Here is a 48,864-nt window from a genome sequence, read left to right as displayed (position 1 = left end):
GTTAATCCCGATCTCGCCGATCACATAGACCGGCTGCCCGGCACCGACCTGCACGTCACCGATCGCGACGGGAGCCGGCGCACCGGCGGGGACAGAGTTCGAAACGGTAGCTTCGGTAGTCATGGGCTGCACTCTTTCTGTTGTTGCTGTGGCTTGTTCGTGGCGGCCGCCTTCGTCGGCGGCACCGCTGCGTGCGGCGAGGATGAGTTCGCAGACCTCGCGGACCGCGCCTTCGCCGCCATGGCGCTGCAGCACAGTCCGTGCCGCAGCCTTGACCTCGGCGCGGGCATCGCCCACAGCCACCGGCCAACCAACGACGCCCATGGCGGGCAGGTCGTTGACGTCGTTGCCCACGTAGGCAACCCGATCGGGATTTAGCCGGTGGGCGGCCATCCAGGTTTGGACGGCCCCGGCTTTGTCTGCGACGTCCTGGAGGACGTCGACGCCGAGCTTCCGCGCCCGGGCGCTGACCACCGCGTTGCGTTCGGTGGACAGAATCAGTTGGGGGATTCCGGTGCGGCGCAGCCGGGAAATTCCCATGCCGTCTTCGCGGCTTACCCGGACGAATTCCTCGCCCTCGGCATTCACGAAGGCATGGTCGTCGGTGTGGACGCCGTCGAAGTCCATCACCAGGGCATCCACATCGAGGCCGCCGGTCCGGGGCGCGGTGGTCTGGTCGGCCAGCGCGCGGACCACGGCCAGGTCCTCCAGCGAGTCGATTTCAACCGCGTGCTCGGCGGGCACTTCCTGCAGCTTCAGCCGGCCGAAGAAGCGGTGCTTGCGGGCCAGGAAACCCTCGGTGCTCATCGCGTAGAACGCGCCGGTTTCGCGGTACTGGGGTGTGCGGTCCTGCCGGCGGGGACGCACCTCGGCGCTGTGCCCGACGGCGGTGACGGCACCGCCGTCGTCGTGCATCCAGTGGAACGCGTGGCTTTCGGTGACGGAGAAGGTGACGTCGGCGCGGCGCTCCAGCACGTCCAGCACGGCATCGTTCAGGTGTGCCGGATCGATGAAGGGGGAGGTGCACTGCAGCAGAACCGTGACCGCCGGCGGCTGGGGGAGCGACGCGAGGACGTGAAGCACGGCAGATTCGCTGCTGGCGGTGTCACCGGAGAGGTCCGCCGGCCGCATCACCACGCGGGCGCCGCAGCGTTCGGCTTCGGCGGCGATGTCCGGATGATCGGTGCTGACGACGACGTCGGTCACCGCCGGCGCGGCCAGCGCGCTGTCGACGGCGCGGGCCACCAGGCTGCGGCCCGCCACGGGCTTCAGGTTCTTGAATGGGATCCCTTTGGAGCCGCCGCGGGCCGGGATGACGACCAGGACTTCCTGGGGGTCGGTGTAACTCATTGAAGCCACGGTAGGAAGGGCCGGTAACGCCCGGGGGTGGCCAAGGTTACGGGAAGGCGAGCAGCAGCGGACGTTTAACCCAACCCGCCCCACGGCTGCCTGTCTGTGGCCGATAGTGCAGCCGACAGTACGCTTGGAGCATGCCCGGGCCCCGCTCTTCGCGCCGCAGACCACTGCGGATTGTGGTGCCCAGCCGCAACGACCCGTTCCTCAAGCAGTTCACCGAACTGGTGGGCGGACCGCTGGGCCGGCACAGCGCGCCGGGCCTGGTCTCGCCTGGTTTCTTCACCGTGGAGCGTGTGCTGATCATCCTGACCACGTTCGCCGCGCTGCTCTCGGTCCTGGTCAAGACGCCGTGCCGACTGGACGGTTGGGCGCTGCCGGACTACTTCTACATGGGTTGTTACTCGGACTGGCCGGTGCTGTTCGAAACCCGCGGACTGGCCGACGGCGTCATGCCCTTCGTCAGCGCGGGAAGTTCATTTGAATACCCGGTCCTGCTGGGGCTGCTGGCCGGGGCGACAGCGTGGCTGGTTCCGGGCGAAGGTGTCTCGCCTGGACGGGCACTGGCCTATTTCGACATCAACGCCACCTTGGCGGCCGTGGCCTGGCTGGTCACGGTGCTTGCCACGGCGCGCATGAGCCACCGGCGGCCCTGGGATGCCGCCATGGTGGCGCTGGCACCGGCCATCGTGTTGGCCGGGACGGTCAACTGGGACCTGTGGGCTGCCATGCTGGCGGCATTGGCGATGCTTGCGTTCGCCAGGCACCGTCCGGTTTGGGCCGGTGTGTTCATTGGCCTCGGGGCGGCGCTCAAGTTGTATCCGGTGCTGATCCTCGGAGCCATCCTGCTGCTGGCAATCCGGACCGGCCGGTACCGCCCGCTGACCGCGTCCGCAGCTGCCGCGGCTGCGGTGTGGCTGGCCACCAACCTGCCGTTCATGCTGCGCGACTTCGGCAGTTGGTTCCACTTCCTGGACTACAGCCGTCAGCGTGAGGCCGGCTACTCGTCCATCTGGTACGCCTACAACCTGACCGCGCAGCGGCAGCAGTTGCCGGTCTTCAGCCCGGAGTTCATCAACACCGCATCCTTCCTGCTGTTCGCGGCAGCCTGCGCCGGGATCGCGGTGTTGGCACTGACCGCGCCGCGCCGTCCGCGGATGGCATCGCTGGTTTTCCTGGTGGTGGCCGCGTTTGTGCTCACCAATAAGGTGTACTCGCCGCAGTTCGTGGTCTGGCTGGTACCGCTGGTGGCGCTGGCCCATCCGCGCTGGCGCGACTTCCTGATCTGGCAGTTCTTCGAAGTCATGCACTGGTGGGCCATTTGGATGCACTTGGGCCAGGTCACCAGCGGCGGGGAGGCAACGCGGAACCTGGACGCGCCTTACTACGTACTGGCGGTCTTGGCGCATATAGCCGCAACGGTATACATCATGGCGAAAGTGGTAAGGGCGATCTGGCTGCCTGAGCACGATCCGGTCCGGCGCGTGGATACCGATGATCCGCAAGGCGGCGAGTTCGACGGCGCCGTCGACAGGTTCGTGCTCCCGGTGTTCGACAGCGTGACGCTTGGGAGTTGCCGCTTCTCCGCGAAGCCCGGCCGCTTCCCGGCGGAGCCCGGCCGCTTCTCGGCGGAGCCCGGCCGCTTCTCGGCGGAGCCCGGCCGCTTCTCGGCGGAGCCCGGCCGCTTCCCGGCGGAGCCCGGGCACTTCCCCGCGGGATCCGGCCACCGCCCCGCGGGACGAGTCGAATCCGCGGACGGCGAAGGGGGCGTCGCCCCTGAATATTCTGACACCGGCATAGACCCCCTCCGACCGTCGTCGCGATGGCCGGGCATTGCCAGCGGGGACACGCAAGGCACAAGGTTGAACGGACAGCCGGAAGGGGAAGATGAGTCGTGACGGACGTAGCGGTAGTCGGCGCCGGGCCGAATGGTTTGGCGGCGGCCGTGATCATGGCGCGGGCCGGCTTGGATGTCACGGTCTTCGAGGCGGCGGCCACACCTGGTGGCGGCGCGCGGACGCTGGAACTGATCAAGCCCGGATACTGGCATGACGTGTGCTCTGCAGTGCATCCGATGGCCGCAGCCTCGCCCTTCTTCAGGGACTTCGGGCTGGACCAGCGGCTCGAGCTGCTGGTGCCCGAGGTTTCCTACGGCCAGGTGATCGACGGAGCCGCCGCGGCTATCGCCTACCGCGACTTGGACCGGACCGTCGATGGATTGGGTGCCGACGGCGCCGCCTACCGGCAGCTGATGCGGCCGCTGGTCGACCGGGCTGATGCCCTGTTGGAATTCACGATGGACCAGCTGTTGCAGATACCGGCCAACCCGGTCACGGCCTTTCGGTATGGGATCAGGACCCTGGAGCAGGGCTCTCCGGCGTGGAACCTGCGCTTCAAGGAACAGTTCGCACCGGCCCTTCTGACTGGTGTTTCCGCGCACACACCCGGCGGCGTTCGGCGACTCTCTGCGGCCGGAGCGGGGCTGATGCTCGGAGCGCTGGCGCATGCCGTGGGATTCCCCCTGCCCGTCGGAGGGTCTCAGGCCATCATCGACGCCATGGTTCAAGACCTGCGGGCACACGGCGGCGGCCTTGAGACCGATCATAGGGTGACCTCGCTGGCCCAGCTGACCGATGCTAAAGCCGTCATGCTGGATATCGCGCCGACCGACTTGCTGGGGCTGGCTGGCGGCCGGCTCCCTGCTGCTTATGCGCACGCGCTGCGGCGGTACCGTTACGGACCCGGCGCCGCCAAAGTCGACTACATCCTCTCCGGCCCGGTCCCGTGGGCGCATCCGGAGCTGCGCCGGGCCGGCACCGTGCATCTGGGCGGCACACGCGACCAGATTGCGGCGTCCGAACGGGCCATCGCCCGCGGCCGGCACTCCGAGGATCCGGTGATCCTGGCGGCACAACCAGCTGAGTTTGATCCATCCCGCGCCCCCGCCGGAGGCCACGTTCTCTGGGCCTACTGCCATGTTCCGCGCGGATCCAGGCGCGACATGGAGCGGGTGATCACCGCAGCGCTGGAACGGGCCGCCCCGGGCTTCAGCGACCTCGTGGTGGACTCCAGGAGCATGTCCGCGGCCGATTACGAGGTGTACAACCCCAACTATGTGGGCGGCGACTTCGGCACTGGCGCGGTGACCATGGCGCAGCTTGCGGCGCGCCCGATCCTGAGCCCCAAGCCATGGCAGACCCCGCTGCACGGCGTCTATCTCTGCTCCGCCGGAACACCTCCTGGCCCCGGCGTGCATGGGATGGCTGGTTACCGGGCCGCAGAGCTGGTGTTGAAAGAGCAATTCGGATTGGCTGTACCCTCCCTGAGTCCTTAAGGCTGTACGCCCGGAAGTGCTAAAGCTCCGAGGCCCCGAGGCCTTGGGCCCCCAAGCCCTCAGGTCGTGGATCCACGGGCCCATGATCCGTGGACCCGCGAGCCCTTGAGCCGCGAATCCGCTAACCCATGAACCTGTGGGCTGTGGCCCGCATGGCAGATCGAAGGCAAGATGGGTCCCATGGATCCTGTAGCGGCCCTGAATGAAATCGCCTTTTGGCTGGAGCGCGAACTGGCGCCCACTTTCAAAGTGCAGGCGTTCCGGAGGGCGGCCGCCGTGGCCGCCGAATTGGAACCTGACGAACTGGCCGAACGGGCCCGCAGCGGGCGACTGAAGAACATGAAGGGGATCGGGGCCAGCACCTTCGAGGTTATTCGGCAGGCGGTCGACGGTGAAGTGCCAGCTTATCTGGTGAAGGTCCGGGAACGCTCGGCGGAGCCGCTGGCCGAGGGCGGCCGCGAGCTTCACCAGGCGCTGCGCGGCGACCTCCACTGCCACAGCGACTGGTCCGATGGCGGGTCGCCGCCCCAGGCTATGTTCGACGCCGCTCACTGGCTGGGCCGCGACTACCTGGCCCTGACGGACCATTCGCCCAACCTCACGATCGCCAACGGTCTGAGCGAGGAGAGGCTGGCACGGCAGCTCGAGCTGGTTGCGGAGGCCAACGCCGCGTCCGATGGCTTGCGGGTGTTGACTGGCATCGAAACGGACATTCTGGAGAGCGGCGAGCTGGATCAGACTCCCGAAATGCTTGACCAGCTGGACGTGGTTGTCGCTAGCGTGCATTCCAAGCTCAGGTCCGACCGCGGCACAATGACCCGCAGAATGCTTGGCGCCATCAACAACCCGCGCACCAATGTGCTGGGCCACTGCACCGGACGGCTGGTCACAGGGGGACGGGGAACCCGCCCGCAATCGGAGTTCGACGCCGAGCGCGTCTTTGCCGCCTGTGCCGAGAACGCCGTCGCCGTCGAAATCAACTCCCGGCCGGAGCGGCAGGACCCACCGGATGAACTGATCCAGCTGGCGCTCGACGCCGGCTGCCTCTTCAGTATCGACAGCGACGCCCACGCGCCCGGTCAGCTGGATTTCCTCCACTACGGTGCCGAACGTGCTGCAAAAAACGGCGTCCCCGCCGAAAGGATCATCACCACATGGCCGGTCGAGCGCCTTCTGGAGTGGTGCAGCCAAGGGAGGTAAAGCCGTCCTCATCGGTTCTAGGTAGCGCAGGTTCAGGCTATGGATCGGCTGTCTCTTTCGGGTGATATCCATCGGCTTTTGCGGTGATTCGTATCGATTCGGCAGCGTCGTTCGGGGTTGGGAAGAGGGGCGAATTGTCACGCTGCCCAGAGCGCACGCGAATCCACGTCTCATTTTCGGGCGGCCCTTTTGCGGCATTGCACCGGGCACCATCGGAGGCCGACGCTATTGGGGGGTGCGGAGTGGTTGGGGTGGGATGTGGGTTTGCCAGTAGGCGTTGCGCAGGGGTTGGCGGTCGGGGTCGATGTAGTCGGGTGGGGTGAACCAGGGGATGCCGTCGCGGACGGTGATGTTCCAGTTGCCCTGTTCGATCAGGTCGTGGTGGAGGCCGCAGAGGCAGACGCCGTTGTTGACCTCGGTGCGGCCGCCGGCCCACCAGGGCACGATGTGGTGGGCTTCGGTCCAGAACGCGGGCATGGTGCAGCCCGGGAAGGCGCAGCCTTTGTCGCGGATGAGCAGTGCCCGGCGGATCGCGCGGTTGAAGAACCGTTGTGACCGGCCCAGGTCCAGGACTTCGCCTTTGGTGCCGAGGATCGCGGGGATGATCTCGGCGTCGCAGGCCATCCGGCGCACGGTTTTGGCCGAGACCGGGCCGTTGAATACTGCGTTGCCGCCGCCGGTGAGCAGTCCGGCGAGCTGTTCGTAGCCGGCGGTGACCATCACCTGGGTGCGGTGCCCGCCCGAGTCCGGGAGCCGGCCGGTGTTCAACGCGATCCGGCACGCACCGACCAGCCCGGCCAGCAGCTTCTGCGCCCGGGTGAAGTCATCCAGTCCTTCCAAGACGGCCGGATCCACCGCGCCGCCAGGCGACTCTGCTTCTGCACGGGCGACACCTTCCTCCCCTGTGGGAGTGGACGGTGCGTTGTCGCGCGGGCCTTCGGCTGTGTTGGTTTCCCCGGTTCCGCTCTCGTCCGGGGTGGTGGCGGCGGTTTCGATGGCGTCGGACTGGATGCGGGGGTTCGCGGCGCTGTTCATCACGGTGGCGAGGGCTTCGTATTGGTCGTCGGTGGTGTTGATGACGAACTGGTGCAGTCCGCGCCGGCGGCCGCGGTAGAACATGCCCTGCCGGGCCCGCAGTTCCTCCTCCGAGGGTTCGGCGCCGTCCTGGTCGACCGCTGTTTCCCAGGTCTTGGCGACCATCGCCAGCGTGTCCGTGTCGGTCTCGGCGGCCTGCCGGACCAGCGACGCTTCCATCGCTCCCAGCGTCCCGGGGTCGGGCGCGGCGTGGCCGGCCCGGCCGAGCGAATCGGTGACTAGGGCCGCGGCGTGACCGCTGATTTCGCCGGCGGCCATCGCCTCCGCCAGCACGGGCAGGGCCGGGGTGCCGGGTTCGCCGTCGAACCGCACCGGCGCGGTCACCGCTTTGCCGACCCGCAGCCGGCGGCGGGCTTCGATGATGCTGATCCCCAGCCTCGAGCGCAGGTATTCGGCGTTGTTCCGGAACTCGGTCTTCCGCCGCCTCCTTTGTTTCGGACCCGCACCGCCCGGCGCCGCGATGTCTGGCCCCGCGGGGTCAAGACCACCCGGCCCGTCACCGGGACCACCGCCGGCGCTGTTTCCGGAGCCGGCACTGATCGCAGCGGCCGGGTCCGCCCACCCCGCCGCACCGGCGCGGTCACCGCTTTGCCGACCCGCATCCGGCGAGTCTGCAAGGGGGCCGGTGTTGGCTGCGGTTTCCCCGTTCGCGGCGATGTCCGCCCGCTCCACCGCGTGGGCGCCGGCGGTCTGCAGGAACTCCACGACCTTCGAAACGTCCTCGACCGCTGCTACCGTGTTGGCCAGTTCCCGGGTGCTCAGCGACCCGGATTCGACGGTGAAACGGGCGGCGATATCCTGCAGCAGCGCACGCACGCCGGCGAGGGATTCCTCCAACTCCCCGGTCCGGTCCAACGGTGCAAGCGCCATACCACAATTTTATTCGTACACACTTTCGACCCGCCATCAAAACAACCCAATGTGTAGGGATAGTGAGATTGGATTGGGCACACGAAACGTAGCGCTGAAACGAAAACCTGTCCCGGGCGCTGACTCAGGCGATGCCGCACTCGGTGCGCGGCGTTGGCTCGGTGCGCCGGCGTTGGCCCAGGGTGCGACGCTGACGCAGGGGCGGCGCCTAGACTCAGGCGCGCAGCGCCGAAGAAACGCCGTTCCGAAGCCTGCAGGCGCCAGGCAACACACCGGGCATGAGGCCGTATAGGACCACCCCGCCCGGCGATAGCAATGGAGGCCGATCAACGAACCCACGAACGCGCCTACCGGGTCACCTCCGGCACCTGCGCCACTACCGCCCCGGGGGTGCTTCGCGGTTCCGAGAGCCGGCCGTCGCGCATGGTTGCCACGGCATCGGTGAGCGGAATGAATTCGGTGTCGTGGGTGACCATGACTGTCGCGACGTCGAATTCCCGCGTCACTTGGACCAACAACCGGACAACCGCCTCGGAGCGCTCGTGGTCCAGCGCCGCCGTCGGCTCATCGACCAGCAATACCCGTGGATTGCCCATCAGTGCCCGCGCGATGTTGACCCGCTGACGCTGCCCGCCGGAAAGCTGGTGCGGACGGCGGTGGGCAGCGTCCGCAAGTCCCACGACGTCCAGTAGCTCCAAACCGCGGGACCGGGAGTCCCGTGGTTTCTCTGCGCGCAGGTGCGCGCCGATCTGGAGTTGTTCCAATGCCGTGAGCGAGGCCAGCAGGTTGGGCTGCTGGAAGACAATCCCCACCTTCTGCCGGCGCAGTTCGGCCGACTCCTTCAGTCTCAAGGCCGTGGCATCCACGCCGTCCACCAGTACGACGCCGGACGTGGGCCGGATGAGCGTGGCGGCGACCGCCAAGAGGGACGACTTGCCGGAACCGGACGGTCCCGCCAAGGACGTGAGGGTGCCGGCCGGAACCTGCAGGTTGACCTGGTCCAGTGCCTTAGTGGTGCCCTCGCCGTCAGGGTAATCAAGGGTGACGTTGAGAAGACTGAGTGCGTGTGCCATGGGAATTGTTCCTTCGGGAGTCGTTGCGAGGAGGTCAGGAGACGGAAGCGGTCAGAAGACGGCCAAGTATCGGGGCCGGACCGGAAGCGTCAGCTGCCGCCGAGTGCCGTCAATGGGTCCACCCGCGTCACCCGTCGGACCGCGAGCACGGCACCGGCCATGCCGAGGACCACGATTCCGGCGATGGGCAGCAGGGTGCTGGCCGGGGTCAGCAGGAAGGGCGCGGCCTGGGAGGCGAAGACCCCGCCCAGAATTCCGATGCCTCCGCCAGCCGCCGCGCCGCAGGCCAACACCACCAGGGCCTGTGTCAACGCGTCGCGGAGCAGGTAGGCGTCCGAGCTGCCCATGGCTTTGAGCACGGCAATGTCGCGAGTGCGCTGGATGGTCCACACAGTCAGGAAGGCGACGATGACCAGCGCGGAAATCCCGTACAGGAAGCCCTGCATCAGCATCAGCGATCCGTTCTCGCTCTTGTAGGAGCCCAGCGCTTGGAAGGCCCCGCTGACGGAGGTGGCGGTGGTGCCGGCAGCCTCATTGGCGGCAGTCGCTGCCGGTCCGGACAGATCGCCGTCGGACAGTTGAGCGGCAATAGCGGTGGCGATCGGACCATCGTCGGCACCGCCGTCGTTAATGTGGCTGACCTGCTGCCACTTGCCCAGCGACGTCCATACCACCGGCGTGTGGGAGTACCACTGGTCGTCGACGACGTCGGTGACCTCCAGATCCCGCCCGGCCAGTTGCACGGTATCGCCCACTTCAGCGCCCAGATCGTCGGCCGCCGTCCGGCTCAGTACCAGGGAAGTAGCGGTCACGGGGGAAGGGGCCAGCGCGCTGCCGGGCTCGACGCCGAACACCGCCACATTCGTGCTGCCGGCCGCACTCAGCCGGGTCTGGCTGACTCCGAAGGCTTCCGCACGTTCAACGCCGGAGGCCTGCTGCCAGGTGTGCAGCTGCTCGCGGCTGATCTGCGACTCGGTGAAGGAGGCGGCGGGGCTATTGCCGCTGGCAGAGCCGAACACGACGGCGTTGCTGCCGGCGGCACCGAGCTGCCGGATGGCGGACACGGATTGGTTCCCCAGCCCGGCGGTGAGCCCGGACAGCATCACCAGCAGCAAAGTAATCAGGGCCACCACGACGCCCATAAGGAGGAAACGGCCCTTTGCGAACCGGATATCCCGAAGTGCCAGGAACACGATGAACCCTACTTTCATTGCTTGGCTGCCCCGATCTGCGGGCTGGTTCCAGCGTCCCGCGGCGGGCGTGCGCGCACATCAGGCGGCTGGTTGATCCGCGGCACGCGATCGGTTGATCTGCCGGTCAACCGATCGGTTGATGCCCGCGCAATTGAACCTCGGTACGCTGAGGACCATGCCTGCCCAGTCCCGTCCGCACGATCGCACCGGAGCAGCGCGGAACGGGAACGTCACGGCCACATCGGAGGCGCCGACGCCGGCGGAGGGCCCCGAGGCTGCGGAGGGCCCCAAGGATGCGGTCCCCGCCAGCCAATTGGTACTCCGCATCCTGCGCGTGGGCCTGCATGTGGGCTTTGCTGGCCTGCTCGCCCTGGCCATCGCGGCGATGTTGACCGCGGATCCGGCCAGCCCAACCACTTACCTCGCCGCCGCCCTGGCCGTCCTGCTCGCGACCGTATACGTGGCCGGGACGGTCTGGGAAAAACGACGCAGCTCCTCAGGAACCGGCCGGGACCTCAATCGCTATGCGCCGTGGTGGCTGGCACTGGTCACCCTGCTGTGGACCTGTTTGGTGGTGTTGAGCGGAAACTTTGTCTGGCTGGCCTTCCCGCTCTTCTTCCTCCATCTGCACATCCTGCGCACGTGGCATGCGGTGATCGCCGTCGCGGTCCTCACCGGCCTGGTGATCGCTTCCCAGTGGTGGCACGCCGGCAAACTGGAGCCGGCGATGCTGATCGGTCCGGTGGTCGGGGCGGTGTTCGCCGTGTTCATGGGGATGGCCTACCGGGCGCTTTATCTGGACGCGCAGAATCAGCGTCTGGCCTTGGCGGAACTGCGCCGGACCCGTGCGGAACTGGCCAGCTCCCAGCATGAAGCCGGTGTGCTGGCCGAGCGCGGCCGGCTGGCCAGCGAAATCCACGACACGTTGGCCCAGGGTCTGTCCAGCATTGTGTTGCTGTCCCGCGGCGCCGCAGCCGCGCTGGACGCTGGGCAACCGGCCACCGCGGCGGAACGGATCCGGCTGATGGAGTCCACCGCGTCCGACAATCTGGCGGAGGCCCGGCGGTTTGTCCGTGGCCTGTCCTCGCCGCAGCTCGACCCCCAGCCGGGCCAGCAACCTGAGCGCGAGCCCGGCTCGATGCTAGACCTCGGGGCCGACCGGGAGCTGCCGCGCCTCGACCCGCACGCCGGCGGCCCCAGTGCTCGGCCCACCGCCCGAGCAGATACCCAGTCCGACGGCGCGCCCACCACCCAGCCCATGAACGGACCCAGCGCGCTGGTGCCCAGCCTGCAGCGGCTGTGCGCGGCAACGGAGAGCCAGGCCGCGGGGTCCGGCCGCCCGCTGCGTTGCCGCTTCGTGCTGGACGGTTCGCCGGTGCAATTGCCACCGGCCGTGGAGGTGCTGCTATTGCGGGCCAGCCAAGCGAGCCTGGCCAATGTGCTGGAGCACGCACAGGCGAGCACCGCCGTCGTCACCTTGGGTTTTTTGCCGGGCGAGGTCACCGTGGACATTTACGACGACGGTGCTGGCTTCGATCCCTCGGCCGCCGGTCCCCGGGAGGACGGCAGGGGGTTCGGGCTGCGGTCGCTCGCGGAGCGGGCCGCCGCGCTGGGCGGCACCATGACGGTCGAATCCGCTACCGGAGAGGGCACGGTGGTGGCGGTCCGTCTGCCCTTGCCAGCCGCCGACGAGGAACGGCAGTGAACGGGATCAGGATCCTGCTGGTGGACGACCATCCGGTGGTCCGCGCCGGGCTGCGCGCCATGCTGGCGGACTTCGAGGGCATCGCGGTGGCCGCCGAGGCGCCGGACGGGGCGGCCGCGCTGCGCGAGCTGGACCGGCTGGACGCCCTGGGTGAACCCGTGGATCTGGTCCTGATGGATCTGCAGATGGGCACCGGGATGGACGGCGTGACCGCCACGGCAAGGATCGCCGGGCGCGCCGCCGAGGGGAAATCGGCGCCACCGGTGCTGATCCTGACCACCTATGACACCGACGCGGACATCCTCGCGGCGGTGGAGGCCGGCGCCAGCGGCTACATGCTCAAGGATGCCCCGCCGGAGCAGATCCGCCAGGCAGTACTGGCCGCGGCGGCGGGCCGCACCGCGCTGGCGCCGGAGGTCGCCGCCCGGCTGATGGGCCGGATGCGCAGCCCGCAGCCTGCCCTCAGTGCGCGCGAGGTGGAACTGCTGGAGTTGCTGGCCACCGGGATGGGCAACCGCGCCATTGCCCGGCAGCTGTTCATCTCCGAGGCAACGGTCAAGACCCATCTGGTGCACATCTACGCGAAGCTGGGCGTGGAGAACCGCACGGCCGCGATTGCGGAGGCGGTCAAACGGCGGATCATCCGAACCCAGTGAGGGCGGCGGCTGCCCAGCACGCGGACGGCGGCGGCCTGACAGTTAGGCAGCGGCACCCCGGCAGCTTGGCTATGGTGCTAAGTATGCTGAACAATTTTTCGAAGGCGGCCTTGGCGGTGCTGGCCATGCTGCTGATGTGCTCCTGCAGCCTGCAGATACCCGCCGATCCGGAAGGAACGTTGGACCGGATCAGCAGCGGGACCCTCAGAGTAGGTGTCTCACACAATCCGCCCTGGACAGCAGTCCAAACCGGGCAGGAACCCGCGGGCCGGGAGGCAGACCTTGTGAGGGAGTTTGCCGCAAACCGTGGAGCAACGATCGAATGGACGGCCGGCGGCGAGGAATCGCTGATGGGGCGGCTGGAACACGGGGAACTTGACCTGGTCATCGGCGGCTTGACGAAGAAATCACCGTGGTCGGACAAGGCCGCCCTGACCCAGCCCTACGCCGAGGAGCGAGCCCCCGACGGCGGCAAGCAGGAATACGTGATGGCTGCCAGGATGGGTGAAAACGCCTTCCTGCGGGAGCTGGAGAAGTTTCTTCTCGACCGGAAGGAACAGGGATGAACACCGGGTTTGGCCGCACCGAGTTGCCTGACCAGCAGGAAGCAGCCCTGCGGCGTGCCATCAGGATCCAGTGGATCACCATCGCCGTCCTGGCCGTGTCCGTCACCCTGGTCTTCTTGGTGATGGGTAACTCTCAGGCCATGAAGGCCGCTTGGATCGAAGACATGCTCTCTTTCGCTCCGCCCATCGCGTTCCTGCTGGCGATGAAGATCATCAACAGGCCGCCCAACCGGAAGTACCCCTATGGATACCACCGGTCCACCGGCATCGCGCATCTCGTCGCAGCGGTGGCGCTGTGCAGCATGGGCACCTTCCTGGTGATCGATTCCGGCGCGGGCCTGCTGAAGGGCGAACACCCGCCGATCGGCTCCGTCCAGATTTTGGGCCAGACCATCTGGCTCGGCTGGCTGATGATGGCGGTGATGGCAGCAACGGCCGTGCCGCCGGTTTTGCTCGGCCGCGCCAAGGAAAAACTCGCCGAGCAACTGCATGACAAGGTGTTATATGCCGATGCGGACATGAACAAGGCGGACTGGATGACGGCGCTCGGCTCCATCGTGGGGGTCGCCGGAATCGGGATCGGACTTTGGTGGGCGGACGCCGCGGCGGCGCTGTTCATTGCCGGCGGGATCCTGCGCGACGGTTACAAGAACATGCGCGGATCCATCAGCGACCTGATGGACACCCGCGCCACCACCTACGACGATGCGGAGCCGCACCCGCTGATCGAGCGCATCGAGGACTACCTAGGCCAGCTGGAATGGGTTGAGGAATCCGGCGCCCGCGTCCGCGACCAAGGCCATGTGCTGCATGCTGAAGCCTTCGTGGTTCCCCGCGACGGCAACGTCCCGTCGGTCAAGGTCCTCGAAGAGGCCAGGGACGGTTGCATCGACCTGCATTGGATGATCCAGGACATTGTCCTGGTGCCGGTCTCCGAACTGCCCGAGGAAGCGGGCGGAGCGTCGGAGCGCCAGTCCGAGCGAAACCTTTGACCCGCGGTACGGTGGGCCCCTGCGCCACCGTATATCGTGCAAAGGGGCGGCTTCCCTTGCTGCCAAGAGCTAACGACGGCGGCGCACGGCTGCCGCGAGGAGGTACAGATGCGTCTGGGAACAGTACGGCAGAACGGCACCATGCAGGCGTTCCGTCAGGTCGGCGACACCACGGAATACCTGCCGGCCAGCGACGTGGGCGAACTGCTCCAGCGCGATGACTGGCGCACGCTCGCCGGCGAACCGGGACCGGCGCCAGAGCACTCGGAGCTGGCGATGCCGATCCTGCGCCCGGGAAAGATTTTGTGCGCGGGCCTGAACTACTACGCGCATGCCGAAGAGGTGGGCCAGGAGGTCCCCAAGTACCCCACCATCTTCACCAAGTACGCCAACGCGCTGGTCGGTCCGACGGACGACGTGGTGCTGCCCGCGGCCAGCAGCAAGATCGACTGGGAAGCCGAACTGACCGTGGTCATCGGCTCCCGGGTCCGGCAGGTCGACGAGGCCGGAGCCCGCGCCGCGATTGCCGGCTACACGGTGATGAACGACGTCTCGGTCCGCGACTGGCAGGGCCGCACCTCGGAGTGGTTCCAAGGCAAGAACTGGGACCGGACCACTCCGGTGGGCCCCGTCATCGTCACCGCGGATGAGCTGGACCCGGAAGCCGGGCTGGCGGTGGAATGCGAGCTGGACGGCGCCACCAAGCAGTCGGGCAACACCTCCGACCTGATTTTCTCCTGCGCCAGGCTGGTGTCCTATGTCAGCGAGTTCATGACCCTGGAGCCCGGCGACCTGCTGGCCACCGGAACCCCTGCCGGCGTGGGGTTGGCCCGGAAACCACGCGAATGGATCCCCGCCGGGGCGCAGATGGTCACCCGGATCGAGGGGATCGGTGAATTGCGCAACCACTGCGTGCCCGAAGAACAAAGCTGAAACGTCGCATTTACCCGACCCGCGGCTTAGGATCAATCCGTGGCACAAACCCGGCTGTACGGGCGAGAGGAAGAGGTGGCGCAATGGCGCGACCTCGCTTCAGCCGTGGAAGCCGGCCACAGCATCGAACTGACCGTCAGCGGCCCCTCCGGGATCGGCAAGACCACAGTGCTGGAAACGCTGTTCGCGGATGCCTCCTCACGCGGCTGGAAGCTGCTGCGCGCCGCCGGCGCCGCCCGCCGTTCGCTGCCCGGTTCCATGTTCTGGCAGTGGTTCGCGCCGCTTGCGCAACAAATGCCGGACCACGGTCCGCCCTTCGACGGGCAGGGCCGGGTGCTGCATTCGTTCCTGACCTCCGCCGGCGGTCCGCTGCACAAGGACGCACTCACCTATTCCGCGTCCTGGGTGCTGCGCTCGCTGGCCCAGGAGGCCCCGGTCATCGCCATGGTGGACGATGCCCAGTGGCTGGATGAACTCTCGCTGCAGTCGCTCTCGGACATGGGGATCCTGCTGATCGGGGCCCCGCTGCTGATTGTGCGCGGGGTGCGCACCGGCCAAGGCGCCGAACGCGGTGACGGGATCCGGACGGACACCCTCCTGTTGGACGGGCACGACGACGGTGCCCGCCACGGTCCGTCCCGAACCGGCACCTCTCGAAAGGGCTCCACCCGAAACGGCACTGCCCGCCACAGCGCTTCCCGCCCGGGAGGTCGGGTGCATTGGCCGCTGGAACCGCTGGACCACCGGGCAGTGGCGGAGTGGGCAGCGCACCGGATACCCACCGTGGATGCCGCGGAGGCAGCCCGCATCCATGCGGCGGCAGGCGGCATGCCGTTCTACGTCGAGGAAATCCTGGAACGCGGCGTAGAAGTCGGGACCGACCGGGCCAGCGCCGAAGCCGCAGCCTTGGAGGACCGCCTCGCCGCGCTCTCGGCCCAGGAGCGGACGGTACTGGACGCCGCCGTCGTGCTGGGGGAGGACACCAGCCAGCAGCTGCTGGCACGGATGACCGGACTGCCGTTGGACGCCGTCGCCCCGGTGCTCAAACGGCTGGCCGCGGCGCGTTTTCTGAGCGCGCTGCGCCCCCGGCCGAGGGTCCAGCATGCGCTGGTGGCCGAGGCCGTGCTCGCCACGCTGGAACCGGAACGCCGGGCCGAGCTGCACGGCCTTGCTGCTGCCGCCTTGCGGGCACAGGGGAGCGAACCGGCCGTCATCGCGGGCCATCTGCTGGCAACCGAACCCGGCGCTGATCCCGCTGCAGCCGAAATCCTGCTTGTCGCAGCCAGCGCTGCGCGCCGCACCGGCTCGGGCGAGCTGGCCGTCCGGATGATCGGACGGGCGATGGCCGAAGAACGGCTGCCGGCCGAGCTCCAGCGCAGGATCCTGATTGAAGCTTCGCTGGCCTATCAGGTGGCCGGCCGCCTTCAGGAGGCGGCGGACCTCGGCCGCCGGGCTCTGGAGATGACCGAGGGAACGCGGGCCCGGGTAGAGCTGTTGATGGAATTTGCCGAGGCGCAGTACGCCATCAACCGGGTGGAGGAAGCCTCGCGCTGCTTCAGCCAGGCGCTGAAGGAACTGGACAACGACGAGCAGCCGGACACCGAGCTCAGGCGCCGCGTGATTGCACAGGCCACCGGCGCGGGCTTCCAGCAGCTGCAGTTTGCATCACAGTACAGCGAGGAGTTGGCGTCCATCCTGGCGCAGGATCCGGCCGAGGACGGTCCCAGCGACCGGATGCTGCTCATCCAGGAGGCCCTGCGGCTGAGCGTGACCGGCACGGATGCCAAGCGCTGCGGTGAACTGGCGCTGCGCGGCTATGCCGGCGGGAAGCTGCTGGCGGAGGTCGGCGCGGAATCCAACATCATCAACTATGCAACGGGCGCGCTCAACGGCTCGGAACAGGATGCCGCCGCCTTGGAGCTGCTGGATGCGGCAATCGCCGAGGCACGGGCCAACTCGTCGCCGATGGCCAACGCCACGCTGAGCTACTGCCGCGGCGCCATCCACCTCAACCGCGGACGGCTGCGGCTGGCGCAGATGGACCTGGAAACCGCCATGCAGGCGGCGGACAGCGGCTGGCGGACCTATCTGGAAGTGGCCTGTGTGACGCTGGCCGAGATCTATCTTGCCCGGGACGACGTTGCGGCGGCCGACGACCTGCTCAAGCGGGTGCCGCTGGAGGAAGAACGGGTGCCGCTGGTCCAGGCCATGGCCCTGCAGCTGCACGGGGTGGTGGCAGCCGGACACGGTGAGCATCAGCAGGCCCTCGAGTACTTTTCCGCGGCGATGGACCTGGACGCCGGCCTGGGCCCCACGTTGAGTCTGTGGACGCGCAGCACGATCGAATCGGCCGCTCGCGCCGGCCAGACGGAATACGCTGCCGCCGTTGCCGCCGAACTGCTGGAGGAGGTCCGGGCCTTCGGTGCTCCCCGGCTGACCGGCACGGTGCTGCGGCTGGCCGCGCTGGCCCAGCCCGGACCGTCCGCCGTGGTCATGCTGCGGGAAGCGATCGCGCTGCTGGAGGCACATGAGGGCAGGTACCAGCTGGCGCTGGCCTTGGCGGACCTGGCGGAGACGTGCCTTTCCTCCGCACACTCCGGCGACTTGCAGGTGTTCCGCACCGAGGCGCTGGCGGCCGCGCGGAAGTCCCTGGTGCTGGCCAACCGGATCGGGGCCGCGGCGGTGGCCCGCCGGATGACCCGGTTGTTGGCGCAGCAGGACTCGCAGCTGCCGTTGATCGCGGAGAACAAGGCGGACCGGCTGACGCCCGCGGAGTACCGGGTCTGCTCGCTGGCGGCCAAGGGACTCACCAACCGCAAGATCGCCGCCGAACTGTTCATCACCATCAAAGCGGTGGAATGGCACCTGTCCCGTTCCTTCGCGAAGCTGGAAATCAGCTCGCGCAAGGCCCTGCCCACCGTGATGGACCCGCAGGATTGACCGCAGCCCGCGCGGGTGTGTCGCCGGACCTCCGGCTACCCGACAACGCGACCCGATAGCCAATAGTTAGCTACCGATCAAGGAGGGCACATGCGAGTTTCCGTGCTGCATGAGGCGGGCCTGCCCCGTCCCTACAACGAGTCCAAGCCGCTGGTCGTCGAAGAGCTCGAAACGCCTGAGCCCAGGCGGGGTGAGGTGGGCGTCGACATCAGCTATTCCAGCCTGTGCCATTCCGACCTCTCCGTCGTCGAGGGCAGCAGGGTGCGACCCCTGCCGATGGCCCTGGGCCATGAAGCCGTGGGCCGCATTGCCAGCATCGGAGACGGCGTGGACGACGTGCGGGTCGGTGATCACGTGGTGCTGGTGTTTGTTCCCAGTTGCGGGCAGTGCCGCACCTGCCTGGCCGGCCGCCCGGCCCTCTGCGATCGGGCGGCCGAGGCGAACGGCAGCGGCGACCTGCTGCACGGCCAGGCGCTGCTGCGTTCTCCCGACGGCGCAAGGATTAACCACCATCTGGGCGTCTCCGCGTTCGCCGACCACGCGGTGGTCGCCCGGGAGACCGTTGTAGTGATCGACGAGGACGTGCCGGACGAGGTGGCGGCGATGTTCGGCTGTGCCGTCCTGACCGGCATGGGGGCGGTGATCAACACCGCGCAGGTCCAAGCCGGGCAGGCGGTGGCCGTTTTCGGTCTGGGCGCCGTCGGCCTGGCGTCGGTGATGGCTGCCCGGATTGCGGGAGCATCGGACGTGATCGCGATCGATCCGAATACTGGCAAGCATGCCGTCGCGCTCAAGGCCGGAGCAACCGCGGTGGGGACACCGGACGAAGCCGCTGCGCTGGCGGCAAAGTCGGCCGGCGGCGGCGTGGACGTTGCCATCGAGGCCGCCGGTTCCGCGCGCGTGCTGGCCGGCTGCCTGGAGGTCACCAACCGGGGCGGCGCTGTGGTGGCCGTGGGCCTCCCGCACCCGTCCCAGGAACTCAGCGTGCCGGCCCTGCAATTCGCTGGCATGGGGAAGCGCCTCTTGGGTTCCTACATGGGCGATGCCGTCCCGAACCGGGACATTCCCCGCTACCTCGAGTACTGGCGGCAGGGCCGGCTGCCCGTCGAACTGCTGCACACGGACACGTGCCCGCTGGAGCAGATCAACGAGGGCCTTGAAGCCTTGGCCCAGGGGCAGGTGGTGCGGAGGCTCTTCAAGGCCTGACGGCGGATTGGAATTTATCGCGGGGTGATCAAGGTTGCGTTCTTGCGATCTGCATCCTGTATCCGCCCCAAGTCCCCGATGGGCACTAAGCGTCGGCTCCGACTCGCAGTTTCCGGGTGCCTAGGTCCGGGCTTCCAAGGTGACGCCGTAGGGGACATCTTCGCGGAGTTCGACGGCGAATTGTCCGGGGCCTTGCTTGGTAACCAATATGCCGCAGCGGCGCTCCTGTCGGGCCAAGTGTTGGAGCTCGTCGACCACAATGTTTAGCATCGTATCGGCCTGGTCGGGGGTGAAGGCGGTTATTGAGCGGGAGTGCAATGCGGTGGTCATTCGAGGTTCTTTCCACTGGCTAGTTCTGTTCGGGAGGCGTGATTTGCACAGACGAAAGTGCCCGACTGGCGGCGACCAGTCGGGCACTTTAAGGTTGCTACTTAGCCGACGACTGGAGTCTGCGCAGTGACAGGGACATCTGAAACTGATTGGACGAACCGCTTGATGCGCGGCTCCGCATCAGGGCCGAACAGCGCTTCCGGCGGGCCCTGCTTTACGACCCTGCCTTCCTCCATAAAGACCACCCAATCGGCGACGTCGCGGGCGAGCTTCATCTCGTGCGTCACGATGACCATGGTCATGCCCTCCCGAGCTAGGTCGGCGATGACACTGAGGACTTCAGCCACTAGTTCCGGGTCCAATGCCGATGTTGGCTCATCGAAGAGCATGACCGAGGGCTTCATGGCAAGCGCGCGGGCAATGGCAATCCGTTGCTGCTGGCCGCCCGAGAGCTGATGCGGGTACTTCTTGGCGTGGGAGGCCATCCCGACCTTGCGGAGCAGTTCCATGCCGAACGTCTCGGCTTCGGGGGTTGCCATCAGGCCCAGCTGAACAGGCGCGAGCGTGATGTTTTCCAGCACCGTTTTGTGCGGGAAAAGATTGAACCGCTGGAACACCATGCCGATGTTGCGGCGCTGTAGCGAGATCTCCCGGTCGGAGAGGGCGACGATGCGGCCGTGGGCGCTGCTCTTGTTCCCGACGACCTGGCCGTTGATTTCGATAGTGCCGCCGTCGGCCGGTTCAAGATGGTTCAACGTGCGGACCAGGGTGGTCTTGCCGGAGCCCGATGGCCCGATGACCACCACCACTTCGCCGGCGTGGACGTCCATGTCCACGCCCTTGAGCACTTGGTTTCCGTGGAAGGATTTGGTGACGCCCTGGGCCTTGACTAGCTTCTCACCGTCGTGGGGATGCCTGTCACGGCCGCGGACCACCCGGCCCTGGACGGTGACATCGGGATCGCCATGCAGGGCGGGACGGCGTCGGTTGACGTCGAGTTTCCGCTCAAGCAGGGCACGCAGCCGGTCAAAGATGGTGACCAGCAGGACGTAGAAGATGGCGACGGCGAACAGTGTTTCCAGGACCATGAAATTCTGCGTGTACAGGCGCTGTCCGACGAGCAGGATCTCCTCGAGCGAGATGACGCTGGCAAGGGAAGTGAGTTTCAAGATAGAGACGAACTCGTTGCCTAATGCCGGCAGCGCGATCCGAAATGCTTGGGGGATCACGACTTGGCGCTGCACCCTGCCGTAAGGTAGGCCCAGGGCCCGGGCTGCCTCACGTTGGTCAACCGAGACGGAGAGCAATCCGCCGCGATGGATTTCCGCCATGTAGGCTGCTTCGCTGAGAACCAAGGCGATCAGCGCGGCGTTGAAGGACGAGCCGAGGACCACCTGTGTAGCGGGAAACACCTGCGGGATGTTGTAGGCGAAGACCAGAAGCACCAGCAGTGGAAGGCTGCGGAAGAGCCAGACGTAGGCCCCAGCGACACCGGAGAGGATGCGGGAGCGGGATTCCTTCATCAGGGCCAGCCCGATGCCGGCCAGGTTGGCGATGACCCAGGACAGCAGGCTGAGTGCTACGACGAGACCGGCGGCCCGCCAGAGATCGGGGTTGGCAAAGAGCGAGAATGTATAGGCCCAGTCGAACGTCATGGCTATGCCTGCTTCAGCGATTCTTCGAGGACTGCCGGGTCGACGGGCTCAAGGTTGTACTGCTTCAGCAGGTCATCGTAGGCTCCGGACTCCTTCAATGCATCGATACCCGCTTCGAGGGCCTCCTGCAGTTGGCTGTTGCCCTTTTGCACGGCTAGGCCGACGGCGATCGGATAGATGAGTTCGTCACTGGTGACCGTGATGCGGTTCTTTGACTTGTCGGCCACTGTTTTGGCTACTGCGGCGTCTGTCATCTGGGCGTCAACTTGGCCGGCGAGCAGGGCCTGCGTGGCTTCCGGATCGGTGGGGAACTCCTTCACGGTGATGGCGGGCTTGCCGTTCGCCTTGCATTTATCGCTCTCGGTGGAGGGCAGGAGCTTGGCAATCACGGTGGCGGTGATGACACTGACCGTTTTGCCGCAAAGATCCTGCGCGGCGACCAGCGGTTCCTTGCCCTCCGGCGTCAGGATGGAATTGCCTGTCTGGAAATACGGAACGAAGTCCACCTCCTTGTCCCGACCTGCGGAGACGTACAGGGTTGAAGCGATGACGTCATAGCGGTCCGCCTTGATGCCTGCGACGATCTGGGCGAAGCGCGTGTCCGTAAATTTGGGTTCCAGACCCAGCTCTTTGGAAAGGGCGTTCATGAAGTCCACATCAAAGCCAGCCGGTTTGCCGTCCACCAGCATGTCGTAGGGCGGGTAGGTCAAGTCGCTGCCGATGTTGAGCTGGCCTGGCGTATTGGTTTCGACCTTGCTGGCGCCCGCAGCCGCTGTGCCCTCGGGGGCTGCGCTGGTGCTGCCACTGCAACCGGAGACGAGCAGTGCGATTGTTGCGGCACCACCGAGCAGGCCGGTGAGCTTGGCTGAAGAATTCATGGAAGTACCTCTCTCGGAACTACTCGGATACATGCGTTTGGACGGCTGTTGTCAGTGCGGAGTGCGGCTTCTGCTCAGCTGCACCAGTTGTTGACCGCGTTGTTGTAGATTTCGATGATCTGCCGGTATTTCGCTAGCTCGACCCACTCGTCCGCCCAGCTGTAGGGCGGTGTCCCAGGACCGACGTTCACGGACGGAATCCCGAATTGCTTCAGCGGCACCATGTCCGTCCAGAATTGGATGCCTTGGTAGACCGGCGACTCTCCGGTTTGCCGAACAGCGTCAGCAACAATTCGGGAGATGGGGGAGTTCCGATCGATCTCGTAGGGCAGGCGAGGGCCGCTGAGCCAGTGGTCGCTGAATTCCACTGAGGCTTCGATACGGGGATCGGACTTTTTCAGGTCGCCGATCATCTGCTCCACCTGGATCTTGACATCGTAGGGATCCTGGGACGGCAGCAGGCGGATGTCACAGGTCATTTCGCAGCGGTCCGGTACCTGATTGTGTTTGGTGCCGCCGCGGATGGTGCCGATGTTCAAGTTGGGACCCCCGGGCAGGTCGGGATGCGGTTCATAGGGCATGACGCCTTCGAGCTCCCGCATGGCCCTCAGGATAGGCTCCATGGTTTCAATGGCATTCAGCCCCATTTCCTTGGCAGAAGTGTGTGCCTGCTTGCCGAACGTGGTGATCTTCAGGTAGGCGGCGCCGCGGTGGACTGTCCCGATGGTGTTGTCGGTCGGCTCGCCGCAAATGGCCCCGTCCGCCGTGAAGCCTGCTTCCAGGAGGGAGCGTGTTCCTACTCCGCCTTCGAAGTGGCAGGACACGCCTTGGAAAATGACGTCTCCTGCCGGGCGCTCACCGGAGGTGGCGATTCGCCGCATCACTGCCAGCGCCGCCGTCGTCGCTGCTTTCATGTCGGCTATGCCGCCACCATAAATGCGGCCATCCTCGACTCCGGGCTTGAACGGATCACGGGTCCAGTCGGGGGACATTTCGTAGATGTCCAAGTGGCCATTGAGTATCAGTGACTTGCCTCCGCCAGTGCCACGGATCCTGCCGCCTACACTGGGCCGGCCGAGCATGGAATCAACAAGCTCGACGTCGTCGACCCCCCAGGTTTCCATCTGGCTGCCCATGAACTCGGCGAGTTCCTTTTCTTTGCCCCACGTGGAGTCGATGGCCAAGGTGTCGAAGAGGAGAGTGAGCTCAGGGTCGTTCATGGGGGGGCTCCTAGGAGAATCCATCGGGCGTTGAATGATTACATCGACTATGCAGGGTGCACTACATCATGTAAAACAGATGTATTCGAAGAAGGGTTTCGGTTAAATCGATGTCTAGCGTCACCTTGCGGCAACTTGAGTATCTGATCGCTGCTGCCGAAACGGGCAGTGTCACCGCGGCGGCCACCAAGCTCTATCTGTCGCAGTCGGCTGTCTCCACGGCCCTGACCGACCTCGAAATGTCGCTCGGAGCGCAAATCTTTGTGCGACATGCCCGGGGTATGTCGCTCACCAGCGTCGGTCAGCAAGTTCTGGTCGACGCGCGTCGGTTGCTGGCCGGAGTAGAGGACTTGCGCAATTCCGCGCGGGAGACCAGCGAATCCCTCTCCGGCCGGCTGGTTGTGGGCTGCTACAGCACGCTGGCGCCGATTCTGTTGCCGCGGATTATTGCGGACTTCACGGAGGCGCACCCCGGCGTCGACCTCAGCTTCATCGAGGGCTCGCACGCCGAGCTCGAGGAGAAGCTGCGCAGTGGCGCCCTGGACCTCGCCATTCTTTATGATTACGGCTTCACTGGCCGCCAGCAGGGCCGGGACCTGACCAGTACGGTGATCATCTCGACACCGCCGTATGTGATCCTGCCCGAGCACCATCGGCTGACTCAGCGACCGAGTGTCAGCCTGGCGCAGCTGGTCGAGGAACCGCTTATCCTCTTCGATTTGCCGCCCGGCGGGGACTACTTTCTGTCCTTCTTCCAAGCGGAGAACCTCTCGCCAAACATCCGCTTCCGGACGACCAGTTTTGAAATGGTTCGGGCGCTGGTCGCTCGTGGCATGGGCTATTCGATTCTCAGCCAGAGGACAAACATCAACATGAGCTACGAGGGGCTGGGCTTTGTGATCCGGGAGCTCGACGGCGGCCATGGCGGACTCAACGTGGGCACTGTTCATTTGTCGGGAGTCCGTCTGACCCGCAGGGCGACGGCCTTCATCGATCAATGCCGGCGTTCACTGCTCTGACGTTTCTCAAGGATTGCTGGGACGTTTCGAGCGCTTTTCCGGGCCATCGATTTATCTGATACCTGAGGCCGGAATCTTCTGTTGGACACATGGCTTCTGCTCGCTCCAAACTGATTGCAAGTGACCGCAGCAATCGAAAAGGAGCATGCGATGTCAACCCAAAGCAAAGCCACTGCCGTCCCTACTGCGCAGGTCCGGGCCCATGATCCGTTCATCGCTGCCATGGGTGCCGTGGCAACGGGCGTTACCGTCGTCGCAACGGATGGGACCGCCGGCCGCTATGCCCAGACCGTGAGCGCCATGTGTTCGGTCTCGGCCGATCCGCGCCTTGTCCTGGTCTGCATCAACTCCCGCAGTCCCATCAATAACGCGATTGCCAAGAACAAAGCGTTTACCGTGAACGTTCTCGGAGGCCAGCATGACCACGTCGCCGACACCTTCGCCGGCCGTCCCTGGCCGGGCAAAGAGCCATGGGACTTCAGCTGTGGTGAGTGGACAAATGCCCCCTCGGGGTCTCCGCGGATTGCAGATGCGGTAGCCAGCTTTGACTGCGAAATTCACGAGGTCGTGGAAGCCGGCACCCATCTGATCTACATCGGCCATGCCCTCGACATTGAATCTCATGGCGGGGAGCCGCTGATTTACAGCGCCCAGACGTATGCAAAGCCGCAGCCCGTGCCGCCCTCAGTTTTTCCCGACTATCCAGGGTCCGGACCCACCTACGGACCGTATAAGAAAGAGAGCTCCAAATGATCCGCACCGGAGATGAATACCGCGACTCCATCCGCGACGGACGGCAAGTATGGATTGATGGAGAGCAAGTCAGCGATGTGACTACTCATCCGATGTTCAAACCGATTGTTGATGTCCGGGCGAGGATCTACGACCTGGCGCATGAGGCCGAGTCGCAGCAGGTCATGACCTATGCCGATGAGGAGACCGGCGAACTCAATGCGATCGCCAACAAGCTGCCCAAGACCCGGCAGGACTGGATCGACAAGCGTGCCGCAGTGGACCTGGTCCAGCGTGAAGCCGGCGGCGTTGTCACCCGAGTGGGCGACGAGACCATTGGCGAAATGTGGTCGCTCTACGACGGCCAGGACGTGCTCAACGAAGTGGATCCGAGGTTCTCCGAGAACATCCGCCGGCACATCTCCCGTTCCATCAAGGCAGATCCGTTTCATGTTTCGGCCAACACCGATCCCAAGGGCGACCGCTCCAAGGCCCCGCAGGACCAGGACCCGGACATGCTGCTGCATGTGGTGAAGGAGACCGACAACGGCATTGTGGTCCGCGGTGCCAAGTATGAGACGGCCGCCGCCTACTCCAACCAAGCGTTCACCAAGCCGACCATTGCCAACTGGGGAAACAGCGAACTCTCCGAGTACGCCGTCGGCTTTGTGATGAACATGGGAACACCCGGACTGAAGTTCATCTCCCGGAACGGCTTTGCCAGCAAGGCCCCGGCCGCGGACTATCCTCTGGCCAATCGCGTGGATGAAGTCGAGTCTTTGGTGGTTTTCGACGACGTCGAAATCCCCTGGGAGGACGTCCTCTTCTACCGCCACACCAAGGCAGCCGGTTTCATTCGCTCTACGCTGCACCGCTACAGCGCCTTTCCCTTTGTGCAGCGCACGCTGCACCTGGCCGACCTGATGATCGGATCGGCGCTATGGAACGTGAAGCAGACCGGATTGGAGAAGCAGCAAGCAGTACAGGAAAAGCTGGCCCAACTGGCCTGTTACCGGGAAACCATCAACGCGCACTTGACGGCGGCCATTGCGCACGCCGAACCCAGCCCTGGCGGACTGCTGATGCCCAACCAGTCACTGCTGTACACCGGCCGCGTCACCGCACTGAGCCAACTGCCGGCCATGATGCACATTGCCCGTGAGCTCTGCGGCGGACAGATCTGCATTACGCCCGACTCGGCGACCTTCAACAATCCCGAGGTCGGAACCTGGCTGGAGAAGTTCTACTCGGTCAACGACAACTGGGTGGCCGAGGACCGCCGCCGGCTGCTCGCCTTTGCCCGTGACCTGCTCAACAGCGACTACGCCGGCCACCGGCTGACGTTCCAGCTCTTCGCACAGTCGCCGCCTTTCGCCCAGCTCGGTGCTGTCTACCGGAACTTCGACTGGGACGGTCCGCTCGATCTGGTCAAGTCCGCTGCCGACCTCTCCGAGAAGGTCAACGGGTCGCGATGACGGTAACCCATACCCGGATCCGCCCGTTCAACACCAGGGAAACCTATCCCGAGCAGAATCTAGACAATGATCTGTGCCAGGCGGTGGTCGCCAACGGGGTGGTCTATCTCCGTGGCCAGATCGGGCAGGATCTGGACACGCGGGAATCGATAGGAATTGGCGACGTCGAAGCCCAGGCGGAGAAGGCGATGGCCAACATAAAGATGTTGCTGGAGGAAGCCGGCAGCGCCTTGGCTGACATCGTCAAAGTCACCGTGTACCTGATCGATCCGAGGTACCGGGAGCCGGTGTACCGGACCATGGGCAAATGGCTTCAGGGTGTCCACCCGGTGTCCACCGGCTTAGTGGTCAGCGCCTTGGCGCGACCGGAGTGGCTGGTAGAAATCGACGCCACCGCCGTCATTAGCAACCGCGAACAGCAACTACCCCTGAGGAGCCAATCATGACGTTTTCCCTCGTGGCACGAGATCCCGCATCCGGTGCATTCGGCATGGTCGTCACTTCATCCAGCCCTGCAGTGGCCGCCCGTTGCGTGCATCTGCGTCCAGGCGCCGCCGGGGCGGCCTCGCAGAACGTCACCAATCCCGAACTCGGGACCAAACTGCTGGACCTGGTGGAGTCCGGGGCAGCCGCCGGTGATGCGATGGCCAAGCTGCTTGCCCAAGAGCCGAACACTGCCTACCGGCAGCTGAGCCTGGTGGATAATCAGGGGCGCACGGCCGTCTTCAGCGGAGCCAAAACCCTGGGTACGCACCGGACCGTCGAAGGCCCTGCCGCGGTGGCAGCCGGCAACCTGCTCTCCGCCCCGGGTGTTGTCGACGCCATCATGGATGCTTACACCACCGCAACGGGCGAGTTCGAGGACCGGCTGCTGGCCGGCTTGCTCGCTGGACGGGACGCCGGCGGGGAAGAGGGGCCGGAACATTCGGCGGGCCTCGTTGTGGTCGATCAGGTGTCCTGGGCGGTGACCGATCTGCGCGTGGACTGGGCAGAAGAGGATCCTATTGGCCAGCTGGCCGAGGTTTGGAAGCTCTGGGAGCCGCAGAAGCACCAGTACCTGACCCGCGCCCTGCAGCCGGACGATGCACCCAGTTATGGCGTTCCGGGGGACCTGTGAAAGACCTAAAGGACGTCGCAGCCGCACGGATTGATGCACACTCCGTGCGGCTGCTCGGACTCTCGCACCGCTTGCACGCTCACCCCGAAACGGCCTGGCAGGAAACGCAGGCGGCAGCGTGGATTTCGGCCGAACTGACCGGTGTGGGGTACCAGGTCACGCGGGAACTCTGCGGGTTCCCGACGGCGTTTGCCGCCACCTTGGGGAGCGGTCCCCTGCGACTTGCCATCTGCGCCGAGTACGATGCGTTGCCCGGACTGGGTCATGCCTGTGGGCACAACATCATTGCCGCCTCTGCCGTCGGGGCCGCCGCGGCGCTGGCCCCCGTGGTCGATGCCCTCGGCGTGACGATAACGGTCATCGGCACCCCGGCCGAAGAAGGTGGGGGCGGCAAAATCGAGTTGATGGACCGCGGCGCCTTTGACGGTTTGCACGCGGCCATGATGGTCCACCCGGGTCCGCTCGACGTGGCCCGGGCCGAGCCGTATGCCGTCTCGCACAGCAAAATCCGGTACCGGGGGAAGGGGTCGCACGCGGCTGCCTATCCGGAGCGCGGAGTCAACGCGGCCGATGCCTTCACCGTGGCCCAAGTGGCTATCGGACTGCTGCGGCAGCAGGTGGAATCCGGTGTCCGCGTCCATGGAGTGGTGACCAACGGGGGAGATGCTCCCAACGCCATCCCCGAAGTGACCGAAGGTCGGTGGTACGTCCGTGCTGAGTCCCTGGCGGAACTGGCCGTGCTAGAGGAACGGGTCCGCAAGTGCTTTGAAGCGGGCGCCCTGTCCACCGGCTGTGACCTGGAGATCGAGGCGGAAAGCCAGCCGTATGCGGAGTTTTCCACGGATGAGGCGATTCTGGATCTCTACGTGGCCAACGCCACTGGGCTGGGCCGGAAGTTTGTTTCCTCCGGCCCAGATATGCGGATGAACAGGGCCTCCACGGACATGGGAAACGTGTCCCAGCGGATTCCCGCTATCCACCCATACATCGGCATTGATTCACTGCCGGCCGTGAATCATCAGAAGGAGTTCGCCGCGCACTGCATCACGGCCGCGGCAGACCAGGCCGTCGTCGATGCCGCCAAGGCCATGGCCTTCACCTGCATTGATATTGCCCGCAGCGCCAAGCTGCGCTCGCGGCTGATTGGGGCTGCGGAGCCGACCGACGCCATCAGCAAGGAGCCGCTTGATGTCCACTGAAATCCGCCGTGAGCACGACCTGATCGGCTGGCTAGACGTGCCGGCCGAGGCCTATTACGGCGTGCACACCGCCCGCGCGCTGAAGAACTTCCCGATGACCGGCGTACCCATCGGCATTCACGGGCATTTTGTGAACGCGTTGGCGGCGGTGAAGGAGGCTGCGGCGGCCGCCAACAAGGATCTAGGCCTGCTCGATGCAGACCGTGCGGACGCCATCATCGCGGCATGCCGGCTGATCCAGAGCGGGAAGCTGCACGACCAGTTTGTGGTGGACTCGCTCCAAGGCGGGGCCGGTACCTCCACGAACATGAACGCCAACGAGGTCATTGCCAACCTTGCACTGGAGATCTTGGGCAGCCAGCGCGGCAACTACGCCGTACTGCATCCGCTGGACCATGTGAACTTGGGCCAGAGCACCAACGATGTGTACCCAACGGCCCTGCGAATTGGCCTCCACGGGGCAGCGGAGGAACTGCTCGCGGCGATGGCGGGCCTGCGGGGTTCGTTTGAGCGGAAGGCCGCTGAGTTCAAGGATTTCCTGAAGATGGGCCGTACCCAGCTGCAGGACGCCGTTCCGATGACCCTGGGCCAGGAATTCAAGACCTTCGCCGTCATGCTGTCGGAAGACGAACTGCGCCTGGAGGAAGTAATGGCACTGATCCGGGAAGTGAATCTGGGCGGAACCGCGATCGGCACCGGGCTGAACTCCCACGGCGAATACACCCAGCGGGCCTGCGCCCACCTGGCCCGCATCAGCGGCGTCCCTGTCACGTCGGCCGGCGATCTGATCGAAGCCACGCAGGACGTGGGTGGACTGGTCCAGTTGTCCAGTGTGCTGAAGCGTATCGCTGTCAAACTCTCCAAGGTGGCCCATGACCTTCGCCTGCTTTCGTCAGGGCCACGGGCGGGCCTCAGCGAAATTGATCTGCCCGCCGTTCAGGCCGGGTCCAGCATCATGCCTGGAAAGGTGAACCCGGTCATTCCCGAAGTGGTGAACCAGGTCGCCTATTCGGTCATTGGCAACGACGTGGTGGTCACGATGGCGGCCGAGGCGGGCCAACTGCAGCTCAACGCCTTCGAACCTGTGATGGCCCGGGCGCTCTTCGAGAGCCTCGGAGAGCTTCGGGCCGCCTGCACGGTGCTGGGCGAACGCTGCGTGGACGGCATCACCGCGGACCCGGCCAAGCTGCTCGGCACCGTGGAGCAGTCCATCGGCCTGGTGACGGCGCTGGTTCCCTACATCGGCTATCGGAGCGCCACGGAGGTAGCGCAGGAAGCGATGGCATCGGGTTCCAGTGTGGTTGAGGTTGTGAGGGCCCGCGGGCTGATGACCGAAGATGCCCTTGACGGAGTACTCGGATCACCGCACCTGCTCACGGCGCCTGGACTGCGGCATGCCGGCCTGCCCCTGGACAGCACCGTCTTGAATTGACACTGCCCTACGGGCTGGAGGAGATGCACTCAAATGGTCAAGCACACACCCGTGGGTCCGGTGGACGCGACGGTCAGTCCGCGCTACGCCGGACTAGGAACCTTCGCCCGGCTGCCCCAGATACGGGACGTACCGGACTTCGACATTGCCGTGCTGGGCGTCCCGTTCGATGGCGGAACCTCCTTCCGCCCTGGCGCCAGGTTCGGGCCGGCGTCGGTCCGGGAGGCGTCCCGGCTGCTGCGCCCGGGCTATCACGTCGAGCTGGACAGCGAGCCGGTCCACGATGTTCAGGTCGTTGACGCGGGCGACGTAGACTGCACTCCCTACGACATCCAGCAGGCCATGGAGCAGATCGAGGAGCATGCCTCGACTCTGATCGCTCCGGGGCGGAGGGTGGTCGCCGTCGGCGGGGATCACAGTATTGCCCTGGGCATGCTCCGCGCCGGGGCGAAAGTCCACGGACCTGTGGCGCTCATCCACTTTGACGCGCATCTGGACACCTGGGACACCTACTTTAAACAGCCGGTCACTCACGGAACCATGTTCCGCCGCGCGTTCGAGGAGAACCTCCTGCTGGAGAACCGTTCCATGCATGTGGGTATCCGTGGTCCGGTCTATGACCGCGAAGATTTCCTGCGTGACAGTAAATTCGGCTTCCAAATACTGCGCGCTTCCGACGTCGACTCGCTGGGAGTCCCCACCGTCGTACAGCGCATCTTGGACCGAGTCGGGGAAGTGCCGGCCTACATCTCGGTAGACATTGACGTGCTGGACCCGGCCTTCGCTCCTGGGACCGGCACCCCGGAAATTGGCGGGCTCCTGTCGCGTGAGCTGCTGGCGGTCCTGCGCGGTTTGAGCGGGCTGAACGTTGTGGGCGCTGACGTGGTTGAGGTCGCGCCGGCCTACGACCACGCCGACATCACGAGCCTGGCAGCGGCCACCGTTGTCTTCGACCTGATCGGGCTGATGGCCACATAGGCTCGCTGCCTGGGTCGGCGCTGCGCCGGTAGCCGACCTGTAAGTTGTACGCCGCCGACAGCCTCCAAGTTTTACGCCGCCGACAGTCTTGTGCCGGTGGCGGACTGTCTGTCAGATGAGTTCCTAGAGTGCAGCGCCGGTGACGGCCCGGCCATAGGAGAGCAGGATTCCCTTCGCCTGTTCGGCCGTCAGCCCGTCCGTTCCTGCCAGTACCTGCAGTCCCAGGCCGTCTTCGAGGGCCACGAAAGACCTAGCCAATTCGTTGCTGGGGCCGGACAGCGTAAACACCTTGGCCTGCTGTCCCTGCACAAGCACCTGCTCGTAGAGCGAGACTTCGTCCCGGTACAAGCTGCTCATCATCCGTTCATGTTGGGTCAGCCTAGTGGCACTGATGCTCAACTCGTAGAGCACTTTGGACAGCACGTCTTCACGGCCCTGCGGTACGCCGCTGGCGATGAGTTGGGCAAGCGCAGCGACCGGTTCGCGCTGATGCTGGATGGTCCGCAGCCTCTGCCAGTAGTACTTCTCCGAGGCTTTGCGGTGCGACGCAGCAACCAAGCCATCAAGATCGGGAAAGTAGTAGCTGACCAGTCGCTCGGAAACGCCGGCCTCCGTAGCGATGTCTTTGATCCGCAGGTTCGTCAGGCCATGGCGCGCGATGGTCGTCACCGAGGCGTCGACGAGTGCGTCCATCCGTTTGTCCCGGTCGCGCGCCATGTAGCTTCCCTTCGACTGTTGCCAGGCGCCCACCCCCTGTTAGGTGCGGACCCCACGGTTATTTCAATATATAGCTTCGGTAAATCAGAGGCGGAAACATCTCGTATTAGTGATGCGCTTCACATATTCTTGCGGTGAAGCGCAAACTACGAGGGAGTAGCACTTATGTCGCAGAAAAGCCATCAGGACTGGCAGGACCTGGCCGAAACCCTGCCGATTCCGCACTACGCATTCATCGACGGCCAGCAAGCCAACGCTGATTCCGGTGCGACCTTTACATCCATCAATCCTGCCACGGGCAAGGCCTTGGCAGACGTTGCCTCCTGTGACGCCGACGATGTCAACCGCGCCGCCGCCGCCGCCCGGACGGCCTTCGGGGACCGACGATGGGCCGGACAGCCCTTGGCTGCCCGCAAGCGCATCATGCAGAACATTGCCGAGGGGTTGCGGAAGAACGCCGCAGAGCTGGCCCTGCTGGACTCGCTGGACATGGGGAAGCGGGTGGTGGATGCCTACGAGCTCGACGTGCCGTTCTCGGCGTCGCTCTTTGACTTCTACGGCGAATCCTTGGACAAACTCAACGGTGAAGCGGTCACGATGGACGACGGTGTCCATGCCACGATCACCAAAGAGCCGCTGGGAGTGGTCGGCGCCGTCGTTCCGTGGAACTACCCAGTGGACATGGCCGCCTGGAAGCTCGCGCCGGCCATTGCCGCAGGCAATAGCGTTGTGCTTAAACCCGCCGAGCATTCACCGCTTTCGGCCATACGCTTGGCAGAGATCTTCGCCGAAGCAGGCCTGCCGGACGGTGTCGTCAACGTGGTGCCCGGATTCGGCGAAACCGCGGGCCAAGCCATCGGCCGGCACATGGACATTGACACCCTGGTGTTCACCGGTTCGACCGGAGTGGGCAAGATGTTCCAGCGCTATGCAGGTGAATCGAACATGAAGCAGGTCTGGCTCGAATGCGGTGGCAAGAGCGCCAACCTCATTTTCGCGGACGTAGAAGACCTGCAGAAGGCAGCCGAATCAGCGGCGTTCGACGTGTTTTTCAATCAGGGCGAAGTCTGCTCCTCGCATTCCCGCGTCCTGGTCCAGCGGGATGTCCATCAAGAGTTTGTCGCACACCTGCGCGCCATCGCCGAACGCTACCAGCCTGGCGACCCGCTCGATCCAGCCTCCGGGATGGGCGCCATGGTCACCGCTGAGCACACGGACATGGTGGAGGGATTCATCTCGCGGGCACGGCAGGAAGCCGACGTCGTGGCTGGCGGGCGCCGGGTTACGCTGGGCGGCAGCGATTGCTATTTGGAGCCCACGGTCGTCGACAACGTCCATCCAGAGTCAGAGCTCGGCCAGAACGAAGTGTTCGGTCCGGTTTTGGCTGTGATCCCATTCGACACCGAAGAAGAGGCCATACGGATGGCCAACTCCACCCAATTCGGCCTCGCCGCGTCGCTCTGGACGTCGAATATTTCTCGCGCCCATCGCGTGGCCCGGCAGCTGGTCGCGGGCACCGTCTCCATCAACACCACCGACGCGTTCGGAGCACAGACTCCCTTCGGCGGCTTCAAGTCTTCCGGCTACGGCCGCGACCTTTCGCTGCACGCCCTGGACAAATATCAAGGGCTCAAGACCACCTGGCTCGCATACCAATGAGCTTCATCCTTCAGCCCCTACAGGGATCATTCGACCTCGTCAGGTTCAAGCAAAGGACATACAGCACTCATGACTAGCATTCTGGAGCAAAACTCCATCGGACAGATTCCTCTCGACCAACGTCACGGCAGGCCCGGAGGCCTCTTCTTCGTCTGGTTCGGAGCAAATATGTTCCTGATTACGGTGGTTACCGGCGGGTTAGGAACGACTGTCTTCGGGCTGTCCTTCTGGGCGACGATGGCAGCGCTGGTGATCGGGCTGGTGGCCGGAGGACTGTTCATGGCGCTCCACGCGGCCCAAGGGCCAGCACTGGGCGTTCCGCAGATGATCCAATCCAGAGGGCAATTCGGTTCTCGCGGTGCAACCGTCATCGTGGCCGTGGTCATTTTCATGTACATGGGTTGGTTCGCTTCCAACGCCGTCGTCGGAGGGCAGGCCCTGCATAGTCTGCTCCCCGGGATCCCCCTTGCTGCGGCAATCATTTTGCTGACGCTCACGAACATAGTCGTGGCGATTATCGGCTACCGGATGCTCCACTTGGTCATGCGCCTGGGAACCATCATCCTTGGCGGTGGCTTCTTAATCGCGTTGATCCTGACGATGACGAGCGGCAAAGTCAGCGTAGCCGGCCTGCAGTCCGGCGACTTCACTATCGCGGGCTTCATGTCGGTCCTGTCCATCAGCGCCCTATGGGCGGTGGCTTATGCGCCTTATGTCTCGGATTACTCCCGGTATCTGCCGCCGGACACCGGCCCGATCAGGGCCTTGTGGGCCACCTACGCCGGCATTGTCATCGGCAGTTTGCTGCCCATGACCCTGGGGGCATTGATCGGCACCGTCATTTCCGGCGATGACGTGGTCGGAGGATTACTCGACGTCATTGGTCCTTTCGGTGTTCTTCTCATGTGGTGCGCGGTCCTATTCTCCGGGTTGAGCAACGCGCTCAACCTGTATGGAGCGAGTTTGTGCAGTATCACGTTCATTCAGACTTTCTCCGAAAAATTCATCCCCAGGGCCAAGGGGCGTGCAGCCGTCGCTGCGGCGCTAGGACTCATCGCGATTGTCATCGGCGTCGCGGGGGCAGGGAATTTCTTGGACTTCCTTGTCAGTCTGATTGGACTGATGTTCTTCGTCATTACGCCATGGACGGCGATTAATCTTGTCGACTATTACTTGGTCAAACACGGGAACTACCAGGTGTCGGAGTTTTTCAAGAAAGACGGCGGAATCTACGGCAAATGGAACCAATCGGCAGCGATCGTCTACGTGGTTGGGCTCCTGGTCCAGATTCCGTTCCTGGCGTCGGCGCTCTACACCGGGCCGGTGGCGGGCGCGATGTCCGGGGTGGATATTTCGTGGATTGTGGGACTGCTGGTGACGTGCCCGTTGTATTACTTCCTGTCTAAGGCGTCCGAATCGCGTTCCGGCCCTCGCGTCTCCCTGACGAATACGGCGATGTCCCCGGACTCCGTTGAAGGAGCTGATGTGCGATGAACTCGGATGCCACTGCCGCTACGGTGACCGAACGCATTCTCCACCTCGTGACCCGGCGCGAAGACGCGCTAATCGCCTTGACACAGGAGTTGGTTGCCTTTGATACGACAACCAGATCCCATGACGCCGAACCAGCAAGGGACGAAGCAGCGCTGCAGCGGCTTCTGGCCTCCCGGCTGGAAGGCTTGGGCGCCGAGGTTGATCTGTGGGAACCGGATGCCGACAGCATCCCGGACGCACCGCAGCTGCCGAATGGGGCAACCTTCCACGGCCGGCCTCAAATGATGGCCAGGATCTCGGGCACCGGTGGCGGTAAAACGGTGGTGCTGAACGGACATATCGATGTGGTTTCCGCCGAACCGCGCAGCCAGTGGACGAAGAACCCCTTCGAGGCCTTCATCGACGGCCGGCGGCTGGTGGGACGCGGTACCTGCGATATGAAGGGCGGGATCGCGGCGATGGTCATTGCGATGGAGGTGCTGCAGGAGGCCGAAATCCAACTGTCTGGCGATGTCATTATCAACACTGTCACTGACGAAGAGATCAACGGCGCGGGGACGGTCGCTTCGCTGGCAAGAGGCCTGCAGGCCGACTACGGCATAGTCCTGGAACCGAGCGATTTGCAGATCTGTACGGCGAATCGGGGCATCTTGGCAGGACGGATGGCTTTTACGGGACGTCCCGGCCACGCCGATATCCCACAGCCGCACTGGAAAAACGGCGGTGCCGTAAACGCGATTGAAGAAGCCTTGCCGGCTTTGGTCGCCATTCAGCAGCTGCGTGGGAGCTGGGCGCGCGACTTCGCGTCGTCTGGGGATCTGCCGGTCGGAAACATTGTCCCGACAACCATAAAGGGGGGTGAGTGGATGGTGACTTATCCGTCGTCGTGCGAGTTTGAGCTTGACGTCACGTACTTGCCGGCCCAGGCCAGCGCAGACGGCACTGGGGCAGAAGTGCGGCGGCAAATTGAACGATCCGTCCTTGAAGCAGCACCGGACCGGGAATGGGCCCAGCTGCATCCAGTGGTCTTTGACTGGTACACGGATCTGCCGCCTGCCGCCTTGGAGGATGACAGCCCCTTGGTAGTTCGCGTGGCCGAGGTCGCGGACCGGCTCGGTTTGCCGGCGGCGACGGTGGCTCATCCTTCGTGGACAGACGCCGCATCCTTGACGCATGCCGGAATACCGTCCCTGGTCTTCGGCCCTACGGCCACCCGACCGGACGGCTCCGCAACGCTGCACACGGTGGACGAGTATGTCGACATAGACGATTTGGTGAAAGTAACCCAGATGCTGGCCCTGTCCTTGGTGGCATTGACGGCGTCGTGAAGTGGTCGCTGGGTCCAATGCCGGACCTGGCTCGGCCCTGCGTTCCTCTCCGTCTTCGAACCGGTGAAATCCGGCCGGCGGCGGGAGGTAGTCCGGCGGGAGGCAAGAGACCCGCCCACGGCATCCCTAGCTTCAGTGCGCTCAAAACCGGGAGATGCCTTGTGTTCGAATATCCCGCCGCTGCACCAGCGGCGGTTCACCCACGAGTCGGCTGGTCCGGTTTCACGCACTCACAGAGGATGCGAAATGTCATCGATCAATACGAAGTACATGGACGAGCAACAAGGAAAACTGCACCGCACCCTGGGTCGGCTGGACATTGTCCTGCTGACGATCGCGGCCGTTATCTCGATTGAAATTCTCGGTCAGCTCTCGTCCTACGGCGGCGAGACGTTCACATGGCTGGTCATCCTGGTCATCACCTTCCTGATCCCCTACGCGCTGATGTTCTCCGAGACCGGCAGCGCGTTCACGGACGAGGGCGGCTGCTATAACTGGGTCAAGCGCGCGTTCGGTCGCAGAGTTGCCTCGATTTCCACTGTTTTCTACTGGGTCACCACACCAGTGTGGATCGGCGGCTCGATGGCCTTCTTGGCAGGCGAGACGTTCCACCAGTTCCTGCTGCCCCTGGATCTGGCCGGTACCTCTGGCTACGTGTTCTATCTGGCTTTCATCTGGACCACAGTGATTTCAGCCATCGCCAGCCTCCGGTGGGCAAAGTGGCTCCCGAACTCCGGGGCCTTGGCCAAAGTCGCACTGCTCGCCCTCTTCGTCGTGACGACCATCAGCTACGGCATCCAGCATGGATTTAGCGGTATTACTGCCGCCGACCTCAATCCAACACTGTTGGGACTCCTAGGTGTGGCCCCACTTCTGCTCTTCGGGTTCCTCGGATTCGAAGCGGCCAACGGTGCCGCAGGGGAAATGAAAAATCCGCAGAAAGACGTGCCCAAGGGCCTCATGCAGTCGACGTTTATGGCGGCCTGCTGCTACCTGCTGCCTATCCTGGCCATCCTGTTGGTGATTCCCAAGGACAACATCACCGGCGTATCCGGCTTGATGGAAGCAGTCGGTGAAGTCTTCGTGGTCTACGGGCCGGCCGCACCCGCCATGACGACCATTGCGGCGGTACTTTTCGTCCACGTGCTAGTCACTCAGGGCGCTGCCTGGATGATCGTCAGCGACCGGGTTCAAGGGATCGCGGCGGCCGACGGTGCGTTCTTCGGCGGATTCTTCGGCAAGTTCCACCGAGTGCTAGGCACACCCATCCGGATCAATTTGCTTTCAGGGATTCTGGCCAGTGCCTTCCTGATCGCGTCACTTTCCCTGATCGACGGGTCTTCGGCTGCGGTCTTCGGCGTCGTCCTGACGATTTCCATCAGCACTTATTTGCTCTCATATCTGGCCATCATTCCTGCTGCCGTTAAGCTCAGGCTCACTGACAAGGCCACCCACCGGCCGTTCCGCGTTCCCGGCAGGGACCGCTGGTTCGTGATTCTCGGCGTGATCTGCACCGCCTGGGTGGCGCTGGGATCTTGGGTGGCAGTTTTCCCAGGCACGTTGGAGGGCTTGTTCGGGCTGGATTACCCGTTCGTTGAAATCTGGGGCGTCGATCAGCAGACCTACACCACCTTTACGCTGGCCACTCTCGGATTCTTGGCGGCCTTGGGCATCGCTGGGTTTCTGGCCGGAGCGAAGCTGCGCGGTCAGACATCCCTGGGGGACAAAGTGGCCGTTAACGGTGGAGTGGCCTCAGACCAGACCGCCCTGCTCGACTGACGAACCCCTCCGCTGGCCGCCTCCGCAGAGGCGCGCCGCTCAAGGAACTGCGATGGAGGCATTCAGCGAAAGTGAATGCCTCCATCGGCAGTTTCGACGGCTGAAGGTATCGCTTTTGTGATTCACATCCCATATTCTTGCGGTTGAGCGCAAAATAAAACATGGCCCGGCCGAGGTGGCCGGTTTTCTTGAAAGGCACATCATGCAGGCGATCCAAATCAAACCTTCCGACCTGGGGGTTGTCCACCCTCTGGACATGCTGACCCCGCATGAAATAAGCGCAGCGCGCCAGATCTTGGTTGAGGCCGGAAAGGTAACCGTGAATACGAGGTTTCCTCGGGTTCTCCCAGTAGAGCCGGATAAGAAGATGCTGGCGGCTTACACAGACGGCGACGACGACTTCGACCGATCCGTTCTGGTCACCCTGATGGACATCACGACGGCGGAGGCAGCAGAGGCGACGGTCTCCGTCACAAAAGGAGAACTCACCGGCTATCGGAGGCTGCCGAATACGGAACATCCTTACGGTCAACCGCAATATCTTTTCGAGGAGTACGAGCGGGCGCAGCAAATTGCCAAGGCGGACCCGCGGTGGCAGGCAGCCATGCGCCGTCGGGGGATCACGGACACATCCAACACCTACCTGTCCCCGCTGGCGCCAGGTTTTTTCCCGCGAGAGGGTGAGACCGGAAAGCGCATGATCCGTTCCCTGACGTTCCACCGGAACTTTGCCGGCGACAACGCCTGGGCCCACCCGGTTGAAGGTCTCATTTGCCACATCGACCTGACCTCGGGCATAGTCACCCGCGTCGAGGATGACTATGCCGAGACTGAGCCCGTTCCGATTCCGATGGAAACGCGTCACTACACTCCGGAACACGTAGGGCCGGCGCGGACCAGCCTGAAGCCACTGGAGATTACCCAGCCGGAAGGCCCGTCCTTCAAGGTCGACGGCAACCAGGTGGAGTGGGAGAACTGGAAGCTGCGGGTGGGCTTCAACGCGCAGGACGGCCTGGTCCTGAACCAGATCAGCTTTCGTGACGGGAACGAAGACCGTATGGTGCTGCACCGCGCTTCCGTACCGGAGATGGTGGTTCCGTACGGCGACACCTCCAACACCCGGTTCTGGATTAGCTACTTCGATGCCGGTGAATATCTGCTGGGGAAGAACGCGAATTCGCTGAAACTAGGCTGCGACTGCCTGGGCGTGATCGAGTACTTCGACGCCTTCGTTGCCGGCGACGACGGCCGACCGGTCCAGATTCCGAATGCAGTCTGCATGCATGAAGAGGACTACGGGATTCTGTGGAAGCACACCGAGTTCGGCGAAGCCCCCCAGGTGCGCCGTTCACGACGGCTGGTGCTCAGTTACTTCGCCACCATCGGCAACTACGATTACGGATTCTTCTGGTATTTCTACCTCGACGGCTCCATCCAGATGGAGGCCAAGGCGACCGGAATTGTCTACACCGGAGCAACCTTCCCCGGCCAGCCCAACCAGCATGCACCGGAAATAGCTCCCGGTGTCATCGCCCCGGTCCACCAGCACATCTTCTGCGCCCGTCTGGACGTGGCCATTGACGGCAATGCCAACTCGGTGGAGGAGCAAAACGTGCTGGGCGTCCCGATGGGGGAGCAGAACCCGCACGGCAATGCGTTCACCTGGCAGCGCACGGCGTTGACGCGGGAACTGGAGGCCGTCCGTGACGCTAATTCCGAAACCGGCCGGAGTTGGTTCGTCACCAACCCGAATCGGACGAACTGCGTGGGCCAGCCCACCGGTTACCAACTGATTCCCATGGCCGGACCGCGCCTGATGGCGCAGGAGGGTTCCTCCGCGTGGAAGCGGGCACAGTTTGCGACGCACCATTTCTGGGCCACCCAATATGATCCTGCCGAGCGCTTTCCGGCCGGTGATTATCCGAACCAGCACGCCGGAGACGGCCTTGGCGAGTGGGTGAAGGCCAACCGGTCCCTAGAAAACGAAGACATTGTGGTGTGGCATTCCTTCGGCCCCACGCACATCCCGCGCACCGAGGACTGGCCCATCATGCCCGTTGACTACAGCGGTTTTTGGTTCAAGCCTCACGGCTTCCTGGACCAGAATCCGGCGATGGACCTGCCTGACTGGAGTTCCTATGAGCGGTCCTCGGGTTCGACGGAACCGGAACAGAACGGCAACGACGGAGGCTGCTGCGCGCACTGACCGCGGCCAGAGCCCGGTTGCCCGGATGGCGCCCCACCGTCGTCTGGGCAACCGTCTATTGGAAAGGCCGACGCGATGAGCCCCACGCTGCACGTCTCACTCACCGCAGGAATGCTTCTCTTTTGCGTCACCGGCCTTTGTTGCGCCCTAGTGGGTGATCGGCGGCGAGATGAAGGCGATCAAGGGATGCGTCCGCCAACGCTACGTGGAATCTGCATGTCATTGAGTGGCGCTCTGTGGATGGCGGTCATGCTCCTGGCCATGGTGGACATTTCCACGGCATCGATCACCTTCCTTTCAGAGGCCGCTTGGGCACTGTCGTTGCTTTTAGCCTGCCCGGTGTCCGTAGGAATAGCACTACGTGGCAATGCCTTCGCCAAGCGGGATTCGCTCAGCATCAACATGACAATGCATCGCGGACTTTCCCTGTTGGTCATGGGGGTGCTGATCGTCATGGCTCATCCAGAGACCCAGCCTCCCGTCATCGCCGTCTCCGACGTGCACCAGCATGGCGTCGTGACGGCAATTGCTCCGTTTACGCTGATTGGTCTCGTGGCTTACCTGTCACTCACGATCTGGACCACATGGGGCTTGTACCAAGCACCGATGTCTCGGAGCGGACGACGCCCGCACCTGCTCGAGACCATCTCATCGGGCGCTGCAGTGGCCTGTATGACCACCATGATGGTGTGAGATGGCGGCCTCCGTCGGCAAGTGCGGCTTTACTCGGACCAATCTCGCACACCTGGCCATCACTGCCGGCATCGTTTATAGGGATGCCTCTGCTTGAGGCGCCTGAGTCCTCCGCTCCAAAGCGCGGTGGTGGGTGCGCAGTTGGAGCAGCGCAGCGTCAAGCAGAGGTGTTGCGACGTGGAGCTTCAGCCCGCGAGCGGCGAGGCCTCCGAGTATGTGCTCGGCCTCAACCGGGTCGCCGTGCTGGAGGTCCCGGTAGAGCGAGGATGTGAAAGACGAGCCCGGTTCGGTGAGCAGACCAACACTTTGGGCGTGGCTCGCGGCGCTGACGGCGTGGCCGGCGCTCCGGGCGACTTCTTCCGTTTCTGCGATGGCGCGGCGGATATGGTCCTCGCCGCCAGCGGCGAGGATATCCCCGATATTGCCGCGAAAGAGGCAGGTGATGACGCCGGCGGAAGCAATGAATGCCCACTTTTCCCACAGCCGCGTCAGCACATCATCATCAACGGTGAGCTCGATGCCGGGCACGTTGAGCGCGCTTGGAATTTCTGCCTTCAACGCCGAACCGTCAAGGGTGCCGACCGTCATCGTACTCAGCGGAGTCATCTGCAGGACCCCGCCCGCCTCGTCGAGGGTTGCGACGATCTTGACGAGGCCGCCCAGGACCTGGCCGGGGTATGCCGCTTGCAGGGCATCGAGGTGGTCCATGCCGTTGAGCAGCGGCAGGATCATCGTCTCCCGGCCGACCGCGGGAGCCGCATCGTGAATCACCTCGGCGAGGGCGGGGGCCTTCACGGCAACGATGAGTAGGTCGTAGTGGTCACCGGGTTCGATCGCCGTGACGATATTCGCCTGCAGGGTGCGGCGGCCGTCCGGCGCGTCCAAGGTCAGGCCATCGCGTGCGAGCACCCCCGCGCGGCGCGGGCGGACGAGGAAGGTGACGTCCCGCCCTGCCTCGATGAGGCGGGCGCCGAAGCTGCCGCCGGTCGCGCCGGCTCCGGCAATCAAGATTCTCATGGGGCTCCTTGTGCGGTGCGCGCTGACGATGCCGATCAGGGTGTGTGACCATTGTTGCGCACACGCTGCCCGTCCCGCTTCAGCAAAATTCCCCACCTGTTGCCGTTCGCGGGTAACGGCTACTGTCGCAAGTGGTGGCCGGGACCCGCTGGCCACCAACTACTGGCGAAAGGGACCGAAGCGATGACACACCATGTGACCTCGATGCTTGAGACCCACCCCAAGGACTTGGGTGGCTTGGACCGCCAAAAACTGGCCGAATGCATAGCAGCCTGCTTCGAATGCAGCCAGACCTGTACCGCCTGTGCGGACGCGTGTCTCGGTGAGGATATGGTCGCCGAGCTGACAAAGTGCATCCGCACGGACCTCGACTGCGCCGATATTTGCGCCACGACCGGCAACATCCTGTCCCGGCGCACCGGCTACGACGTGAACACCACCCGCGCGGTTTTGGAGGCCTGCCGCACTGCCTGCAAGGCGTGTGCCGACGAATGCGAACAGCACGCCGACATGCATGAACACTGCAAGATCTGCGCCGAGGCCTGCCGCCGCTGTGAAACCGCCTGCAGCGAACTCCTCGCCACGCTGGGTTGACCGTTGCTTCGCAGGGTTGACCGTCGCTTCGCTGGGCTTCCCAGTCGCTTCGCTGGGCTGCCCGCCGCCGCCCCGGGCGGACGGCCTCCCCAGGCGGACCACCGTTCTCCTGTAAGGACCACAGCACCCTAGGGTTTTCTAACTAGGGTGGATTGATCTGGAATACGCGCGGGTCCTCGACCATGATTGAAGGTGTCAGCAACCGGAACGGGAGACCAACCGGAGGCGGCGGTAATCGGATCCGAGTTGGGGGGCCTGCCTTCGGGCGGGTGGATCCAGATGCCGCACACGAAATGGCTCGAAGTGAGTTGGCTAATGGGGAGGCCTGACTTTGAGCCATTTCGTATGCCCGGGCCATGACAGACTGGTTCCGTGGCCCATCTAGACGTCTCCAACATCGACTATTTCCTCTCCGACGGCCGCCAGTTGCTCAACGGCGTCGGCTTCAAGGTCGGCGACGGCGCCAAAACGGCGCTGATCGGTCCCAACGGCACCGGCAAGACCACCTTGCTGCGGATCATCGCCGGGGATGTGACCCCGGATGAGGGCGCGGTGGCACGCTCGGGCAGCATGGGCATCATGCGCCAGTTCGTCGGTCAGGTCCGCGACCAGACCACCGTCCGGAACCTGCTGGTCAGCGCCGCACCGCCGGCCCTGGCCGCCGCCGCCCGCGCCGTGGACCAGGCAGAGCTGGCCATGATGGAGCACGACGACGAGCCCACCCAGATGCGCTATGCCCAGGCGCTCGCGGACTGGGGCGACGCCGGCGGCTACGAGCAGGAAACGGTCTGGGACGAGGTGACCATGGCCGCGCTGGGCGTGCCGTTCGGCCGGGCGCAGTACCGCAACGCGTCCACCCTGTCCGGCGGCGAGCAGAAGCGCCTGGTGCTGGAAGCGCTGTTCTCCGGGCCGGACGAACTGCTGCTGCTGGACGAGCCGGACAACTACCTGGATGTTCCGGGCAAGCGCTGGCTGGAGGAGAAGCTGCGCGAGTCGCGGAAGTCGGTGCTGTTCGTCAGCCACGACCGTGAGCTGCTGGCCAACGCGGCCACCCGGATCGTCACGCTGGAGCCGGGCGCCCTCGGTGCCACCGCCTGGGTCCACGGCGGCGGCTTCGAAAGCTACCTGCAGGCCCGCGACGACCGGAACGCGCGGTTCGAAGAGCTGCGCAAACGCTGGGACGAGGAGCACACCAAGCTCAAAGAGCTGGTGAACATGTACAAGAACAAGGCCGCCTTCCGTTCGGACATGGCCAACCGCTACCACGCCGCAACCACCCGGCTGCAAAAGTTTCTCGAGGCGGGTCCGCCCGAGGCGGTGCCGATCGAACAGAACGTGCAGATGCGGCTTAAGGGCGGCCGCACCGCCAAGCGGGCGGTGGTGGCCGGCAAGCTGGAGCTCACCGGGCTGATGAAGCCGTTCAGCACCGAGATCTGGTTCGGCGACCGCGTCGGCGTGCTCGGCTCCAACGGCTCCGGCAAGTCCCACTTTCTGCGCCTGCTGGCCAGCGGCGGCACCGATCCGGAGAAGGAGCACCTGCCGGTTTCCGAGGTGCAGATCGCCGAGGTGCCGCACACCGGCACGGTCAAGCTTGGCGCCCGGATCCGGCCCGGCTTCTTCGCGCAGACCCATGTGCGGCCGGACCTGCTGGGCAAGTCGCTGGTGGACATCCTGCATCGCGGCGACGACCACCGCTCCGGCCTGGGCCGCGAGGCCGCTGCCGCCGTGCTGGACCGCTACGGCCTGGCCCGGCAGGCGGAGCAACTGTACGACTCGCTCTCCGGCGGCCAGCAGGCGCGGCTGCAGATCCTGCTGCTGGAACTGTCCGGCGCCACGCTGCTGCTGCTCGACGAGCCCACCGACAACCTGGACCTGCACTCCGCCGAGGCACTGGAACGGGCCATCGACGCGTTCGAGGGCACGGTCCTCGCCGTCACGCACGACCGCTGGTTCGCGCGCAGCTTCGACCGGTTCCTGGTCTTCGGGTCCGATGGCAAGGTCTACGAGAGCGACACCCCGGTCTGGGACGAGGAACGTGTTGTCCGGGAACGCTGAGCCAGGAAACGCTGTGTCCGGGAACGCTGAGCCAGGGAAGGCTGTGTCCGGGAACGCTGAGCCAGACAAGGCTGTGTCCCGATACGCTGAGCCAGACAAGGCTGTGTCCCGATACGCTGAGCCGGAAGGACGGACGGGCATGACAGCCGCCGGCCGCCCGTCCGGCGGTCCGTCCCGGCAAGCGACGATGGCGAAGTATGCCACCTTCGCCATCTTTGCGCTGAACGGACTGGTTTTTGCCAGCTGGGCAGCCAGGATCCCCGCGGCAGCAGGAGCGTTGGAGATCAGCGCCGGCCAAATCGGTGCGCTGTTGCTGGCCCTCGGTTTGGGCTCGGTCATTTCACTGCCGCTGGCCGGACCCATCGCGGCCCGGATCGGCACGGCGAACACCGTCCGAGCCGGCGGCCTGGTCGCCGCCATCAGCGCTGCGGGCCTCGCCGCGGCGCTGGCTGCCGGAACCGTTCCGGGCGCTGCCGCCGCACTGTTCTGCTACGGCATCGGCGTGGCGTGGTGGGACGTGGCACAGAACATCGAAGGCGCCGACGTGGAGCGCAAACTGCTGCGCACCATCATGCCGCAGTTCCATGCCGCCTTCAGCCTCGGCGCGTTCGCCGGCGCCATGCTCGGAGCGTGGCTCTCCCTGCTCGGCGTCTCGCTCTCCGCCCATCTGGCGGTGCTGGCGGCGGTCGTTGCGGTCGCCACCTGGCTGGTGCCGCGCGCCTTCCTGCCGCATCTGCCGCGCCATGAGGAGCACGACGGCGGTGCTCGCCGGGGGCGGTTTGCCGCCTGGCGCGAACCGCGGACGGTGCTGATCGGCGTCGTTGTCCTCGGCGCCGCCCTGACCGAAGGAGCCGCCAACGACTGGATCGCGCAGGCCACCGTCGTCGGGCTCAATGCCACCGAAGCCGTGGGCGCGGTGATGTTCGGCGTCTTCGTGGCCGCCATGACGCTGCTGCGCTTTGCCGGCGGCCGGTTCATTGACCGCTGGGGGAGGGTGGCCGTGCTGCGGGTTAGTCTGGGCACCGCGCTGGCCGGCCTGCTGGTCTTTGTCTCCGCGCCGAACCTGCCGCTGGCCTTCGCCGGCGCGGTGCTCTGGGGCGCCGGCGCCGCACTGGGCTTCCCGATGGGCATGTCAGCAGCCGCGGACGATCCCGTTCGCGCCGCCGAGCGCGTCTCGGTGGTTTCCACCCTGGGCTACGTGGCGTTCCTGGCTGGCCCGCCGTTCCTCGGCTTCCTCGGCGAGCACATCGGCATCCGCAACGCCCTGCTCGCCGTCGCCGTCCTGATGCTGGCCTCGCTGCTGACCGCTCCGGCCGCCCGCGAGCAACGCCGCCCCCGCAGTTAACGCGGCGGCCACAGAGTTGCCGCTGGCGCAGACGCCCAGGACGGCTACCACTGGAAAATAATCAGGCTCGCCCCGATCCTTGTAGAACCATCAACGAGGGCCTTCAACAGCAGGAGGCAAGGCCATGAACAAGCCATCGGTAAATTCGGAGATCAAAGCAAAGCACCGGGCCATGTGGGCACTCGGCGACTATCCCGCCGTCGCCACGGAGGTGGTCTCCGCGTTGGGGCCAGCGCTGGTCCAGGCAAGCGGCATCAAGCAGGGCGACCGCGTTCTGGATATTGCGGCGGGGTCCGGCAATGCGGCCATTCCGGCGGCGCAGGCTGGGGCACGGGTCACCGCCGCAGATCTCACGCCCGAACTGTTCGAGCAGGGGCGCAGGTTGGCCGAACGGGCCGGCGTTTCCGTGGACTGGCAGGAGGCCGACGCCGAGGACCTTCCGTTCAGCGACGGTTCCTTCGACGCCGCGATCTCCTGCGTGGGGATCATGTTCGCTCCCAACCACCAGGCCAGTGCCGACGAACTGGTCCGGGTGCTGCGGACCGGAGGGACGATCGCCTTGTCCAACTGGACCCCGGACGGCTTTATCGGACAGATGTTTTCGACCATGAAGCCTTACGCACCCCCGCCGCCCCCGGGTGCGCAGCCGCCACCCCTCTGGGGCAGCCAGCAACACGTGGAGAACCTGCTGGGCGAGCGGGCCACCGACGTCGTCGCCCGCCGCGAAAAGCTGACGGTGGACAGGTTCGGCACCGCGGAGGAATTCCGCGATTTCTTCAAGGCCTGCTATGGCCCCACGATCAACACGTACCGGAACATCGCGGAGGATCCGGACCGGGTGCAGGCACTCGATCAGGACCTTGTTGAACTGGCACGTCGACACGATCTCGGCGGCGGCACCGTGGAATGGGAGTACCTGCTGTTCACAGCCCGCAAGAGGTAGTCACGCGGGACCAACGGTCGGGAGGCAGGGTCTGCATCGGTTGCCCGACCACTCCAGATTCCTAGCCGCCGTCACGCACGTCCTGGTGTCCGGCGGGGCGCGGCTGGGACGAAGTCGCGGTTGCGAAGCAGTGAGCTGACCGGGGCAACCGTGTGGCCGCGGAGGTGGATTCCCGCCGCTACGGCCACCGCTATCGCCCCGAGAAGTCCCCAGATGATGTCCGTCATGGTGTCCGGCAGGCTGGCGTTTTGTGAGTGGGTGCCCAGCAGGAGGTCGCTGCTGAACTCGGCGATTTCCCAGGCGGCAGCGACGAAGCCGCCAGCAGTCACCACGCCGGCGACCACTAGAAAGGGCGGAAGGTCAAGGCGTTTCCTGCGGCTGATGATGCCGAGGGCGAACACGACGGCGCACCCGACGAGGACACCGGACAACAAGTGGACGGCCTTGTCCCAGTTGGGCCAGAACGCGTAAAGCCTCAGCCGGGCCCCGGCGAAGGGCCCCGCCAGCAGGAAACCCAAATAGCAGGCGTGCACCCACGCGGGGAACCGGGCCTCGATGGCCAGTTCCAACCTGGAGGGAACCAGGGCTGCCCCGATCAACAGGGCCGGAATGACTGCCTCGTTCCACGAATTCGTCATGGCTGCCGCTCCCAGGAAGCCAAGAAACATTGCCTCCACGGGAATCAGCATCACCGTTCCGGGCACGGCCAGAAGCGACCGGAGGCCCGAGCGGAACGGTCCGGCCACAGTGTCGGTATCGCCTTCCCTGCCGACGGGCTGGCCGATCAGGGGTGCGTGGCCCTCCGGCCGCGTGAGGTTCCGCTCCGGCAAGTCGGCGGCGCCGGAGGAGTCGGGAGCGGGCGGCAGATTCATGGTGTGGGCACGCTACCGGCCTGAGCTCCGGCGCGCAAGGACTGCGACCCGAGCGGGTGGGACAGATGGGCTCCACATGGTTCTTCCACGACTTGCGTGCCATCAGCTACAGTGACCCCATCACCTGCACAAGCTACTCCTCTGTCGGCGCACGCGGACTGCCCAACGCCCTGGCAGCCTGGGGGAATCCGAGGACCGACGGCGAGGACAGGGTCATGCTGACCTGCGAGAGCATTGCCAACCTCGGGCACACCACAGGGGCGGAGCAATGAAGGTGGATGAACTCGTCGCCCGCGTCAGGCAGTGGAAAGCGACCACAGAGGCGCCGGTCGTTATCGGCGTGGTCGGCCCGCCAGGCGTCGGCAAGACCACCTTGGTGGACAGGCTCATCAAGGAACTGAACAAGAACTCCCCGGAGCCCGCAAGCCAGCAATTCGCCCACGTCCCGATGGACGGCTTCCACCTCTCAGACCAGGAACTGACGCGCCTCGGCATCCTCAACAGAAAGGGCGCACCGGAGACCTTCGATGTGCACGGCTATGCCGCGCTCCTACAACGGCTGCGGTCGGAGCGGGACGCCGTGGTCTACGCGCCGGGATTCGAGCGGACCCTGGAACAAGCCATCGCGGGCGTCATCCCCGTGTTCCCTTCCGCGACCACCATCCTGACCGAAGGAAACTACCTGTTGCTCGACAGCCCAGCATGGCGCGCAGTGCGGAGCCAGTGCACCGAGGTCTGGTACTGCGAGCAGGACGACAGCACGCGCACCCAGCGCCTCATTCAACGACACATTGACTTCGGCAAGAGCCCCGCGGCGGCAGAAGCCTGGGTGGCCAGCGTGGACGAAAGAAACGCCCAACTGATCCGTGCCACTCGGGAAGACGCAGACCTCATCGTCACCTTGGAAGAAGTCGTCGGCGCTGCCTGGCTCAAAGAGGTACGTGGGCCTGCGCACGGCGCCGAGACTATCTAGGCAATGCGCTCTGGCTCAGGCCATGTGCGCAGCAGATG

General features: G+C 65.0%; 42 protein-coding genes (1 of these 42 cut by a window edge). 30 read left to right on the top strand and 12 right to left on the bottom strand.

The genetic code is table 11. The features are described 5' to 3' along the window. Positions 1 to 1,350 (bottom strand): cytidylyltransferase domain-containing protein (locus tag ACMX2H_RS03490; protein WP_414958977.1); only part of this gene is annotated, 1,350 nt, incomplete at its 3' end. 140 nt (positions 1,351 to 1,490) lie between these two features. On the opposite strand from ACMX2H_RS03490, the gene ACMX2H_RS03485 reads away from it, so the two are divergent. The 3 genes from ACMX2H_RS03485 (at position 1,491) to ACMX2H_RS03475 (ending at position 5,887) form a co-directional block, all read left to right on the top strand. After that, on the top strand, positions 1,491 to 3,251 hold the full coding sequence (locus tag ACMX2H_RS03485; RefSeq protein WP_414958976.1) for a glycosyltransferase family 87 protein: 1,761 nt from the start codon (positions 1,491 to 1,493) through the stop codon (positions 3,249 to 3,251). Beyond that, on the top strand, positions 3,248 to 4,687 hold the full coding sequence (locus tag ACMX2H_RS03480; RefSeq protein WP_414958975.1) for a phytoene desaturase family protein: 1,440 nt from the start codon (positions 3,248 to 3,250) through the stop codon (positions 4,685 to 4,687). The genes ACMX2H_RS03485 and ACMX2H_RS03480 overlap by 4 nt, the downstream gene beginning before the upstream one ends. A 180-nt stretch (positions 4,688 to 4,867) precedes the next feature. After that, on the top strand, positions 4,868 to 5,887 hold the full coding sequence (locus tag ACMX2H_RS03475) for a PHP domain-containing protein (protein ID WP_414958974.1): 1,020 nt from the start codon (positions 4,868 to 4,870) through the stop codon (positions 5,885 to 5,887). 225 nt (positions 5,888 to 6,112) lie between these two features. Here ACMX2H_RS03475 and ACMX2H_RS03470 read toward each other — a convergent pair whose 3' ends face one another. The 3 genes from ACMX2H_RS03470 to ACMX2H_RS03460 form a co-directional block, all read right to left on the bottom strand. Further along, positions 6,113 to 7,852, bottom strand: a complete 1,740-nt coding sequence (locus ACMX2H_RS03470) for an HNH endonuclease signature motif containing protein (protein ID WP_414958973.1) — start codon at positions 7,850 to 7,852, stop codon at positions 6,113 to 6,115. Between the two features lie 347 nt (positions 7,853 to 8,199). Continuing rightward, a complete protein-coding gene (locus ACMX2H_RS03465; protein ID WP_414958972.1) occupies positions 8,200 to 8,925 on the bottom strand; it encodes an ABC transporter ATP-binding protein in 726 nt (241 codons plus the stop codon). Positions 8,926 to 9,014: 89 nt separating this feature from the next. After that, a complete protein-coding gene (locus tag ACMX2H_RS03460) occupies positions 9,015 to 10,118 on the bottom strand; it encodes an ABC transporter permease (protein ID WP_414958983.1) in 1,104 nt (367 codons plus the stop codon). A gap of 175 nt (positions 10,119 to 10,293) precedes the next feature. On the opposite strand from ACMX2H_RS03460, the gene ACMX2H_RS03455 reads away from it, so the two are divergent. The 7 genes from ACMX2H_RS03455 (at position 10,294) to ACMX2H_RS03425 (ending at position 19,116) form a co-directional block, all read left to right on the top strand. After that, a complete protein-coding gene (locus ACMX2H_RS03455; protein WP_414958971.1) occupies positions 10,294 to 11,823 on the top strand; it encodes a sensor histidine kinase in 1,530 nt (509 codons plus the stop codon). Continuing rightward, on the top strand, positions 11,820 to 12,479 hold the full coding sequence (locus ACMX2H_RS03450; protein WP_414958970.1) for a response regulator: 660 nt from the start codon (positions 11,820 to 11,822) through the stop codon (positions 12,477 to 12,479). Before ACMX2H_RS03455 ends, ACMX2H_RS03450 begins: the two co-directional genes overlap by 4 nt. An 83-nt stretch (positions 12,480 to 12,562) precedes the next feature. Beyond that, a complete protein-coding gene (locus tag ACMX2H_RS03445) occupies positions 12,563 to 13,045 on the top strand; it encodes a transporter substrate-binding domain-containing protein (RefSeq protein ID WP_414958969.1) in 483 nt (160 codons plus the stop codon). Further along, positions 13,042 to 14,037, top strand: a complete 996-nt coding sequence (locus ACMX2H_RS03440; RefSeq protein WP_414958968.1) for a cation diffusion facilitator family transporter — start codon at positions 13,042 to 13,044, stop codon at positions 14,035 to 14,037. Before ACMX2H_RS03445 ends, ACMX2H_RS03440 begins: the two co-directional genes overlap by 4 nt. 108 nt (positions 14,038 to 14,145) lie before the next feature. Beyond that, complete coding sequence (locus ACMX2H_RS03435; protein ID WP_414958967.1) at positions 14,146 to 14,970, top strand: fumarylacetoacetate hydrolase family protein; 825 nt, start codon at positions 14,146 to 14,148, stop codon at positions 14,968 to 14,970. Positions 14,971 to 15,009: 39 nt separating this feature from the next. Next, complete coding sequence (locus ACMX2H_RS03430; RefSeq protein WP_414958966.1) at positions 15,010 to 17,910, top strand: helix-turn-helix transcriptional regulator; 2,901 nt, start codon at positions 15,010 to 15,012, stop codon at positions 17,908 to 17,910. 90 nt (positions 17,911 to 18,000) lie between these two features. Then, on the top strand, positions 18,001 to 19,116 hold the full coding sequence (locus ACMX2H_RS03425; RefSeq protein ID WP_414958965.1) for a zinc-dependent alcohol dehydrogenase family protein: 1,116 nt from the start codon (positions 18,001 to 18,003) through the stop codon (positions 19,114 to 19,116). Positions 19,117 to 19,236: 120 nt separating this feature from the next. On the opposite strand, the gene ACMX2H_RS03420 is transcribed toward ACMX2H_RS03425, so the two are convergent. The 4 genes from ACMX2H_RS03420 to ACMX2H_RS03405 all read right to left on the bottom strand — a co-directional run bounded on the left by ACMX2H_RS03420 (position 19,237) and on the right by ACMX2H_RS03405 (position 23,199). Further along, on the bottom strand, positions 19,237 to 19,446 hold the full coding sequence (locus ACMX2H_RS03420; protein WP_414958964.1) for a hypothetical protein: 210 nt from the start codon (positions 19,444 to 19,446) through the stop codon (positions 19,237 to 19,239). A 101-nt stretch (positions 19,447 to 19,547) separates the two neighbouring features. Beyond that, a complete protein-coding gene (locus tag ACMX2H_RS03415) occupies positions 19,548 to 21,101 on the bottom strand; it encodes an amino acid ABC transporter permease/ATP-binding protein (protein WP_414958963.1) in 1,554 nt (517 codons plus the stop codon). A 2-nt stretch (positions 21,102 to 21,103) separates the two neighbouring features. Then, entirely contained in the window at positions 21,104 to 21,979 is an 876-nt protein-coding gene (locus ACMX2H_RS03410; RefSeq protein ID WP_414958962.1) for an ABC transporter substrate-binding protein, read from the bottom strand. A gap of 74 nt (positions 21,980 to 22,053) precedes the next feature. Further along, a complete protein-coding gene (locus tag ACMX2H_RS03405; RefSeq protein ID WP_414958961.1) occupies positions 22,054 to 23,199 on the bottom strand; it encodes a M20 family metallopeptidase in 1,146 nt (381 codons plus the stop codon). Positions 23,200 to 23,309: 110 nt separating this feature from the next. Between ACMX2H_RS03405 and ACMX2H_RS03400 the strand changes: the two genes are divergently transcribed. The 8 genes from ACMX2H_RS03400 to speB all read left to right on the top strand — a co-directional run bounded on the left by ACMX2H_RS03400 (position 23,310) and on the right by speB (position 31,151). Further along, entirely contained in the window at positions 23,310 to 24,218 is a 909-nt protein-coding gene (locus ACMX2H_RS03400) for a LysR substrate-binding domain-containing protein (protein ID WP_414958960.1), read from the top strand. Between the two features lie 120 nt (positions 24,219 to 24,338). Continuing rightward, on the top strand, positions 24,339 to 24,971 hold the full coding sequence (locus ACMX2H_RS03395) for a flavin reductase family protein (protein WP_414958959.1): 633 nt from the start codon (positions 24,339 to 24,341) through the stop codon (positions 24,969 to 24,971). Continuing rightward, positions 24,968 to 26,425 carry a 4-hydroxyphenylacetate 3-hydroxylase family protein gene (locus ACMX2H_RS03390; protein ID WP_414958958.1) on the top strand — a complete coding sequence of 486 codons (1,458 nt, stop codon included), beginning with the start codon at positions 24,968 to 24,970 and terminating at the stop codon, positions 26,423 to 26,425. Before ACMX2H_RS03395 ends, ACMX2H_RS03390 begins: the two co-directional genes overlap by 4 nt. Next, on the top strand, positions 26,422 to 26,871 hold the full coding sequence (locus ACMX2H_RS03385; protein WP_414958957.1) for a RidA family protein: 450 nt from the start codon (positions 26,422 to 26,424) through the stop codon (positions 26,869 to 26,871). Before ACMX2H_RS03390 ends, ACMX2H_RS03385 begins: the two co-directional genes overlap by 4 nt. Further along, positions 26,868 to 27,542, top strand: coding sequence for a DUF1028 domain-containing protein (locus ACMX2H_RS03380; protein WP_414958956.1), 675 nt, complete (start codon positions 26,868 to 26,870; stop codon positions 27,540 to 27,542). Before ACMX2H_RS03385 ends, ACMX2H_RS03380 begins: the two co-directional genes overlap by 4 nt. Continuing rightward, a complete protein-coding gene (locus ACMX2H_RS03375) occupies positions 27,539 to 28,741 on the top strand; it encodes a M20 family metallopeptidase (RefSeq protein ID WP_414958955.1) in 1,203 nt (400 codons plus the stop codon). The genes ACMX2H_RS03380 and ACMX2H_RS03375 overlap by 4 nt, the downstream gene beginning before the upstream one ends. Further along, positions 28,731 to 30,173 (top strand): aspartate ammonia-lyase, encoded by a 1,443-nt coding sequence (locus tag ACMX2H_RS03370; protein WP_414958954.1) that lies wholly within the window; start codon positions 28,731 to 28,733, stop codon positions 30,171 to 30,173. Before ACMX2H_RS03375 ends, ACMX2H_RS03370 begins: the two co-directional genes overlap by 11 nt. Before the next feature lie 33 nt (positions 30,174 to 30,206). Next, positions 30,207 to 31,151 (top strand): agmatinase, encoded by a 945-nt coding sequence (gene speB / locus ACMX2H_RS03365; RefSeq protein ID WP_414958953.1) that lies wholly within the window; start codon positions 30,207 to 30,209, stop codon positions 31,149 to 31,151. Between the two features lie 123 nt (positions 31,152 to 31,274). Here the strand turns inward: speB and ACMX2H_RS03360 are convergent, their stop codons facing one another. Next, entirely contained in the window at positions 31,275 to 31,868 is a 594-nt protein-coding gene (locus ACMX2H_RS03360) for a TetR/AcrR family transcriptional regulator (RefSeq protein WP_414958952.1), read from the bottom strand. A 165-nt stretch (positions 31,869 to 32,033) separates the two neighbouring features. Between ACMX2H_RS03360 and ACMX2H_RS03355 the strand changes: the two genes are divergently transcribed. The 6 genes from ACMX2H_RS03355 to ACMX2H_RS03330 all read left to right on the top strand — a co-directional run bounded on the left by ACMX2H_RS03355 (position 32,034) and on the right by ACMX2H_RS03330 (position 41,027). Next, positions 32,034 to 33,527, top strand: coding sequence for an aldehyde dehydrogenase (locus tag ACMX2H_RS03355; RefSeq protein WP_414958951.1), 1,494 nt, complete (start codon positions 32,034 to 32,036; stop codon positions 33,525 to 33,527). 69 nt (positions 33,528 to 33,596) lie between these two features. After that, on the top strand, positions 33,597 to 35,021 hold the full coding sequence (locus tag ACMX2H_RS03350) for a purine-cytosine permease family protein (protein WP_414958950.1): 1,425 nt from the start codon (positions 33,597 to 33,599) through the stop codon (positions 35,019 to 35,021). Then, positions 35,018 to 36,349 carry a M20 family metallopeptidase gene (locus tag ACMX2H_RS03345; protein WP_414958949.1) on the top strand — a complete coding sequence of 444 codons (1,332 nt, stop codon included), beginning with the start codon at positions 35,018 to 35,020 and terminating at the stop codon, positions 36,347 to 36,349. Before ACMX2H_RS03350 ends, ACMX2H_RS03345 begins: the two co-directional genes overlap by 4 nt. Positions 36,350 to 36,595: 246 nt before the next feature. Continuing rightward, positions 36,596 to 38,128 carry an APC family permease gene (locus ACMX2H_RS03340; protein WP_414958948.1) on the top strand — a complete coding sequence of 511 codons (1,533 nt, stop codon included), beginning with the start codon at positions 36,596 to 36,598 and terminating at the stop codon, positions 38,126 to 38,128. 202 nt (positions 38,129 to 38,330) lie between these two features. Next, complete coding sequence (locus ACMX2H_RS03335; protein WP_414958947.1) at positions 38,331 to 40,334, top strand: primary-amine oxidase; 2,004 nt, start codon at positions 38,331 to 38,333, stop codon at positions 40,332 to 40,334. A 75-nt stretch (positions 40,335 to 40,409) separates the two neighbouring features. Further along, the gene (locus tag ACMX2H_RS03330; protein ID WP_414958946.1) at positions 40,410 to 41,027 is read left to right on the top strand and encodes a hypothetical protein; all 618 of its coding nucleotides are present in this window, start codon (positions 40,410 to 40,412) and stop codon (positions 41,025 to 41,027) included. Positions 41,028 to 41,102: 75 nt separating this feature from the next. On the opposite strand, the gene ACMX2H_RS03325 is transcribed toward ACMX2H_RS03330, so the two are convergent. Beyond that, entirely contained in the window at positions 41,103 to 42,044 is a 942-nt protein-coding gene (locus ACMX2H_RS03325) for a ketopantoate reductase family protein (protein ID WP_414958945.1), read from the bottom strand. A gap of 183 nt (positions 42,045 to 42,227) precedes the next feature. On the opposite strand from ACMX2H_RS03325, the gene ACMX2H_RS03320 reads away from it, so the two are divergent. From ACMX2H_RS03320 to ACMX2H_RS03305, 4 genes are all read left to right on the top strand, one after another. Next, on the top strand, positions 42,228 to 42,638 hold the full coding sequence (locus tag ACMX2H_RS03320) for a four-helix bundle copper-binding protein (RefSeq protein ID WP_414958982.1): 411 nt from the start codon (positions 42,228 to 42,230) through the stop codon (positions 42,636 to 42,638). A gap of 372 nt (positions 42,639 to 43,010) precedes the next feature. Continuing rightward, positions 43,011 to 44,693 (top strand): ABC-F family ATP-binding cassette domain-containing protein, encoded by a 1,683-nt coding sequence (locus tag ACMX2H_RS03315; RefSeq protein WP_414958944.1) that lies wholly within the window; start codon positions 43,011 to 43,013, stop codon positions 44,691 to 44,693. Between the two features lie 139 nt (positions 44,694 to 44,832). Continuing rightward, positions 44,833 to 46,038, top strand: coding sequence for an MFS transporter (locus tag ACMX2H_RS03310; protein ID WP_414958943.1), 1,206 nt, complete (start codon positions 44,833 to 44,835; stop codon positions 46,036 to 46,038). 124 nt (positions 46,039 to 46,162) lie between these two features. After that, positions 46,163 to 46,981, top strand: coding sequence for a class I SAM-dependent methyltransferase (locus ACMX2H_RS03305; RefSeq protein ID WP_414958942.1), 819 nt, complete (start codon positions 46,163 to 46,165; stop codon positions 46,979 to 46,981). Between the two features lie 71 nt (positions 46,982 to 47,052). Here ACMX2H_RS03305 and ACMX2H_RS03300 read toward each other — a convergent pair whose 3' ends face one another. Next, entirely contained in the window at positions 47,053 to 47,853 is an 801-nt protein-coding gene (locus ACMX2H_RS03300; RefSeq protein ID WP_414958941.1) for a hypothetical protein, read from the bottom strand. A gap of 65 nt (positions 47,854 to 47,918) precedes the next feature. Between ACMX2H_RS03300 and ACMX2H_RS03295 the strand changes: the two genes are divergently transcribed. Both ACMX2H_RS03295 and ACMX2H_RS03290 read left to right on the top strand, forming a co-directional pair. Next, on the top strand, positions 47,919 to 48,125 hold the full coding sequence (locus ACMX2H_RS03295; protein WP_414958940.1) for a hypothetical protein: 207 nt from the start codon (positions 47,919 to 47,921) through the stop codon (positions 48,123 to 48,125). After that, entirely contained in the window at positions 48,122 to 48,826 is a 705-nt protein-coding gene (locus tag ACMX2H_RS03290; RefSeq protein WP_414958939.1) for a nucleoside/nucleotide kinase family protein, read from the top strand. The genes ACMX2H_RS03295 and ACMX2H_RS03290 overlap by 4 nt, the downstream gene beginning before the upstream one ends. Here the strand turns inward: ACMX2H_RS03290 and ACMX2H_RS03285 are convergent. Next, a protein-coding gene (locus ACMX2H_RS03285) for an alpha-hydroxy acid oxidase (RefSeq protein ID WP_414958938.1) crosses the window boundary here: on the bottom strand, positions 48,823 to 48,864 show its 3' portion. It continues 1,188 nt past the right edge of the window; the window shows 42 of its 1,230 coding nt (coding positions 1,189-1,230); its start codon lies off the right edge, out of view; it ends in the stop codon at positions 48,823 to 48,825. The two genes, ACMX2H_RS03290 and ACMX2H_RS03285, sit on opposite strands and share 4 nt — an antisense overlap.

This window comes from Arthrobacter sulfonylureivorans, assembly GCF_047607445.1.
Lineage (GTDB): Bacteria > Actinomycetota > Actinomycetes > Actinomycetales > Micrococcaceae > Crystallibacter > Crystallibacter sulfonylureivorans_A.
This window is presented reverse-complemented; position numbering and strand designations above follow the sequence as displayed.

Bases quoted from the DNA above. Each gene is read 5' to 3' on its own strand.
- ACMX2H_RS03485 (WP_414958976.1), top strand. From the start codon at position 1,491: ATGCCCGGGCCCCGCTCTTCGCGCCGCAGACCACTGCGGATTGTGGTG.
- ACMX2H_RS03475 (WP_414958974.1), top strand. From the start codon at position 4,868: ATGGATCCTGTAGCGGCCCTGAATGAAATCGCCTTTTGGCTGGAGCGC.
- ACMX2H_RS03470 (WP_414958973.1), bottom strand. From the start codon at position 7,852: ATGGCGCTTGCACCGTTGGACCGGACCGGGGAGTTGGAGGAATCCCTC.
- ACMX2H_RS03465 (WP_414958972.1), bottom strand. From the start codon at position 8,925: ATGGCACACGCACTCAGTCTTCTCAACGTCACCCTTGATTACCCTGAC.
- ACMX2H_RS03455 (WP_414958971.1), top strand. From the start codon at position 10,294: ATGCCTGCCCAGTCCCGTCCGCACGATCGCACCGGAGCAGCGCGGAAC.
- ACMX2H_RS03445 (WP_414958969.1), top strand. From the start codon at position 12,563: ATGCTGAACAATTTTTCGAAGGCGGCCTTGGCGGTGCTGGCCATGCTG.
- ACMX2H_RS03440 (WP_414958968.1), top strand. From the start codon at position 13,042: ATGAACACCGGGTTTGGCCGCACCGAGTTGCCTGACCAGCAGGAAGCA.
- ACMX2H_RS03435 (WP_414958967.1), top strand. From the start codon at position 14,146: ATGCGTCTGGGAACAGTACGGCAGAACGGCACCATGCAGGCGTTCCGT.
- ACMX2H_RS03425 (WP_414958965.1), top strand. From the start codon at position 18,001: ATGCGAGTTTCCGTGCTGCATGAGGCGGGCCTGCCCCGTCCCTACAAC.
- ACMX2H_RS03420 (WP_414958964.1), bottom strand. From the start codon at position 19,446: ATGACCACCGCATTGCACTCCCGCTCAATAACCGCCTTCACCCCCGAC.
- ACMX2H_RS03415 (WP_414958963.1), bottom strand. From the start codon at position 21,101: ATGACGTTCGACTGGGCCTATACATTCTCGCTCTTTGCCAACCCCGAT.
- ACMX2H_RS03410 (WP_414958962.1), bottom strand. From the start codon at position 21,979: ATGAATTCTTCAGCCAAGCTCACCGGCCTGCTCGGTGGTGCCGCAACA.
- ACMX2H_RS03405 (WP_414958961.1), bottom strand. From the start codon at position 23,199: ATGAACGACCCTGAGCTCACTCTCCTCTTCGACACCTTGGCCATCGAC.
- ACMX2H_RS03400 (WP_414958960.1), top strand. From the start codon at position 23,310: ATGTCTAGCGTCACCTTGCGGCAACTTGAGTATCTGATCGCTGCTGCC.
- ACMX2H_RS03390 (WP_414958958.1), top strand. From the start codon at position 24,968: ATGATCCGCACCGGAGATGAATACCGCGACTCCATCCGCGACGGACGG.
- ACMX2H_RS03385 (WP_414958957.1), top strand. From the start codon at position 26,422: ATGACGGTAACCCATACCCGGATCCGCCCGTTCAACACCAGGGAAACC.
- ACMX2H_RS03380 (WP_414958956.1), top strand. From the start codon at position 26,868: ATGACGTTTTCCCTCGTGGCACGAGATCCCGCATCCGGTGCATTCGGC.
- ACMX2H_RS03370 (WP_414958954.1), top strand. From the start codon at position 28,731: ATGTCCACTGAAATCCGCCGTGAGCACGACCTGATCGGCTGGCTAGAC.
- speB (WP_414958953.1), top strand. From the start codon at position 30,207: ATGGTCAAGCACACACCCGTGGGTCCGGTGGACGCGACGGTCAGTCCG.
- ACMX2H_RS03360 (WP_414958952.1), bottom strand. From the start codon at position 31,868: ATGGCGCGCGACCGGGACAAACGGATGGACGCACTCGTCGACGCCTCG.
- ACMX2H_RS03355 (WP_414958951.1), top strand. From the start codon at position 32,034: ATGTCGCAGAAAAGCCATCAGGACTGGCAGGACCTGGCCGAAACCCTG.
- ACMX2H_RS03350 (WP_414958950.1), top strand. From the start codon at position 33,597: ATGACTAGCATTCTGGAGCAAAACTCCATCGGACAGATTCCTCTCGAC.
- ACMX2H_RS03345 (WP_414958949.1), top strand. From the start codon at position 35,018: ATGAACTCGGATGCCACTGCCGCTACGGTGACCGAACGCATTCTCCAC.
- ACMX2H_RS03340 (WP_414958948.1), top strand. From the start codon at position 36,596: ATGTCATCGATCAATACGAAGTACATGGACGAGCAACAAGGAAAACTG.
- ACMX2H_RS03335 (WP_414958947.1), top strand. From the start codon at position 38,331: ATGCAGGCGATCCAAATCAAACCTTCCGACCTGGGGGTTGTCCACCCT.
- ACMX2H_RS03330 (WP_414958946.1), top strand. From the start codon at position 40,410: ATGAGCCCCACGCTGCACGTCTCACTCACCGCAGGAATGCTTCTCTTT.
- ACMX2H_RS03325 (WP_414958945.1), bottom strand. From the start codon at position 42,044: ATGAGAATCTTGATTGCCGGAGCCGGCGCGACCGGCGGCAGCTTCGGC.
- ACMX2H_RS03320 (WP_414958982.1), top strand. From the start codon at position 42,228: ATGACACACCATGTGACCTCGATGCTTGAGACCCACCCCAAGGACTTG.
- ACMX2H_RS03310 (WP_414958943.1), top strand. From the start codon at position 44,833: ATGACAGCCGCCGGCCGCCCGTCCGGCGGTCCGTCCCGGCAAGCGACG.
- ACMX2H_RS03305 (WP_414958942.1), top strand. From the start codon at position 46,163: ATGAACAAGCCATCGGTAAATTCGGAGATCAAAGCAAAGCACCGGGCC.
- ACMX2H_RS03300 (WP_414958941.1), bottom strand. From the start codon at position 47,853: ATGAATCTGCCGCCCGCTCCCGACTCCTCCGGCGCCGCCGACTTGCCG.
- ACMX2H_RS03295 (WP_414958940.1), top strand. From the start codon at position 47,919: ATGGGCTCCACATGGTTCTTCCACGACTTGCGTGCCATCAGCTACAGT.
- ACMX2H_RS03290 (WP_414958939.1), top strand. From the start codon at position 48,122: ATGAAGGTGGATGAACTCGTCGCCCGCGTCAGGCAGTGGAAAGCGACC.